The sequence below is a fragment of the Coprococcus sp. LG101-27 genome (assembly GCF_027695515.1).
In the GTDB taxonomy this organism is placed as follows: Bacteria; Bacillota; Clostridia; order Lachnospirales; family Lachnospiraceae; genus Allocoprococcus; species Allocoprococcus comes.
The window spans coordinates 1-57,671 of record NZ_JAQEUJ010000019.1 but is presented as its reverse complement, the minus strand read 5'-3'; the positions used below and the strand labels follow the sequence as shown (position 1 = coordinate 57,671).

The following is a 57,671-nucleotide window of genomic DNA, read 5'->3' as shown; positions in this document are numbered from 1 at the left end:
TTCATATTCGGTCAGTTCCTGTTTTACACGGTCGATATTGGCACTTGGCTTGTCAATCTTGTTGATCGCAACTACGATCTCGATCCCTGCTGCCTTTGCATGGTTGATCGCTTCTACAGTCTGCGGCATGACACCGTCATCTGCTGCAACAACCAGGATTGCAATATCGGTAGAATTTGCACCACGCATACGCATTGCGGTAAATGCTTCATGTCCCGGTGTATCGAGGAAGGTGATTTTCTCACCGTTGATTTCCACAACTGAAGCACCGATATGCTGTGTGATTCCACCTGCTTCTCCTGCGATGACATGAGTATCACGGATCTTGTCAAGAAGAGAGGTTTTACCGTGGTCAACGTGTCCCATAACGCAGACTACCGGCGGACGTTTCTTCATTTTCTTTTCGTCTTCTTCGTCTTCTTTCAGAAGTTCTTCGATCACATCGACTACTTCTTCTTTTTCACAAAGCACATCGAATTCCAGAGCGATTTCTTCAGCTGTCTCGTAATCAATTTCCTGGTTGACTGTTACAATCTTGCCCTGCATGAAGAGTTTCTTAACGATTACGGATGGCTGGATCTTCATTGCATCTGCAAGTTCCTGGATTGTAAGTACTTCCGGAATTGTGATTTGCTTGATCTGCTCCTCCACAACCTCTTTCTTCGGCTGTGGTTTTACCATTTTCGGCTGAGCGTTATTGTTTTTGCCCTTTTTGCCTTTCTGCAGTCTGTCTTCGTTCTCTTCATTTCTGTTATATTCTTTCTTCTTGTGCGCATCTTTTGGTTTGTTGCGGCTTGGTTTCTGTTCTGCGATTGCAGGTGCCGGAATAGACGGGCTAGATTTTCTTCTGTCGTCACGGCGTCCGCCATCACGCATCTCTCTTCCGTCTCTGTTATCACGGTTATCTCGATTATCTCTTCTGTCTCCGCGGTTCTGGAATCCGCCATCTCTTCTTCCATCACCCGGGCGTCCCTGTCTCTGATCCTGACCGTTTCTTGGTCCGTTTGGATTTCTGCGCTGTCTGTTATCACGGTTTTCTCCCTGCGGACGATCCTGTCTGTTTCCGTTCTGCGGACGTCCCTGGCCATTTCCATTACCCTGCGGGCGTTCCTGTCTGTTTCCGTTCTGCGGACGTCCCTGACCATTTCCCTGAGGGCGTCCCTGGCTGTTACCATTCTGTGGACGTTCCTGTCTGTTTCCATTGCCCTGTGAGCGTCCCTGTCCATTTCCATTGCCTTGCGGGCGCTGTCCGTTTCGACTGCCCTGCGGGCGTCCCTGACCATTGCGGCCTCTTCCGCCGCCCTGTGAGTTCTGCGGTCTGAAAACCTGAACGATATTTTTCTTCTTCGGGGTATCTTCAGAAGATTTTTCACTTTTTACTGCATCAATCTGTTCATCTGAAAGTGTACTCATATGACTTGCCACCTCAATTCCTTTATCTTTTAATATAGAGAGTATTTCTTTGTTTGTCTTATTCATCTGTTCTGCCAGTTCATATACTCTTAATTTTGCCATAAATCTACCTCCTGTATACAGTTCCTATTATTCTTCTTCCATATCCAGATGTTTTCTGATTCCTTTTGCAAACCCTGCATCTGTTACTGCAAGCGAAGCGCGGAACTCTTTTCCCATCGCATGGCCCAGGGTATCTTTATCTTCAAAAAAGTATATTGGCACTTTATAAAAATCACACATGTTCTGAAATTTCTTTTTTGTATTGTCCGATGCGTCGTCTGCCACAATCACCAGATGCGCGCGTCCTTCCTTGACTTCTTTTTCTGTCATGAATTCCCCGCTCTTTGTCTTGCCGGCTTTGGTCGCCAGACTGATCATCGATAATGCTCTATTTATGTTCAAGCTGCTCCAGCTCCTTTTCCAGATTTTCGTATATCTCTTTTGGTATCGCCTGTTTGAAAGAACGTTCCAGTCCTTTATTCTTTATTGCTTCCTGCAAACATTTTCCGGAAAAGCACAGATATGCCCCGCGCCCGTTCTTACGTCCGGTTGCGTCCAGAATGAATTCGCCTTCTGCTGTTTTCAGAACACGCAGCATTTCTTTTTTATTCTTCATTTCCTGACATCCCACGCATTTACGCATCGGGATCTTTTTGGTCGTACTCAAATAATCACCTCTGTCTATTCTTCATACAGATCAAGATCATCTGCTACTTCTTCCTCTGATTCTTCATCAGCAGAATATTCTTCGTCTGAATACTCTTCCTCCTGATAATCATCTTCATAATTCTCAGCCATATTCATATAATCTGCCGGAAGTTCGCCAGACTCGATCGCCTGTGTTTCGTTCTTGATATCGATCTTATATCCGGTCAGTCTTGCTGCAAGACGTGCATTCTGACCTTCTTTACCGATTGCAAGTGAAAGCTGGTAATCCGGTACAATTACACTTGCTGTTCTCTCATCCGGATCAGCCATTACAGAAATAACCTTCGCCGGGCTGAGTGCATTCTCGATCAGGATTGCCGGGTTATCACTCCAGTTGATGATATCAATCTTTTCACCGCGGAGTTCATTTACAACGGCTCCGACTCTGGCACCGTTCATACCAACGCATGCTCCAACCGGATCTACATCCGGGTCGTTAGACCATACTGCGATCTTGGTACGGGAACCTGCTTCTCTTGCAATGCTCTTGATCTCTACAATACCATCACGCACCTCGGTTACTTCCGCCTCAAAAAGACGCTTAACCAGTTCCGGATGTGTTCTTGATACAAGGATCTTTGGTCCTTTTGTCGTGTTCTTCACCTCTACAACGTAAAGTTTGATACGCTCTGTCGGCTCGAATTTCTCACCTTTTACCTGCTCATTCTCAGTAAGGATCGCATCTGCTTTTCCAAGGTTTACACTGACATTCTTGCCAATATATCTCTGAACCACACCTGTCACGATATCTTTTTCTTTTTCAAAGTACTGATCATATACAACTTTTCTTTCTTCTTCGCGGATCTTCTGAAGAATCAGGTTCTTTGCATTCTGTGTTGCGATACGTCCGAAAGATTTGGACTCAACCGGGATCTGTACGATGTCACCGATCTCATAAGAAGGATCGATCATCTTCGCATCTGCAAGACTGATCTGTTCTACTTTGTCCTCTACTTCTTCTACAACGGTTTTCTCCTGGATCAGAGTGTAATCGCATGTCTCCTTATCCATAATTACTTTGATATTGTCTGCTTTTCCGAAATGATTCTTACATGCATTGATCAGTGAATTCTCAATGGCATCCATCAGAGTATCTCTGCTGATATCTTTTTCCTCTTCAAGAATTGTAAGTGCTTCTAATAATTCGGTATTCATTTCCTTCTTCCTCCTGTCACTAGAAATCGAACGCCAGACGGATCAGTGCGATGTCTGCTTTATCAAATGTCATCGTCTCGCCGTCTTCATATTCAATGGTAACTGTATCTTTATCATAATCTTTTAAGATTCCAATAAACTCTTTCTGTCTGTCGATTGCCCGGTAAGTACGAACCTCTACTTCTTCTCCCAGGCTTCTTGCAAAGTCTTTTTCTTTCTTCAGCGGTCTGCCAAGTCCCGGCGAACTCACTTCCAGAATATACGCTTCATCGATAAAATCCTTCTCATCCAGAATGTCTGAAAGTTCCCGGCTTACAACCTCACAGTCATCGACCATAATTCCTCCCGGCTTATCAATATAAGCACGCAGGTACCAGTTTCCGCCCTCTTTTACATATTCTACATCCCAGAGATCAAATCCATGCTTTTCCACGATTGGGTTCAGAATCTCTTCTGTTTTCTGTTCATATACTTCTTTTTTTGACAATCTGCAACTTCCTTTCTTAATCAGGCTCCAAAAATCTGTCCGATTTTGGTTGTATGACTGGCAAAAAGAAGAGTGAACTTTCGTCCACTCTTCTGCCAGATTTCTTATGTAACTGCATACAGTATAGCACTACTTTTCCTGAAATGCAAGGATTTTTAAAATATATGCCTGATTCTCTTTGTAAAGACGCTTTCCGTCGTTCTCTTTCAGCCATTTTACAACCTGGATATCTGCTGCCCAGTCATCTGCCCAGACTTCATCACCTTCGCCACGCGCCGCTGCTTTTTCTGCAATGTATCCCGCCGGGTTTTCCGTAAGATCTTTCAGTACTTCATATGCTTTTTCATTCTTATCATCCAGATCCTGTATCAAAACAACGGTTTCTGTATCCGGTGTCTTTCCATCGAGTGCCTGCAGCTGTTCATTATATTTTTCCAGATTCTCCAGGCTGTCCTTCGCATCCTCCAGACATTCTGTCAGGATTTCGATCTCCGTTTTTCCAGTACCACCCTTTGCAACCGGGCGGATGGATATTTCTGAATCAGCAGTCGTCTTTTTCAGCTCTGCCCGAATCCTCTCCTCATCGTGATCCATTCTTCCGATATCATATCCAAAGTAAAAACCACCAATTCCAATCACAACAAGAAGAACGATTGCAAAAATTCTTTTTCCGGATTTTTTCTTTTTCATCTTCCGTCCTCCTTACCCTAATATCGTACCTGCTATAATTCCAAGGATCATTCCGCCGATCCCGGTTCCCGCAAGCGCCGCAAGATATAAGAGTACCTTCACCGCTTTGGATTTCTCCTTTTTCACCTTTGGAAGTGCCGGACCAGGCTCCGGTGTTCGCCTCTCCTGCGTCTGTTCCGGTGTCTCCTGCCGCGGCATTCTTTCGATTTCTTCTTGTGTCGGATAGGCAAACGGCATCACATCTGCTTCAAGAGCTGAAAATAATTTTCCATCAATCCACTGAAAATACTGCCAGATCGCCGCATCAAACATCCGGTGGGTGTCCAGAAAATGATACCAGGATTCCACAAAGGTTTTTGTTCGGAAATATTCTCTATACGCCGGTTCCTCCAGAATATCCTTCCAGTGATACAGCTTATTCCGTTCCTTTTCATTCAAATACAGACTGATGCACTGCTCCATGATTTTCCGGACCTCACGGTCATCCGCGCCTTGTCGCTCAGAAGCATCCGCCATATTCTGGAACTGACGGGTCCAGTCACTGTCCCATGTCTGGGAATCTTCCTCTAACTGTACAGGTGGCTCTCCTGCCTCTTCTTCCCGGAAACTTTCCTCAGAATCTTCGTCAGAATGCACAGGAAGTTCTTCATACTGCGCAGAAGATTCTTCTGACTGTGCATCTTCTTTCTGAGGATTTTCCATGTAAGCCTCTTCCGGATTTTTCTCCGGCTCTGCATAATTCCATGTTTCAGATTCCGCTGCTTTTTCCTGCTCCGCTGCTCCCATCTCCATTCTCCGCGGCTCTTCCGGCATCTGTGGCTCTTCCCCTCTTCCCGCATTGCGCTCCGCCCACGCAAGCGCCTCTTCATAGGCATCGTGGATCCTCTGGAATTCCTCCGGATGTTCTTCCGGGTGGAATTCCCTGGACATTGCCGCATATGCTCTCTTTATCTTTTTCTTTTCCGTTGTTGGTTCAATCCCAAGTACCGTAAAACAGTTCATCACTGCTGCCTCCTCCACTCATCATACAGATAAGCTTCTATCTTGACCGGCACCGATCTCTTCGGTGTATTCTCCACAATATCCAGAAGCTCACTTGTCCTTATATACGCCTTCTCGATCGTCCGCAGATCCTGTGCATTTAATGCAACTGAAAAATCTGCCAGGATCTTGTCCAGATATTTTCGGATTTCTCCGGTGTTTTCTTCGTAAAGACGGTCGCCTCTTTCCAGCAGAAGCCGGTTCTTTTCCTGCTCTCTCGGATGGATCTTAATCTTCTGCAGCTCTTTTCTTCTTTCCTCAATCTGCTCTGGTGTCAGATGGATATTTTTGTTGACGATCACCTTACTGAAATGCTCCTTGGTGCTCACCACGGTCACATCCACTTCCAGAATTCCGTTAATGTCATAGGTAAATCGGACATCCACCGCTTCCCTCTGATCCTCTCTTCTTGCCAGCGGCACCGGCACACGGATCCGCCCGAGCTCCAGATTCTGGTCTGCATAGCGGTGCTCGCCCTGTAAAATCGTGATATCACAGTATTCCTGGAACTGATGTACCGTCCAGTATCGCTCCACCCGGCTGATCGGAAGCACCGAATTCCGCTCAATGATCGGAGACATGATCGCCGGTCCCTTGGTATCTCCGTGAATGATCTCGGTTCCAAGTGTAAACGGACAGATGTCTGTAAGAAGTACATCCCGCACTGCCTGCTGCCGCTCCTTGATTCCGGCATACATTCCGACGCCGACCGCAACCGCAACATCCGGATCGATCTCACACCGCGGTCTTTTACCACTCAAAAACTGCAGATAATTCTGCACGATCTTCATCTTACCGGATCCACCGATCATAATGATCTCGTCAATATCCTCCCAGCCATAACCGCTGTCATCCATCGCCCGCTTGAGCGGAATTCCGATTCCTTCAAGCAGCTTTGAGGACACTTCAAGGAGTCCTTTCGCATCCAGCTTCATCTGGTAAACCTGTCCGCCGATCACAACCTCCATCTCGCCCTCCGGCTCACTTGTCAGCGTCCGTTTCAGCTTTTCACTCTCACGGATCAGGCTGGCTCTCTCTTCATTGGTGATCCTGCCCTCATCGATCTGGTTGACACTCAGGAATTTCTCTGCAATTGCACGGTTCACGTCATCTCCGCCGAGATGATTGTCCCCGGCAACTGCCACAATCTCGATCACACTGTCAAATGCATCCACGATCGAGATATCCAGAGTTCCTCCGCCAAAGTCAAACACCAGAAAGGTCTGATCCTCCTTAGTCTTTCCAAAGCGATAGGCAAGTGCTGCCGCCGACGGCTCATTGACCAGACGCTCCACAGTAAGTCCGGCAAGCTCTCCTGCCATCTTCGTCGCATTTCTCTGAAAATCATTAAAATACGCCGGAACACTGATGACTGCCTCTTCAACCGGCTCACCCAGGTATTTTTCCGCATCTTCTTTCAGCTGCCGCAGGACCATGGATGACAGATCTGCCGCTGTAAATTGCCTGTTTCCAAGCATAAATGTCTTCTCCGTCCCCATAAAACGCTTGAAGCTTGCCACTGTACTTTCCGGATGGGAGATCAGCCGCTCTTTCGCCGTTCTCCCTACCAGCATCTCACCGTCCTCATCAATTCCTACTACCGACGGTGTTAAATATTCTCCCAGATTATTTGGAATCAACGTGCATTTATCATCCTGCCATACGCTTACCAGACTGTTTGTTGTTCCAAGATCAATTCCTACCGTTGCCATATGACCGACCTACTTTCTCATTCGTGTTCCTGTTCCATCTCTTTTCGCCCGTTTCAAACGGTTCAGTGTCACTTCTTTTTCATGGAAGATCACCTTGCTCTCCGTTCCTTCTTCAAACAGATATACCTCTTCCACGCTGTCATTTTTCTGTAATTTCATACCGCGCACACCAACTGCACCCTTTTTCTTCTCCGAAACTTCTTCCGCCGGGAAACGGAGCACAAATCCATTCTCCGTCATCAGAACTACATCCTGCACATCCCGGATCGGCCGGATACTTACCAGTGCATCTTCATCCTGCAGTTTCGTTGCCGCGATTGTCCGCTTAGTTACCTGGAATTCACTTCCTGCCACCTTTTTGATCATTCCCTGCTTCGTGACAAACAGAAATTTTGAAAAAAAGAGTTCTCTGTCATCACATAGATATACGATTTCTTCTTTTGTACTGTCAAAATTACTTACATTGTCGATTGGAAATCCTTTGTCCCTGAATTTTCCATAAGGGAGATCCATCACTTTGATCTGATGCATCTTGCCATCCGCTGTAAAAAGACACAACTTGCCGGTATTCATACAGCGCAGAATATACTTATTCTCCTTATCTGCCGCTTCCCGGTTACGTTCATAGACAGATCCATCCACCGTCTTTGCATAACCAAAGCGGTCCATCAGAAGGACAACCTCCTGCTCCTGTACTTTATTTTCCTCAAACACAGCTTCTTCTGCATTCTCGATCTTCGTTTTACGCTTCACGGCATATTCTTTTTTCAGCGCATCCAGATCATCAATGATCACCTGCGCCATAGAATCATAATTATTCAGAATATCCTCATATTTTGCAATATTTGCAAGCGTTGTCTCATGCTCCTTCATCAGCGCCTCGATTTCCAGACCGATCAGCTTGTACAGACGCATCTCCAGAATTGCCTGTGCCTGCCGGTCGGTAAACCGGAGCATGGATGCCATCTTCTCAGATCTTTTCGACTTAAACTTGATCTTCTCTGTCGCACCTGTTGTCAGACATTCTTTTGCATCCCTGATGGACGAGCTTCCACGCAGGATCTCAATGATCAGGTCGATCACGTCACACGCCTTGATCAGACCCTCCTGGATTTCTTTTTTATCCTGCTCTTTTTTCAGCAGCGTCTTGTATTTTCTGGTTGCAAGTTCAAACTGGAAATCTACATGATGTTCGATGATACGTTTGAGTCCCAGTACTTCCGGTCTGCCATCGGCTACCGCAAGCATATTGACACCAAAGGTATCCTCCAGTCTGGTCTTTTTATAAAGCATGTTGATCAGATTGTCCACATTTGCATCACGCTTCACTTCAATTACAATACGGATTCCTTCCTTGGAAGACTGATTGGAAATGTCTACGATGTCACTGGTCTTCTTTGTCTCCACCAGATTGCAGACATCGTTCAGAAATTTACCGATTCCGGCTCCGATCATGGTGTACGGGATTTCGGAAATGACGATCTTCTTCCGTCCGCCTTTTATCTCTTCCACATCTACTTTTCCACGAATCTTGATCTTTCCGGTTCCAGTCTCATAAATTTCTGCCAGATCATCTTTATTGACGACAATCCCGCCTGTCGGGAAATCCGGTCCTTTGATGTACTTCATCAGCTGTTTTGTCGTGATGTCATTGTTCTTCATGTATGCCTTAACCGCATCCACAATTTCGCCCAGGTTATGTGTCGGAATACTGGTTGCCATACCAACTGCGATTCCTTCCGCACCGTTCAGCAGAAGGTTCGGAATTCTTACCGGAAGAACTGCCGGCTCTTTTTCTGTCTCATCAAAATTCGGTACGAAATCAATGATATCTTTGTCCAGATCGGCAAGATATGCCTCCTGTGTGATTTTCGCCAGTCTTGCTTCAGTATAACGCATGGCTGCAGCCCCGTCTCCTTCAATGGAGCCGAAGTTTCCATGACCATCTACCAGGATCATTCCTTTTTTGAATTCCTGTGCCATAACAACCAGCGCTTCATAGATCGAGCTGTCTCCATGTGGATGATATTTACCCATGGTATCCCCGACAATACGCGCACATTTACGATATGGTCTGTCATAACGGATTCCCAGCTCATACATGTCATAGAGTGTTCTTCTCTGTACCGGTTTCAAACCATCCCTGACATCCGGGAGGGCTCTGGAAATGATAACACTCATGGCATAGTCAATATATGATTTTTTCATCAGCTCCGAATATTCCGTCCGGATGATCTGTGACTCTTCCATTTTCTCTTACCTCTTCTAGTTTATGTTTTCTGATGCACAGACTTTCCCCTTTTGAAAATCCATGCCTTTCCGATCTGTTTTTAAATATCCAGTTCTGCCTCTGTCGCATTTTCATAAATAAATGCGCGGCGCGGCGGAACTTCTGTTCCCATCAGCATCTCTGTTACACCGGATGCCATACGTGCATCCTCGATCTCGATCCGTTTCATCATTCGAGTTTCCGGGTTGAGGGTTGTCTCCCAGAGCTGCTCTGCATCCATTTCACCCAGACCTTTGTATCGCTGCAGGGTAAAGTCGGAATGTGTCTTTCTATATCTCTCCAGTGCCTTATCATCGTAAAGGTACTCTTCTTCTCCCTTTTTCGGCATTGCCTTATAAAGCGGCGGCATTGCCACGTAGACATGACCTTCGTATATCAGTTCCGGCATAAACCGGTAGAATAAGGTCAGCAACAGTGTGGAAATATGCGCTCCATCCACGTCCGCATCCGCCATGATGATAATCTTGTCATACCGCAGCTTTGTGATATCAAAGTCATTACCATATCCCTCTGAAAATCCACATCCGAATGCATTGATCATGGTCTTGATCTCGGCATTTGCCAGAACCTTATCGATGCTTGCTTTTTCCACGTTCAGGATTTTTCCACGGATCGGCAGGATTGCCTGATACATTCTGTCACGGGCAGTCTTTGCGCTTCCTCCCGCAGAATCTCCCTCAACGATGAAGATTTCACATTTGGATGCATCCCTGCTCTCACAGTTGGCAAGCTTACCGTTACTGTCAAAAGAATATTTCTGCCTGGTCAGAAGATTCGTCTTTGCCTTTTCCTCGGTCTTACGGATCTTTGCTGCTTTTTCTGCACAGGAAAGAACCTTTTTCAGTGTCTCCAGATTCCGGTCAAAGAAACGCGGGATCTCATCACTGGTCACCTTTCCGGTTGCTTTTGCCGCATCCTGGTTGTCCAGCTTTGTTTTGGTCTGTCCCTCAAATCTCGGATCCGGGTGCTTGATCGATACGATCGCCGTCATTCCGTTCCGCACATCCGCACCGGTAAAGTTGGCATCCTTATCCTTTAACACACCGATTTCACGGGCATACTGGTTCATGATCGTCGTAAATGTCGTCTTGAACCCGGTCAGATGGGTTCCCCCTTCCGCATTATAAATATTGTTGCAGAAGCCTAGTACATTTTCATGAAATTCATTCACATACTGGAATGCAACTTCCACTTCGATACCTTCTGCCTCTCCTTTATAGTAAACCGGATCGTGGATCACTTCTTTTTTGGAATTCAGATCCTTGATAAATCCAATGATCCCATCCGGTTCATGATACTCAATCCTCTCTTCCTGTATCTTTCTTTTGTCTGTAAATATAATCGTCAGTTCCGGATTCAGGTAGGCTGTCTCATGCAGTCGGCTCTTGATCTCTTCTTCTTTAAATCTCGTCTTCTCAAAAATCGTCGGATCCGGAAGAAAATTGACACAGGTTCCGGTCTTTTTGGTCTTTCCGATCACCGGAAGAAGCCCATCCTCCAGTTCTACCACCGGAATTCCTCTCTCATAACGGTCGTGGTGGATCGCACCGTCACGGCTGATCTTTACATCCATATAAGTAGACAGTGCATTAACAACCGAAGAACCTACTCCATGCAGACCGCCACTTGTCTTGTATGCCGAATCATCGAACTTGCCTCCCGCATGAAGGGTAGTATATACGATTCTGGCTGCCGATACTCCTTTTGCATGCATGCCTACCGGCACACCTCGTCCATTATCTGTTACCGTTGCAGAACCATCCTTTTCCAGTGTCACCTCGATCTGTGAACAAAATCCTGCCAGATGCTCATCTACCGCATTATCTACAATTTCGTACACCAGGTGGTTAAGCCCCTTGGTACTGACGCTTCCAATATACATTCCCGGTCTTTTCCGGACGGCTTCAAGTCCTTCCAGAATGGTAATACTCTCCGCGTCATATGTAGTCTTTTTTGCCATTTTCTTTCTCTCCTCTTATGATCTATCCTAAAATATCCAGGTAAAATCCTGCGGCAGCAGCCTCCTTACAATTTCCCGGATTCCCTGATCTGTTTCTTCAATTCAATAAGAAAAATTCTATCTCAATTTCAATCCTCTTGTCAAGCCAAATTGACCCTCCCTACCATTATAACATATTTTATATCATTAAACTTCTGTAGTTTCCATTCTGTCATAAGAATACTCCCTCTATCGTCCGGTCAGCACACTATTTAAAAGGTCTGCCAGCACCTCCATGGCATTTTGCATTTCCTCTACCGTGTTGGTCTGCGCGCCCGCCTCAATAAGAAGCATCCGCGGCATCAGATCCATATTGTATTTATAGCCGCGAAGATAGTTTCTCCTTGCAAATCCCGGATATTTTGTTTCTGCCGCAATCTTCATCTGCAGGGAAAATGCAAGATTATCCTGCAAATATGGATTGGCCATTCCGACAAGGTCTCCGTTTACCCGCGTCCGGCTCAGTCCGTTAAAAAACATGATCTGTGCCGTCGGTTTCCCATTTATCTCTGTCACCAGATGCGTAGTATCCGCCACGCCGTCTCTATGCAGATCGACCACCACTTCGATACTCGGATTTTCCGCAAGGATCTGTTCCACCTCAGGTTTGGCAAATTCATAGGCCTCGCTCCGGTCCAGTTTCCCATTGATCAGATCATATACACCCTCATGATGCATGGTCGGAATCTTGTATTTGTTATTTAAAATCTCCGTCAGATAACGCCCGATCCCTACAATTGAGGTGGACGGATCATTGTCCGAATCTACGAATGTCTCCTGGGAATGGGTGTGATAGATCAGGATTTTCGAACCGCCCGTACTCAGATCGATCCTCAAATCCTTTCCAAGCAGCTCCGAAGCGTTCAATTCCGAAGGATTGATATAAGTCACGCTGTCCACCGTATAAAAATTGCTCACAAGATATTCAAAATCATTTAGCCGCTCCATTGAAAGATCCATCGTCGGTACGGACGCCTGCCTTGTCTCTTCACTTTTGTCTTTCCCGATAAGCTGTCCATTTTCATCCACCGAATTCTCTTCTTCTGCCTGCTTTTTTGCAAGAATCGCATAGGTAGCCTCATCTTCTGTCAGAAGCTCTGCCGCCTCCCGTTCAGTCACATAATTGCCAAGAGGAATCAGAGCAGATGCCATGTGGACAACAGCCTCCGTCACCCGGATTTCTCCTTGTTTTTTTTCCGTATATGTAACTCCCGGCATATAAAGTCGCTCCGCATTCTCCTGAACACTCTGGATCATCCTGATCTTCCAGGACTTCGGGATCAGTGAACCGCTGCTTTTTGCTTCCAGTCCCCAGATTCCCAAAATCATAATGGCAAGAAGCACACAAATTCTCTGTTCTTTTTTCATCTGCGCGCCTCCCTGCCAGTTTCTGAAGATCGCTGTAGCAAAACCATATCTTTCCAGACTGGATCCTGCCCCGGACCTTTTGTGTCATATTGACATAATATATGCAGCTCACTGCCTGATTATGTCGCTGAAGCTGCAAAAAGCATATTCAGTGCCTCCGAAATCGTATAACTGATTCGCCTGACGGTCTCATCAATATCTTTTGGTGTTACAAACATTCCATTTAAATGTGGCGCGATCAGTTCTTTGATCAGCTCATATTTTTCTACCGGACTGTATCCTTTGATCACACTTGCCATGCCTTTTAAAGATTCAGATACTTCCACTGCACTGAGCAGATTATCCATCGTATCGCCTACAATGGTTGCCGCATCCACTACAGTCGGCACACCGATTGCAATCACCGGGATCCCGACTGTCTTTTCCGTGATTGCATTTCGGTGATTTCCCACCCCGGATCCCGGATTGATTCCCGTATCCGCAATCTGGATCGTCCGGTTCAGCCTTTTTGAATTTCTCGCTGCCAACGCATCGATCACCAGAAGGATATCCGGTTTTGTCTCTGCCACCACCCCCCGGATCACCTCCACAGTCTCCATTCCGGTCTGCCCCATAACCCCCGGCACGATCGCGCTGACCGACCAGACCTCATCTTCCCCTGTTGCATACTTTCCGTACTCCTCAATGATATGCCTTGTGATATGCAGGTTGTCTACCACATAAGGACCAAGTGCATCCGGTGTCACCTGGCGGTTGCCAAGACCGACCACCAGGATCTTTTCCATCTTTCTTTTAGGGAGCAGTTCTCCAATGAATTTCCGGAGCTGCTGTGAAATCTCCTCATGATATCCTTCATCGGGAACTGCCATTTCCGGTGCCTCGATCGTGATATAGCTGCCAACCGGTTTCCCCATCACTTTTGCTCCGTTTTCGGTCTCAATCCTCACGGTCGTGATGCGGATCTCATTTTCCTCATCATACTCTTCCGTCAAGATCACACCCTGAACCTCAACATGGTCAGATTCAAACCGTTCCTTCTCTTCCAGCGCCAGATCCGTCCTGATATTATACTTTTCAACCATAGTCCTCTCCCATTTCTGTATTTTCTGTCTTATTCACTTAGTTTTTCGCAAAAAATTGGAATTATGTATTGACAAGCAATCTTTCTTCGCCTAAAATAAATAAGTGTGTTCGACGGATGTTCCGTGTCACTTTTCGTCGAATTCAATATTATGATTATATAATTTATGAAATGATAATTTGGAGGTGTCGGAAATGGCTAATATTAAATCCGCAAAAAAGAGAATTTTAGTAACTGAGACAAAGACAGCTAGAAATAAAGCAATCAAATCTAAAGTGAAAACTTATGTAAAGAAAGTTGAAACTGCTGTTGAAAAGAAAGACGTTGAAGCTGCAAAGGTTGCATTAAAAGAAGCAATCTCTGTAATCAACAAAGCAGGAAGCAAGGGTGTTTACCACAAAAATACTTGCGCAAGAAAGATCTCTCGTTTAACAAAAGCTGTTAACGAAATTGCTTAATTCCGGTTTCGAGATAAATAATGAATGATAAAAAGGCAGCCATCCCGTCAGTGGCTGTCTTTTTTTGTTTTCATAAATCTTTCAAAAAAGAGTCTGTACTGAAATGCTGTTTGTATTCGGTACAGACTTTTTTTGTCTTCTGATTTTCTCTTATAATTTAGAATAACCGTAGCTGTTCACGATAGCTTCGATCCGCTGTCCTTCTCTGCACTTCGGGCAATCTTCCGGAGAATATGCTCTGTAATGTGGAAGATCACTGCTTGTGAAGATCGTATTGACTTCCATTCCTGCAATCTTGTTGACTGAACTGAAAATTGCGCTGATTCCGCAGACTCTTCCACCGTAGTAGAGAACAGACTCGATTGCTTGTTTGACAGATTTACCGGTTGTGATGGACGCTGCAAGGATCAGAACCTGTTTGTTCTCAACCATTCTCTGTTTGTTGTCACGGAACAGGATCTGTCCGTCCTGATACATCTCCGGGGTAATAATGGAAATGTTGTTTCCTTTGCTGAGTGAGTACTGGTTCTCATCGGCAAGCTGCTCGGCAAGGAAGGTTCCGATCACTTCTGTCTCTTCCATGCAAACGATGGTATCTACCGTTGTGTTAGAAAGGTAAGCTGCTGCAAGAACTTTTGCAGTTTCACGGGCGTTGTTGTGACGGGATTTGACCGTTGACATGTCGATGTAGGTGTTGATGTGGGAATGACTTGTTGCAAAGTGTCCTTTTAAAATTTTAATTCGCGCCTTTGGGTTTTTAGCGGAGCGAAGGTCTTCCAGTCTTTCATCCATTTCTAGTTCCTCCTTTAAGTTGTTTTGGTGGTTTTGACTGGTTTTAGTATAGCACAGAGGGGTAGGTTGTGCAATATGTATATTGTGGGGGGAGTATGGTGGAGGGATGGGATGGGTGTTTAGAGGGGACGCCAAACTGGCGCATAGCGCGGTTTGGCTGGATGTGTTTGTGGAAGGACGGGACTTTTGTTTTGGGGGGACGCCAAACTGGCGCATAGCGCGGTTTGGCTGGGATGTGTTTGTGGAAGGACGGGACTTTTGTTTTGAGGGGACGCGGAATTGGCGCATAGCGCGATTCCGCTGGGTGTGTTTGTGAGTTTGTGGGTCGAATGATTTACATACAAGCCGGTCAGAGTCTCACAAGCAGAGCTTGTTCGACCGTTGGCGGCGCCAACTAACTAATCAGAAATAGAAGGAGTCCCGGAAAAGCATGCGAGCATGTTTTTCCGGGACTCCTTCTATTTCCGCTTAGCTGACCGGCTTGTTGCCTATCGCTTAGTTATTGATCAGTTTGTCTTCACCATTCCAGCTGTAGAGTTTTCTGATTTCTTCTCCTACTACTTCTGATGGATGTTCTGCGGCTTTCTTTCTCATTGCTTTGAAGTGTACCTGACGTCCTGCCGGTGACATGTCGAGAAGGAATTCTTTTGCGAATGTTCCGTCCTGGATGTCTGAAAGGATCTTCTTCATTGCTTTCTTTGTATCTTCTGTAATGATCTTTGGTCCTGTGATGTAATCACCGTATTCTGCTGTGTTGGAGATTGAGTATCTCATTCCGGCGAATCCGCTCTGGTAGATCAGGTCTACGATAAGTTTCATTTCATGGATGCATTCGAAGTATGCGTTTCTTGGATCGTATCCTGCTTCGCAAAGTGTTTCGAAACCTGTCTGCATAAGGGCACATACACCACCGCAAAGTACAGCCTGTTCTCCGAAGAGGTCTGTTTCTGTCTCTACTCTGTATGTTGTTTCAAGAAGTCCTGCTCTTGCTCCACCGATTGCAAGACCGTAAGCAAGTGCTCTGTCCCAGGCTTTTCCTGTGTAATCCTGTTCTACTGCGATCAGACATGGTGTTCCTTTTCCTGCCTGATATTCGCTTCTTACTGTATGTCCCGGTGCTTTTGGAGCAATCATTGTTACATCTACATATGCCGGAGGTGTGATGCATCCGAAGTGGATGTTGAATCCGTGTGCGAACATCAGCATATTACCTTCCTCAAGGTTTGGTTCGATGTCTTTCTTATACATATCAGCCTGAAGTTCATCGTTGATAAGGACCATAATGATATCAGCTTTCTTTGCAGCTTCTGCTGCTGTATATACTTCAAATCCCTGAGCTTCTGCTTTTGCCCATGATTTGCTTCCTTCGTAGAGACCGATAATGACATTGCATCCTGAATCTTTCAGGTTCAGTGCATGTGCATGTCCCTGGCTACCATATCCGATGATAGCGATTGTCTGTCCTTCTAATACTGATAAATTACAGTCTTCCTGATAAAAAATTCTTGCTGCCATTTTTAATTTCCTCCTATGACTTATTGATTCTATAGAGTTAAAGGCTCCATGCCCCTAGCTTTCTTATGTAACTACTGCTGCATCCCTGAAGGTGCTGCTTTCGGGCTCGTCGCTCTTTTCAAAACGTCTCTCTGCTTTAATCAAACATGATCACATCATCGCTTCCGCGCTTCAGTCCGGTAATACCGGTTCTTGCCAGTTCCAGGATCTCATATCCTTCCAGAAGCTCCATAAACGCTTTCAGCTTTGATTCGGTTCCCGTCAGTTCAATCATCAGACAGTCTTTTTCAACATCAACGATCTTCGCACGGAAAATATCTGCCAGTGAAATAAGGTCTGCTCTTTCAGATGCATTTGCACGAACCTTGATCATAACCAGTTCTCTGCATACTGAATTGCTGTCGTTTAACGGCTTCACCTCAATCACATCTTCCATCTTGCGAACCTGCTTCTCGATCTGTGAAAGAATCTGTTCATCTCCACTTGCTACGATCGTGATCCTTGTAAATCTCGGATCTGCAGTTGTACCTGCGGTAATACTTTCAATATTGTACCCCCGTCTGCTGAACAATCCTGCCATACGGCTTAATAGTCCCGGATTGTTATAAACCAAAATTGAATAAGCTTGTTTTCTCATAACATACTCCTTTACTTTACAAAACAGAGTGCGTTCTGTTTTTTTATTGTAGCAATTGACACCACCTTTGTCAAGTAGCTTTCTAAAATTTTATCACTTTAATTCGATTTTATCAATTACAGGAACCTCTAATTATCGTTTTCACACTGATTTTTCCGGATTTTGTCAAAATATATCCTTTTATCATCTGAACATATAATTCTTCAATTGCCTGCCGGACAAATCGTTTTTTGTCAAATTCGACTGTTGTCAGCTGCGGGCGGCAAATGAGTGCTGTTTCTTCTTTTCCGACTGCCATCACTTCAATTTCCTCCGGCACCTTGATTTCCAGATCATGCAGATAACCGACAGCTTCTGCTCCCTGTACGGCAGATGCAAATACGAGCATATCTGCGGATAAAGCAAGCCCTGCCAGCCGGATTTTATAGAACATTCTACGCAGATCCCTGTCTTTTGGAATTTCCAGATATTGTTCTTCTTCAAGACAGCAACCTTTTTTTGAAAATATTTTCTGCATTCCCTGCCATACCGCTTTTCCGTACTCTTCCGTTCCATCCAGAAACCAGATTCTCCGTTCCTCTCTTTTAAACAGAAACCTTGCGACTTCCTCACCGGCTTTTCCGTAAATCCGGTCTGTTCTGTATATCGCAGCCACCGGAACTGCACACATCTGCCGGATTCTTGTACACTCCTCTTCATTGAGCCAGATACAGATAACCCCATCCAGTTTCCATACCGCCGCATATCGTACAAATTCTTCTGCTGTTTTTACAAAATGCAGCAGCATATAGTATTCTCTCTCATCCAGACTCTTCTCAATCTCACGCAGTATTTCTTCTAATTTTTCACTCTCCTGCTCCCATTCCTGCCTTTTTCCAACAACTACAGCAATCATCCCGGAAGATTTTCCAGAAAGGATACGTGCTCCCATGCTTGGGGCATATTCCTGTTCATCCAGGATCTCCTCTATCCTTTTTCTCGTCTTTCTTGATACTTTTTCCGTTCTTCCATGGATCACATTCGATACAGTTGTTGCACTCACTCCGGCTATTTTTGCAATATCTTTGATCCTGATTTTCCCCTCAGCCATTTCTTTTCCCCCACTTATTTCTTTTGTTTTCTCTGTTTCTACTATCTTACACTTCTTTTCTTCTATCTTACTAATTCGCATTTTTTCGACAGCACCTGTAACTTTTCGATAAAATATTTTCCAGATCATTGCCCGGATACTCGCCTTGTGCTATCCTTAACCTGTTAAATATTTTTTTCAGATACAGGAGATTGAATTATGGATGGTATTATATTTGACGTAGACGGCACACTCTGGGACTCAACCGAAGCAGTTGCCAGATCCTGGAATCAGGCGATAGATGAGAATACGGATTTTTCCCTCTCACTTACAGCTGATGGGCTTAAGTCACTTTTCGGAAAAACTATGGATGAGATCACGCTTGCACTCTTTCCTTCCTGCCCAAAAGAAGAACGTGACCGGATCGGCTATCTTTGCTTTGACTATGAAAACCGGCTGCTTGAAACCGATCATGGTGTTCTTTACCCGGATGTTGCACGGACACTGGAAAGCCTTTCTCAGAAAATCGATCTTTATATCGTCAGCAACTGCCAGTGTGGATATATCGAAGTTTTTCTAAAAACGATGGGACTCAGAAAATATATCAAAGATTTTTTATGCTTTGGTCAGACACAGGTTCCAAAAAATGAATCCATCCGTCTTCTGATGGAGCGCAATCATCTGCAGGATGTGGTTTATGTCGGAGATACTTCAGGTGATTTTGATGCCTGCCAGAAAGCAGACGTTCCTTTTATTTATGCTTCGTATGGATTTGGTGATATTCCAGATCCACCAAGACAGATTGGCGCAATCAGGGAACTTCCTGCTCTTCTTGGACTGTAGATTTTCTCTGTTTATGTTCCTGGTTCAGGATTATATAGCAGTTTTTTCCATCATTCAGCATCTGCAGAGTCTGCCACCGGTAGTTTCCTTCCATACACATGACAATATAAAAAGATCAGAGTCTGATAATCACATTTTTTATCATTCTCTGATCTTTTTATATTGAATTCTTTCCAGTGGATTTTTCCTTTTCTTTATTCCACATCCTCTTCATCAAATTCACACACCACATAATATCCCTGCGGTGTCTGCTTTACGTCAATCACCTTTCCCTGTCCTGACTTAAGTCTCTGCCATGAACGATAATTGGCGCTCATTGCCACAGCCGGCTCAATCGTATAATAAAAATACGCAGCTACAACGCCCTCTGTCACATCAACAATCTGTCCGGGTTCAACCAGTCCCGGACGCTCCATTTTAAATTCCATCTGTCTCATTTCCGCTTGATACCTGCCTCTTTTTCTATATTGTATTCGTTTTTTCTTGTAATTGCAAGTATTTACACAGTCTGTTTTGTGACGAAGCTTTGAAGTAGAACGCCGCTGTCAGGTGGTCTTTTTAGCCACCTGATCTAAAACAACTGAAATCACATTATCCTTCGTTCTATTCGGATTTCTTACACTGTTTTTCATGCAGAACTTCCGGAACGATCATATAATGCTCCTCAATCAATTTTGCTGTCTTTTCAACAGGCAATTCTTTTATTCCTTTTAAAAGGATCTCATGATTGTAGCGAAGTACATCAAAGGGGATGATGGATTCAACACCCATTGTATAATATCCGCACAAATTGCTTTCCCGGAGCATTGCCCATATTTTATATAAGGTTTCGCACTTTGCTGCTCGAACAATGCATGAATGAAACTGTTCATCATAACACATAATGTGGTACACATCTTTTTCTTTCGCAGCTTCTTCCATCTGGTCCAGACACTCATCCATTTCCCGTTCGATTTCTTCCGGAAGTTTTCCGGCAATGATCCTGATTGCCAGAACTTCCAGGGTAGAGCGGACAAGATATTTTTCCTGCATTTCTTCATAGGAAATCGTCTTTACTGTACTGCCTTTATGAGACTCATAAACAACAAATCCTTCCTCCCCGATATGACGCAGGGCTTCTCTGACCGGTCCCCGGCTTACATGAAACTTCTCCGCAATATCTTCTTCTACAATTCGTTCCCCCGGTTTGATCTTCCCCCGAATGATATCTTCTCTTAATACATCAGCGATTTGCTGCCAAAGAGTTTTTCTTTGTATTGATGCCTTCCTGGTATAATCCATTCATTCTTCCTTTCAGATTTTTGCAGTTTTTTTATAAAAAGAACAGGCTGATCCCCACAATTACTGCCAGTGTAATGGCCAGAGCCGGCCAGAGTGCCCAGAATGCCCCCAAAACCATTGCCAGATAATCTCCCTTTTCAAAAACAATGTTCTGGTCACTCATCTGCTTTTTAAATTCCAGGAACTTTTTATCCTGTTCTTCCAACTGTCTTCCTCGTTTGCTGTATCCTCCAAAAAAGCTCATGCTAATTCCTTTCTGATTTTATGAATCCTTTTCTACGCCGAGTGGATTATGACAGGCTACAAAATGTCCCGGTCTCATTTCCACAAGTTCCGGTGTAATATGCTTACAGATTTCTGTACAGTATTTACATCTTGTATGGAACTTACATCCTTTCGGCGGATGAACCGGACTTGGGATATCTCCTTCAAGCGGGATCATCTCTCTGTTAGAATCTACGTCTGTCGTCGGAATTGCTGATAACAGCGCTTCTGTATATGGATGTGTAGGGTGATCAAACATTTCCTGTGACTCTGCAAGCTCTACGATGTTTCCAAGGTACATAACACCAATTCGGTCACTGATATATTTTACAACACTCAAACCATGTGAGATAAATAAGTATGCAAGATTGTCTTCGCTTCCGAGATCTTTCAGAAGGTTGACGATCTGCGACTGAATGGAAACGTCAAGTGCGGAAACCGCCTCATCGCAGACTACGAATCTTGGCTTTAACGCAAGAGCACGCGCAATACCGATTCTCTGTCTCTGTCCACCGGAGAACTGATGTGGATAACGATGGATCATATATGGTGCAAGTCCACATTTTTCCATGACTTCCATGACATATGCCTGCATTTTTTCATCATTTTTCTTAAAAATGCCATGTGCAAGAAGACCTTCTCCGATGATCTGTCCAACTGTCATACGCGGATTCAGTGATGAGTATGGATCCTGGAAGATCATCTGCATATCTTTACGTAGGAAACGCATTTCTTGTGTTTTCAGTCTCGCAAGATCTACTCCATTATCACGGTATGATTCGTATTTTGTAAAAGCTTCATCGTTTTTATATTTACTGCGGAGTTCTTCTAACTTCTTCTCCGCTTTTTCAAGTTCCACTTTCTTCTCTGCGATTTCTTTTTTCTTATCGACACCTTCCATCTGGTTTTTTTCATTTAAACCGCTGAGCACTCTGGCAACTTTGAATTTTTCAAGCAGTAACTGTTCTGCTTCTTTTGTGTCATCTAAGCTGTAGAATCCACCAATGATCTGAACAAGATTCAGGAATTCCATATTACATTTCTTCTGGATATTTTCACATTCAGCCTGTTTCTGGAATTTTTCCGCAGAATCTTCCATTTTTTCATATTCCGCTTTTAATGATTCTGCCTTCGCTTCTAATTCGGCAATTTTCTTTTTACCAGAAGAAATATTTTTGATTGTTTCGTCTACATAAAGCGGTGCCATATCGGTAAGAGTTCTGCCGTAATACATTGTCTTACCTTCTGTCTGTTTGTAGATCTGAAGTAAAGTTCTTCCAAATGTTGATTTTCCACATCCGGATTCTCCAACAAGACCAACTGTTTCTCCTTCGTAAATATTCAAAGTAATTCCGTCATTGGCTCTTACATACTCCTGCTCTTTCTGGAATAACTTTGTTTTCTTAAGTGGAAACCACTGTTTTAGATCCGTGACCTTCAAAAGCACTTTCTTTTCATCATTATTTGGCATGGCGTGCCTCCTTATCCGGGTAGAAACAACGAATCAAGTGATTGTCTTCTGCCAACTCTAATTTTGGTTCTTCATTCATACATTTCTCTGTTGCATATTTACAACGCGGAGCGAATTTGCATCCCTTCGGAAGATTGAGCGGATGAGGTACTGCTCCCGGAATTGCCTCAAGTCTTGCTCCGACCGGTGTATCCAGACGTGGAATTGAAGTCATAAGTCCTTCCGTATATGGATGTGAACAGGTTGTCTCTTTTGCAAAGATAGTTCTTGCTTTACACATTTCCACAACCTGACCACAATACATAACTGCCACTTCATCTGCCATCTGGTTGATAACTCCAAGGTCATGTGTAATGAACAGAATAGAGGTCCCTTTTTCCTTTTTCAGTTCATTCATCAGCTTTAAGATCTGTGCCTGAATGGTAACGTCCAAAGCAGTAGTCGGTTCGTCAGCGATCAGAAGACTTGGTTCGCAGGCAAGAGCCATGGCGATCATAACTCTCTGACGCATTCCACCTGACAGCTGATGCGGGAACTGTTTCATAACAGATTCCGGATTCGGGATCTTAACAGCTTTTAACATTTCAAGTGATTTCTCACTTGCTTCTTTTTTTGTGATTTTCTGATGGGTTAAATAAACTTCATTTAACTGTTTTTCGATCGTATATACCGGGTTCAAACTTGTCATCGGTTCCTGGAAAATAACGGAAATCTCATTTCCACGAATCTGGTACATATCATTGATTGTACACTCCGCAAGATTTCTTCCCTTGAAAGTAATTGTACCGCTGTCGATATATCCGTTTCCATCCAAAAGTTTTAAGATACTCATTGCCGATACACTCTTTCCACTTCCGGATTCTCCTACGATACCTAATGTTTTCCCAGACTCTACTCGATAGGAAACACCGTTGACCGCTTTTACAATTCCTTTTTTTGTCTTAAAAAATGTATGTAGATCATCTACTTCCAATAAATATGCCATCGTTATTCCTACCTTTCATTTGCTTTCGGGTCAACTGCTCTACGAAGTCCGTCACCAAACAAGTTGATACTTACAGTACAAAGTCCTAATACAACTGACGGAAATACCCATCTCCACCAGTACTGTGAGATAACTTCTGAAGAACGACAGTTGTTCAGCATATTTCCCCATGAAGGAATTGGCTCTGCAACACCGAATCCTAAGAAGGATAATCCGGATTCTGTCAGCATACAGGTTGCAAATGAGATTGTTGCCTGTACGATAATGATCGTCATTACGTTCGGTACGATATGACGGAAAATAATATTCTTTTCTCTTACACCCAGTGCTTTTGCAGCGACAACGAATTCTTTGTTACGTTCTGCAAGCACCTGTGCACGGACAAGACCTGCGATACCGGTCCATCCGAGGAAACCGAGGATCAACATGATCATGATGATTCTTCCGACATCAGATACTTTATTTCCGATCAAAGCTGAAAGAATCAGTGCCAGCGGGATAAACGGAAGGGATCCGACAACCTCTGCCAGACGCATAAGAAGGATATCCACAGTTCCACCGTAGTATCCGGAAATACCCCCTACTAAGATACCGATCGCGAACTGGATGATAACAGCGATGAATCCGACTGTCATAGTCATCTGTCCACCCTTTAAGATACGGTAAAATACGTTTCTTCCAAGATTATCTGTTCCAAGTAAGTAACCTTTCAGTCCCCATGTCACAACAGAGCCGTCTTCTTTGATAATACAGTTCTGATAATAGCCGGAAGCTAATTTTGCAATATTGGTTGCCTTAGCAGGAACCTTTGCCTGATTGTTTTCATTTCCGCCCCAGGCTACTGCGTTTCCATCTTCTGTCACAACAACAAGATGGTTACGTCCACCTGAAATATCCACTGCTTTGCCCTGCACTTCTTCCGGTACGGAGAAAATATGGTCGTGGTTGTTTCCCCAGACTTTTACAGTACCATCTTTTAATACAGCTGCTGCTGCTTTATCTGTTAAAGCGATTTTTTCTACTTTTCCCTGAATCTCTTCCGGTACATTATCTAAAGCAGTTTCTTTCTTTGCAAGCGAGATGACTTTTCCATCCTTTGTAAGGGCAATGGCTGTCTGAATATTTGCTTTTACTTCTTTGACTTTTTCGTCCTTTACATTAGCTGTAGAAATATCAACTGCACTTGTATTTCCCCATGAAACAACTTTTCCGTCTTCTGTTACAACAACGGATACCTGATATCCTGCTTCAATATCAGCAATCTTTTTGCCTTTCAGTTCCGGCGGAATCACATTAAGACCCATTCGGTTGAAGCCCCAGGTGTATAAGTTACCTTTATCGTTGATTGCTAGCACGTGGTCCTGACCAACTGCGATATCAACAACTTTTCCCATATCAGCCGGAATTTTTTTCAGGTTTTTCGTTAACTGTCCCCACTCATAAACGTAACCGTCTTTGTCTACTCCTACACCATATGTCGGACCAAATTCAATCACTTCGGCATTGTCTTTTAAATCTGACGGAACCGAAAGAAATGAAAATCCCGGTGCGATATTTTTCTGTGTTGGATCCTGATAGTTTAAATCCTGGTGAAACCAGATCGGAAGGATGAAGCACATTGCAAAAATTGATACAAATACGATCAATCCTCCCATAGCCAGTTTGTTTTCCAGCAGATTTTTTATAATCGTACGAAAAGGACTTTGCATCTGTTCTTCTTCAAGAACGGAACGCTGCTCTTTTTCTTTCTTCTTTCCAAATAACATTTGTCTTCCTCCTAATCGAGTTTAATTCTTGGATCAACGATACAGTAACATAAGTCTGTGATCAGGTTTGCAGCAAGTCCTAACAAAATGTAAAACATCTGCATGGACAGTGCGACTGTATAGTCATGCTGGTTCAAGGAATCGATCAGAAGTTTTCCGACACCTTTCCATGAGAACAGAGTCTCAATGATAACCGCTCCACCAAAGATACCTACGATAGAGCCTACGATCCAGCCTGTGATCGGGATCATCGCGTTACGGAACGCATGTTTATAAATAACAGTTTTTTCTTTCAGACCTTTGGCACGGGCTGTTCTTACATAATCCATAGATAATGCATCAAGAAGAGCTCCTCTGACATAACGGATCAGACCACCGATACCTGTCAGACATACAATAATAGGAAGTGCCATATGATATAAATAATCTAAGAATGCACGGAAGCCTGTAAAATTTGCACCCGTTGTGACCATTCCACTGATTGGAAAGATCGGAATTTTAATTGCAAACAGGTAGATAAAGATCAGCGCCGAAATAAATGAAGGAATACTGATACCGATCATAGTTGCTACCTGGAGTGATGTATCAAACACCGTGTCTTTTTTTACCGCACATTTGATTCCCAGCGGAATTCCGATTGCGAAAAGGAAAATATAATATACAACGTTCAGGGCGATTGTATTTTTCATCGGAGGTCCGATCAGTTCTTTAACCGGAATACGATATACGGTAGAGTAACCGAAATCTCCCTGTAATATATTTCCCATCCAGCTTAAATACTGAACCGGAATCGGTTTATCAAGTCCGAGACGTACTCTTGCCTGTTGATAAAGCATCTCATACTGTTCCGGTGAAACACTCTGCTTTTGTCCCTCGACCATAAGTCTGGCAGGGTCACCAGGTACCATTTTAAAAATACCAAACAGTAAGATGGAAAGCAGGAAGAATACTATAATAATATAACCAAGTCTTTTCAATATGTATTTTGCCATAATGTAGTTTTCTCCTTCTGGATGAAATAGTTATTCCTGAATTATTCATGACATGTGATTCTGTCCGAACCATTACCATAATTTTGTTTTCGTATAAAGAAAAGATACGGGAAGACAGAACATTTCCCTTTGTTCTGTCCTCCCTGTTTTGTCATGCATATCAAAAGTTAATAGAATTGATCTATTCTGATGAATCCTTTATGCTTATTCTTCAAAGTATGCATCTAATACCATTGCTCCCCATCCCACATGAGCTCTAGGAACGAAATTCTTAAGCTTCGGATTGAAGAACATATAAGAAACTCCTGATCCCATTGGAAGACTTGGAAGTTTTTTGTTGTATGCCAGCTGGAATTCTCCATATAATTTTCTGAATCCGTCAATGTCTTCAGAATCAACTTTCTGCATCTCTTTACCGATTGCTTTTAATTCCGGATCGGAAATGTAGTTAACATTCCAGCTTCCCATTAAACTCGGATCGTCATCGAAGCAGTTCCAGTAGAAGAGAATTTCCGGAATTCCGATACTACTGTAGAAAATGTTATATTCTGGTTCATCGATACCCTGGCGATTCAAATGGTTGATCATAAGAGCAAAGTCCATAGATGTGTATTTGTATTCCATACCGATCTTTTCTGCTTCCGGTGGGATTACTGTGTTGTAAAGTTTTGAGTAGTCATCTTCGCAGCATGCTACTTCAACTTTTAATTTCATCAATTCACCATCTACTTCTTTATAACGGTATTTGTCTGTACCTTCTTTGTACTCTTCACCTTTTTCGTTCAGTGTCCAACCACCATCGATGAGTTCCTGTTTTGCTTTATCAAGGTCATATGAGTAGTGAATCAGTTCAGATTCAATATCATCTTTGATTGCTGCAAAATCTGTTGTAGCATCTGTTGCATAACAGTCTACCACTGTACCGTATCCGCCTGTTAACTGTTTGTTGATTTCATCACGGTCTACGATATAAGCGATTGCACGTCTTACTTCTTCAAACTGTGTCGGTCCAAAGTCACACATATAACGCATCTCGTTGATACGTGTTCCCGGTACAAGACCATAGTTTGCATCTAATTTTCCTTCTTCTACTTTTGTTAAAGCAGCTTCGATCTTTTCTCCTGTACCTGCTGAGTAGAAATCAATTGTTCCTTTTTCAAATTCGTCACGGATTGTTTCATCTGCAACCGGTTTGGAAATAATTGTCTGGATATGTGGTTTTGTTCCATCATATGTTCCAAGGTATTCTTCGTTGATTTCAAGTTCAACAGTTTCAGTTGTAAGGTCAACACTCTTTAATTTGTAAGGTCCGCATACAACCGGTGCTTTGTAACGGAATCCTTTATCCGGATCAAGTAAGGTTTCTCTGATGAGATCTTCTGTAAATCCGTCTGTGAGGTATGCTCCGTTTCCATCATCCTTCACGTCGCATCCCGGAGCGATTGCTGCAAGCGGTTCCGGTCCATAGGCAACATTTGCCATCTCATAGTAGTTCGGAAGCTGATCTGCACTGATTGTCATAGAAAATTCGTAATCCCCAAGAAGGTTAACACCTGCAAATTCTTTTGTTGTTCCCTGTACATGATCGTTGTATCCAACTAAAGCCCATCCGTATGTTGCATCACCTTCACAGGCTGCAAATTCCGGAGAAGAGTGAAGCAGAAGACTGAATACATAATCTTTTGCTGTAATCGGAGAACCGTCACTCCATTTCAGGTTATCGTTGATTTCAAAACGGTATGTCTTGCTTCCGTCGTCATTCTCGATCACTTCATGATCTTTTACGACAACCGGGTCCCAATCAAGAACATAATCACGATTGTAATCAGCGAGGGCGTAACCACTCATCAGTCCGATAAATCCAGAGTTCGTTGCACTATTTGTCCATCCGCCGTACATATCCGGTGATAAGGTACCTGGTGAAATTGCAACTACAACCTGTCCTCCTACAGGTGCATCTTCCGGCGGTGCACTCTGCATATCTTCGGTTACCTCTACTCCAACCTGTTTGCTTTCACCATCATCCTGATTATTCTGGTTCTTGCTGGAAGCTCCTCCACCGCCACAGGCTGTGACCGAGAATACCATGATACCAGCCAGCATGAGGGCTATCATTCTCTTTTTCATTTTGCATTCCTCCATAAATGTAAACTTTGTGTTAAGACAATTATAACATTTTACCAATTAAACATCTATTATCGTTTTCGTTTTTGTGCATTTTTGTGAAATACGACGTATTTTTATTGTATACAAAAAAACAAGTCTTTCATGGACGGATTTTACTACATATATGGACGATATCTGTTTTTCATTCACACACATTCAGATTGTTAACAGTCTACAATTTGTGCATTTTTAACAAATTGTTAAATGTTGACATTTGACTAAAAACAAAAAAGCAGAACGCTTATTCTGCTTTTTTTCATCAATCTTTTTGTTATCGCGATAAGAGTACGACGGTTTCAACGTGTTCCGTAAACGCAAACATTTCCACCGGCTGTATCTTTTTTACCTGATATCCTTTTTTTGTCAGATACTTCAGATCTCTTGCCAGTGTCTCCGGATTGCAGGAAATGTACACGATCTTCTCCGGTCCCATCTTCACTGCAGATGCCATAAATTTTTCATCACTTCCGGCTCTCGGCGGATCCATAAACAGCACATCCATACTATTTCCCTCTGCTGCCATCGCCTCCATAAACTCCCCGGCATCTCCCTGGAAAAATCTCACATTCCGGATCTGATTCTCTTTTGCATTTAATATTGCATCCTTCATGGCATCCTTATTAAGTTCCACACCGACTACTTCTTTTGCATGTCCCGATGCGATCAGACCGATCGTTCCGATTCCGCAATAGGCATCGATCACGCTTTCTTTCCCTGTCAGATGTGCAAATTCAATCGCTTTCTGATAAAGGATCTCCGTCTGCACCGGATTTACTTGATAGAAGGACTTTGGTGAAATCCGGAAAGTACACCCGCAGAGTTCATCCCGGATAAATCCTTTCCCATATAACACTTTTTCTCTCTCCCCAAGGATCATACTGGTCTTTCTGTCGTTGATATTAAGGACAACCGTTGTAATCTCCGGATGCTCTTTTCTGAGTGCTTTTACGAAATTATTAGACGATGGAAGGATTGGTGATCCAAGCACCAGAACCACCATAATCTCTCCGCTTTTAAACCCTCTTCTGATCAGCACATGACGGAACAGGCCATATCCTGTATCTTCATCGTAGGTTTTGATCTTAAAAGATTTCAAAAGTCCCCGGATCGTCCGGATGATCTCCTGACTCTTTTTGTCTTCGATCAGACAGTTTTCAACAGGAACGACCCGGTGTGTCTTCGCTTCATAGGTTCCGGATACGATATTTCCCTTTCGGTCCCTGTCGAATACGGCGTGTACTTTATTTCTGTAATAATACGGATTCTCCATTCCGATGATCGGTTCTACTTTTCCGTATTTTGACAACAGAGCGTTCACCATTTTCTGCTTCTTTTTCAGCTGCTCCTTATATGGCACTCCCTGATACTTGCATCCTCCGCATTTTTTTGCCACTTTACAGGCTTCCGGTTCTGTCTGTTTTTTCTTTTCTTCCATTTTTTACCTCTCTTCTTTTTTTATTCTTTTCTCAAAAGAGATCCGGCATATTATCCAGATACAACTCTTCTCTGACCTGGAGATGGTAATATGCTTTTTTTGTATCTGATGTATTCATTCTTATTATAATCCTTTTAATCATTCAGATCCGTCTGGAATCTTGATAAATGTTCATACGGCAGGATCAGTCTCCCCCTGTATAATCCGCATCCGTCATTGATGAGACTATTATTTGCCGCAGCAAACATATTAACTTCCAGATCCTTCAGTTCCAACCCCAGAAGCCGCATTCCTCTTTCGTATGCCTCATCAAAATAAATGCATTCTCCTTCCGGAATAGCTTCTCTTCTTGCCCTGACTCTTTCCTGTTCCTTCTCGTAGGCCTGGTGATTTGCCGCTCCAATCTCCGCTATATCATCCATCTTCTTTGTCCGCAGTTGTACTTCCATGTAACTTCTCGAACAGTTATCATAAAACGTGATGTGGAGTGATTGATAGCTGCCTCCGCTTCCATTGGAAATATAATCCCGATAATAAGGTTTCACCGCCTCATCCATAAAAGGAGATGTACTTTCAAGCACCCCTTTTGCAGATTCTGCCGTAAATCCTCTTTCCTCCAGAAACCCCGGAAGAACATTCGCGATCCTGTATAAATACTTGATTTCCTCTTCTTCTCGCAGTTTGTCATCCCTGATATGGCATTTTGGAAGAGAAATTACCAGACGGTATGCGATAATATCCCGAAAGCAGCTCAGTTTTTCCCTTAGGTCAGGCACCGGCGGATAGGTATGATGTTTTTCATAATAATCATAAATATATTCTACAATATACCCGTTGAATTTTTCCTCTGCGCGGATCAGGGACTTGATCCTTCCTTTAAAAGTAAAAGCAAGCAGAGGATATTCCTGTACCATGTATTTATAAAAATCCCTGATTTTCTGCGACTGTGCAGTAAGGAAATCATTGTGTTCAAGCAGTTCCCTGAACTGGATCAGGAAATTGGAATGGATGAGATCTATTTCATTGTGATTCTTCTTTGCTTCTTTCTTCAGATCCACTGTATAATTTCTTAAAATCCGAAAAATCGTATCACCTGAATATAAATAGTCATTTAATGTGATCATACGTTCCACCCTTTCTATTTGATTTTCTTATACAGTATAGCAGAATCTGGCTGGATTGGATACCGTTTTGTTAAATAGAAGCAGGGATTGATCTGCTGCATATAATCCAGCAAGGTCAATCCCTGATTTATCATATTTCTAAAATAAAAGCTGAAGCCCCATAGCAATGATCCACATATACGCACATGTCTTCAGAATCATCAGTAATCTACTTTTGGTTTTGTTTTACTGAATAGTGTTACCGGAGTGTAGCATCCAAAGGAGATAATGATAGCGGCAATCAAATCAAAAATCAAATATCCGACATCAAATGCTCCTTTCGGATCTGCTTACGAAGAACATACTGCCATCAAGGATACTGCAGCAGAGGTAAGAGCGCTTCGCAAAAACGGAATTCATGTATCCGCCGTCTTTATGGGAAACGATGGCGAAGTGACAAATGCTAAACAGATTTACGGAAAAGAATTTACCAGGATCCGCCAGATTGATCAGCTTTCAAAAACAGCTGGACGTCTGATTCAAAAAGAGATCCGGGAGTTATATAGTTAGTTACTTGTGGTTTTCCAGCTCCAGAACAACCACTTCACAGCTCCGTAAATTCAATGAATCCTTTTCACAATCTACCGTTCCATCTATACGGTTCGATAACCATACTTTTTCGATTTCGCTCTTCAGTTTGATTGTTGCAGCATCCTTTCCGAAATTAGCAGCCACAAGAATACACTTGGATTCATCTTTACGGTAAAATGCCATGACTCCGTCCACATTTTCATATTCCGGAAGAAATTCTCCATAGGTAAATACTTCTTTCAGTTCATCCGATTTACGCAGTGCAACCAGTTTGCGATAATAATTCAAAACTGAATCTGGATCCTGTTCCTGAGCTTCCACATTCACGTCTTTAAATAAAGGATTTACCTTTAACCATGGAGTTCCTTTTGTAAAACCGCCATTTTCCCCGCTCGTCCATTGCATCGGTGTTCTTGCATTGTCACGGCTCATACGGCTGCATACTTCCAAGGCTTCCTGATTCGATAATCCCGCTTCACGGGCAGTATGATACTGGTCTTTTGTACTGATATCATCAAATTCCTCCATGCTGTTCCATTTGGCATTTCTCATACCGATTTCCTGCCCCTGGTAAATGAAAGGAATTCCTCTGAGGAGAAGGCTTATGGTACCAAGCATCTTGATTCCGTCCGGTGTCTGAGCATAAGATGGCAAAAATCTGGATGCCCCTCTTGGCTCATCGTGATTTTCAATGATATTCGCCTTAAAGCCATACTTCTGTGTTTCTAATTGTGCCTGAATGATCGCAGCTCTCCATTTCGCAAATTCCAGCTTCGGAGCATCATACCATCCATGTTCTCCATCAGTGAGCGTATGGGCGCTAAAATCAAATATCGTTGAAAAATGACCGGTTTCTCCAATAAATTCCGGTAATTCATCCGGTTTCATGTTAAATACTTCTCCGACTGTAAAGGCATCATACTTTTCAAAAGTTGATTTTTTCAGATCTTCCAACAGCTCCCCTACTCCGTCTACACTTTCAACCATCTTCCAGCAGCTTGCCAGACCATCTTTCCCATCCGGTGCAAAATCAGGAAAGTTCAGATCCTTCTTAATGTTTATGATCGCATCGATTCGAAAACCGGAGAGACCTTTTTCCAGCCACCAGTTGATCATTTTGTACAGTTCCTGCCGTAACTTCGGATTTTCCCAATTCAGATCCGGCTGTTCCTTTGCAAACATGTGAAAATAATATTTGTCCGTTCCCGGTACCTTTTCCCAACAGCTTCCTCCAAAATAGGAACGGTAATTGCTCGGTGGATTGCCGTTTTTTCCCTTGCGGAAATAAAAATAATCCGCAAACGCTCCATCTGGATCAGCAAGTGCTTTCTGAAACCACTCATGTTTATCAGAGCAATGATTAATAACCAGATCCATAATAATATGCATGTCTCGTTTTTTTGCTTCTGCCAGCAGTTCATCAAATTCTTCCATTGTTCCGAATTCTTCTGCAATTGCATAGTAATCCGCAATATCATATCCCTGGTCTACAAATGGTGATTTATAAATAGGTGATAACCAAATAATATCGATTCCTAATTTTTTCAGATAATCCAGTTTAGAAATAATTCCTCTCAGATCTCCGATTCCGTCTCTATTTGTATCCAGAAAACTCTTTGGGTAAATCTGATACGCTACTTTGTCATGCCACCACTTTTTTCCCATTTTTATCAACCTCTTTCATATATAATCATAGTATTTGTTCGCCATTGCGTTATTGCTTTAGCTGTATTATACTGCTATTATAAGATCTTATTTTTGACAAATCTTGCATTATTTTTTCATTATATAACACAATACTGCTATTATGGAGAGGACAAAAAATGAAAACGCCACATTCACTTATACCGGAGCAAAAAGAAAATATCAAACATGGAGAAGTTTATTTTCCAATCCAGAAGTATATTACAAAGCTGACAAAAGAAGCACCTGTCATAACAATGCACTGGCACGAGGAAGCAGAGCTTACCCTTATAACAAAAGGTTCCTGTGTCTACCAGATCGATTTAGTTGAATATGAGGCAAGTACCGGGGATATCCTGTTTATTCCTCCCCTGCTGCTGCATTCCATTATCCTGAAAAGCAGTCAGGACTTCTGTTCGGAAACCTATGTATTCCATATGAATCTTTTGGGAGGAAATACTGCAGACATCTGTTCTACCCGCTACCTTACGCCCATGGTAAACCACGAATTATCTTTACCCTGTCTCATTACCGCGGATCATCCTGCATATGATTCTCTTTGCAAGTCTTTTGCACAGCTTGCCTCCCTTTACGATACCCGGATGTTTGGATATGAACTCGCCATAAAATCTTATCTGCTGCAGACACTTTTTCTTCTGCTCCAGTACAGTAGCACAAGATTCTCCACGGAATCAGACTCTTCCGACAAATTAAAAATTGTACTTGATCATATTGATCTGCATTATGCAGAAGCTCTGTCGGTTTCTGAACTTGCAAAGCTATGTTATTTCAGCGAGTATCATTTTATGCGCTTTTTCAAAAAACACATGAATATGACCTGCATTCAGTATATTAACAATATCAGACTGGAAAAAGCGGTAGAGTTATTTGAACACGGTAACACCTCCATATTAGAGGTATCTTTATCTGTTGGCTTTCATAATCTTTCTTATTTTTACAGAGCATTCAAAGCAAAATACCATATGACACCGCTGGCTTTTATAAAAAGATTAGAACTGGATTCTGTATAAGCTCATTCCCTGAGCGATTTTATATTTTCTTTAAATCCTGTTATTTTTTACGATAAATCCGAATCATCAAAGGCGTTTCTACCAAAAGCATGGCAACCCAGCCTGCCAGATAGGAATATGGCAACGCTTCAATTCCAAAGTTCCACAACAAAATCATAGGTGCTGCTGCAATGACTCGGACTGCCATATTTGTAAAACTGCTCATCAGTGTCACCTTCAGGTCTCCGATTCCACGGAAGAATCCTTGAATTGCATTCGTAACGGCCGGAAGAATATACATCACAGCAATCAGATGCAGATAAATGACACCATGTCCTATTACTTCCTCATCTTTTACGAAAAGTGCCATTAGTTCTCCGGCAAATACCTGGCAAATCACCATAACAGCTGCTCCATAAACAGTTTCCAGAATCATCCCACAACGAAATCCCTCCCGCATGCGGTCATTTTTTCCGGCTCCCTTATTCTGCGCCATAAGTGCCGTCATGGCATGGGCAATATTCTGTTCCGGTGTAATTGCAAAGTCATCAATCCGATTGACCACCGCAAAAGCTGCAGCCACGGAAACTCCCATAGTATTAACCAGCGCCTGGATCGCAATTTTTCCCATTTGCACGGTGGCCTGCTGCATGGCAGATGCCCATCCGTAAGCAATTGTTTTCTTCAGCAAACGTGAATCGAATACCAGCCATTTCTTACCCAGACGAAGAATCGGTACTTTTTTCTGTATATAAATAATACAGAACAGGCAGCACAGTGCCTCACTAAGCACTGTTGAAATGGCGCATCCATTGCTTCCTGCCTTTAGTACAATGACAAAAAACAGATCTCCGAATATATTCAGGACTGCACTGATAATTAAGAAATACAAAGGCGATGCACTGTCTCCCAAAGCTCTTAAGGTACTGGAAAAAAAGTTATACAAAAAGGTGAACATTAATCCCAGAAAAATAATCCGTAAATACTGCCGTGTCATCTCCATAATCGATGCATCTACCTGCAGCAGATGCAGAATCGGTACAGCAAATACCACGCAAAATAAAGTCAGAAAAAATGAAAAAACTACTCCCGACAACATGGTTGTACTGATCTGCCTGTGCAAAGTCTTATAATCCTTTGCCCCATACTGAATTCCCATGAGGATACTTGCCCCCATACATAATCCATTTAAAAACAGTATCATAAGCGTACTGATCGGATTACAGATACCAACTGCCGCCAGCGCTTCTTTCCCCACAAAATGCCCTACGATGATGCTGTCCACCGCATTATAAGTCAGCTGAAACAGATTTCCCAAAACAAGCGGCACAGTGAAATTCACAAGAATCGGCATGATTTTCCCGGTTGTCAGATCTTTTGTCATCTCATTCCTCTCCTTCGGTAAAATTTAAAATTAATTCTCTTCCGTTTTCTTTCTTTTTCTTTCAGAAACCCTTGGCACTGACTGAAGAGTAATAGATGGAATTTTTAAACCCATTATTCCCTTCAGAATCCAGGTAAATGATAACATGACCAGAACCGGAATGGCACAGGTTGTCACAAGCAGCACTGCCACGCCCTCTATAATTCTGTTTAATCCATCCTCAAAAGCAGAGAGTTTTTCTGTAGCGACATCACCTACCGCATCAATCGCATCATCAACCTTATCCTTCGCATTATTAAGAAATTCACTGAAAGAAAACTTTTTATCTTTCGTTTCTTGTGCTTCATCCTTCTTGTCTGCGTTTGCAGAGGTATCTCCCTCATCTAATAATTCTTCCGTATCTTCCAGTGTAAAATCAGCTTCATAGGACTTTGCATAGGTTTCATTTACCATATTCGTCACCCATGCACTGGTAGGAACCAGTCCCCACAAAAGAACACCCAGAATGATACTCTTGATTCCGATTCTGTAGATAAATTCTTTCCATCCGTTTTTCAAAAAGTTGCCTGCTGCCAGAAGCACGCATCCGATAGGAAATAAGATTTTAAATGCAATATACCCGGTGATAGTCAGTAAATATTTTTCAACAATGATCACTGCATAAACGATCACCATATAGCCTGCGACATCTGCCAGCTTATTCGCGATCGGAGTTGCGGCTTCTCCCGGTATTGCTGCAGCACCTGTTGCAAGAGCGGTTGCTGTTCCGGAAAGCCCAAGTGCTTTTTTCTGCAATCCATTCAGCGTTTTGATAACCCAACGGTACGATTCGACAGAAGTTGCCCATTTGGAAACAACAAAAAATGATATAAGAGCAATCCCAATGCAGATCAGCATCATGATCAGACGATTTCGCATCGGTTGCTTATAGTTTCTAACTGTGATTTCATGGCTGTCTGCCATCATAGGTTCTTTCATACTTATTTTCCTTTCATGCTATCTATTCTCGGATAAAGAAAGGATCGGATACACGCTCCCGATCCTTTCCACCTTTTCAGTTTTCTATTTGTCCAAAACCGCAACCTGAATTGTCTTTACTGCTTCCTCCATACATTTGATGTCCTCGGCACGCAACTTAATATCCAGACACTTTACAGTATCTTCCACACTGGAAGCTTTTCGCATTCCAACCAGAAGACTCATTCGGTCATACTGAGATAGTGCCCAGGCTTCTACCAGCGTTGCAAAACTGCAATGATATTCCTCACAAAGCGGTTTCCAGATTTCAAAAGCCTTGCGAAGTCCTTCTTTTTTCTCCGGATCTGTCCAAGGTATTCTGGATCGGATATCGGTTTTTGCAAATTCACGGTCCATAAAGGCAGGAGAAGTTAAAAATCCTTCCTCCAACACACCATAGGTCTGAAATACCGTGTTATACTTTTTACACAGATCAAAATATTCTCTGCCATGGAAAGGAGAGAGAATACTGAAAAATTCCTGCACAACGGATACGTTTCCGCCAGCTTCCTGATATGCAGACAGATCTGCCGGCTGACTGTTAGAAAGTCCATAAGTACGGATTTTTCCTTCACGAACCAGATTTTCCAATGCTCCAACCGTTTCCTCCACCGGAAAGCTGCCGCAGACATAATGTACGATAACAGAATCCAGATAATCGGTTCCCATTCTGCGCAGAGAGTCTTCCACGTCCTTTTTCACTGCTGATGCGCGGGTGTCATTGTTAACGGTATAACCGTCTCGTTCATAATGAAAATTACCGCCCTCATTTCTCCAGTTCAGTGAGCATTTGGTCTGCAAAACAAAATCATTTCTTCTGCCTTTCAGTGCCTTACCAAGCAGTTCCTCACTTACTCCTGTGCCATACACCGGTGCGGTATCGATGTAATTCACGCCATGTTCATGACAAATATCAAGCAGACTCTTCGCGTCCTCAACTGTAGAATCTCCGTCTGTCCAGACACTTCCGCCGCCAAGCCCCCAAGTACCTAATGCAACCACAGAAACATCGATGTCCGTGTTGCCAAGCTTTTGAAATTTCATTTTAATTCCTCCGTTTTTCGTTATTCTTTCCTGCTTTTTATGCAGTATCCTAATCGTACAGCGTTCCCTCACAAGGCTGTCTATATTTAAAAAGACAATTTTGTCACATCTGTGCGTTACTTACTCTACCTATTAGTATATACCACGCTCCGGAATAAGTAAAATAAAATCACTTTACCATTTCAAAAGCCACATGAATTCATCAAACCGGAATCGATTAATAACCCCAACTGATTATTTCCCAATTCTTTTTATCTTTTGTTTTCACTAAATGCCACTGCCAGTTGGTATATGTAGCATTAGGATTGACCCCACCATCTCCACCTTTTTCGTCTGTATCAAAGGTTAATAATACTACAATAAGTTCTTGATTATTTTCTTTCCAATCCATTACTTCTTAGTTATAAAATGTGAACGCATGCGTTCACTATTCCAACTGCTGTTCAACCAAAACTTTTTCCATTATACAGTGCAAAATAAAAGAGACTTCACTCACCATGAATGAAGCCTCCTCAAAATACAATACTGTGAATGATTCACAGAACATATTTTATCGCAAAGCTTTTAAAAATAGAATAGATTTTACCAAACGACAGTTTTCAAAAAAGCTTGCAAATATGCACGCTCTTGTTGTTGCACTTTTCTTCAGATTGTCTACAAACATCTGATAAGCTTTTTGAACATAAATTCAAACACTGCCTCTTTCGTCGGAATCGCAGGGATTCCACCTCTCTTTTGCACACATAATCCAGCAACTGCATTTCCCAAAACAGCACACTTTTTGATTTCTTCCCATTCCATTTTTTCAACATTCTTATTCATAGAAAGGAGACTGCATAATACGCCTCCCCAAAATGAATCACCTGCCCCAGTCGTGTCGACCGCATGTATCTGAAATGCTTTGATGATTTCTTTTCTGCTTTTTGTTGCCATAAGAACGCCCTGTTCTCCCAATGTAATGGCAACCAGCTTTGGTCCCATAGCAAGGAGTTGATCTGCAGCCTGCTCATAACTTTTCGCCTCTGTCAACAGAGTACTCTCTTCATCCGATACCTTCATGACATCTACCAATTCTATGACAGATCTCATTTTTTTCACTGCATGCTCTTTGTTCTTCCAAAGAGACGGGCGATAATTTGGATCATAGGAAATAAGTGCACCCGCTGCTTTTGCCATTTTTACCGCTTCAATCGTTGTACTTTCTGCCGGTTCATCTGTCAACGATAATGATCCAAAATGAAAAATTCTACAACCTGAAATTAATGTCTGATCCAGTTCTTCTTTTTTTAACTGTGTATCTGCACCCGGTTTTCTTGCAAAAGAAAAATTCCGTTCTCCATTTTCACCGATTTCCACAAATGCCAACGTTGTAAAATAACCCGGGTCTTCAACAATAGCATCTGTATTGATTCCTTCCTTTTGCAATGTCTTCTTTAAAAATTTACCATGCATATCGTTTCCAACTTTTCCAATAAAAGATGTGCGATACCCAAAGTGGCTTGCAACGGTTAGAAGATTTGCCGGAGCACCGCCGGGATTCTGTTCGAACAATTTTCTCCCATCCTGACTATGTCCTGCTTCCGTAAAATCAATCAACAATTCACCCAATGCCACGATATCAACTTTTTCTTCCATTTTTCAGTTCCTCCACAATCTCGTTATAACGTTTTTTATTTAACCGGTAAAAAAATAATACAACCGCAGTCACAATCCACAGTACACCTGGAATCGTCGTAAATGCATGTTTCATAATTGAAAGTACAATTGCATTTTGTGTCTGATTTGCGATATAACCATATTTTCCAAGTAATCCTGCCAAAAGTGCTGTTCCAACTGCCATTCCGATTTTATTTCCAAGTGAAATAAATGCATACTGAAAACCATCATTTCTAAGTCCGGTTTTCCACTCCCCATATTCCACACAGTCTGGAATAATTGCATAGATTGCGGTATTGAATCCAGAGAAAAAAAACTGTGTGAGACCAGATAATGCATAAAAAATAGCCGGTGATTCTTTGGCATTGAAGAAAAACATAGACAACATGGAAATTCCTGTAAATAAAGCAAAGAGAGATGCTGTTCTTCCTTTGTTATTCAACTTGCGGAATAATGGTTGAAAACAGGCTGCCCCGATGATAGAAGGAATAATGATGCACATCGAATAAGTTGTGTAGTAGGAGGCATTCCCTTCCACATATGTAAAATAATACAGAATATCTGCGTTTCTACCATATAATGTAAATCCAAATAATATCTGTCCTGCCAATGCAAGAAGATATGGTCTGTTCTGCATGACTGCTTTCAACTGTATCTTTACAGAAATTTTTTCTTTTTCCGGAGTAATCACTGCCTCTTTCGTCTTCGCAAAGCAGAAGAAATGACAGGCTGTAAAAATACATCCATATATGACCGCAACCGTCAGATATCCTGTCTTTGCACTATGACTGCCGAATTTGCTGAGCAGTGGAACTGTAATAATATTTAACACACCAATTGCAATCATCGCCGCAACCGAACGGGATGTATTTATTTTTGCACGTTCATCAATATCCTGTGTCATAGCACCACACAAGGTTCCATATGGAATATTCACACAGGTATACCCCAAAACCAGCAGACAATATGTAATTACCATATAAATGATCTTTCCATTCTGCGGCCAGTCGGGTCTTGCCCAGAATGTCATAACAAGAAGAATCGCTGTAATTGGTGCCGCTACTAACAGCCATGGACGGTACCGTCCCCATCTCGATTTTGTTTTATCCGTAAGTCCCCCGACGATTGGATCATTGATTGCATCCCAGAATCTTGAAAAAAGCATAAGTGCTGACACAGCCGCCATACTGATTCCGAACACGTCTGTATAAAATATCATCAGAAAATTACTGACAAACATCCAGCTGAAATTACATCCAACATCACCAAACCCATATGCAATCTTACTGATCAGCGATACTTTTCCATTTTTGTTTTCGCTTCCCATATGTTCCTCCTATTTTTATCAGAGTTTCTGACAGAACTCTATTCTTTCCTCATTTGGTCCTTTAATCATAAAAAACTTCACACCATTTTCCCAAAATGGTAGTTCTTCGATTCCGTCTGTAATAATTGTGTATTTTTCATTGCAGATTTTCTGATACATACTTTCAATGTCTTCCACATCAAGTGCAACATGTTGGTATGCACCGTCTGACATTGCCGCCTGCCCATTTTCAAAAGTCTCTATACAGTAATTTTTTATCTGTAAAAATGCCACTTTTTCCCCTGCTTTTTCATTATAAGACTGCATAATCACTTCAAATCCAAGACTCTTATAAAACTCAACTGTTTTCTGTAAATCGTTTGTCGGAAGCCCGATATGGGCAACTCCGACAATTCCATATTTATTTTCCATACGAACTCCTTACTTTTCACTGACGTTGATAATTACTTTCATCGTTGTCTCGCGGTTATCATCAATATACTGGTATGCTTTCAGATAATCTTTAAAAGCAAATGTCTTTGAGATGAGCGGTTTCAAATGAACTTTGCCCTCATTTACCAATCTGATTCCATCTATGTAATCATCATGGCGGTACATCATCGTGCTCTTAATGTCAAGTTCGTGGTCATTTGCCACTGCAAGATCTACTTCTGCCATTCCTGCAAAAACAGCCACCAGTACAATCGTGCTTCCTTTTCTTGCATATTTAATTGCCTGTCCCATTGTGATATTGTTTCCGGCACAGTCGTAGATTACATCCGCCTTATCCGGTCCAAATGCTTCGATCATTGCCTCACCGAAGTCTTTATTTTTGGTATTCACACACACATCAATTCCGCATTCTTTTGCCTTTTCCAGTCTAAGATCACTAATATCTGTGATCATCACTTTCGCTGCCCCCATTCCTTTTGCTGCCTGTGCCACGAGATTTCCAATCGGTCCTGCTCCAAGGACTGCAATATTCATGCCAGCCACATCACCTATCTGTTTTACACCATGAACTGCCACAGCAAGAGGTTCGATCATAGCTCCTTCTTCATAGGACATATCTTCTGGAATCGGTGTTACTTTCGATGCATCCACTGCAAAATACTCAGATGCTGTTCCTGTCGTCTGAAATCCCATTACTTTTAATTCCTCACAGAGATTATACTTCCCATGACGACATGGATAGCAATGTCCACAATATACCTGCGGCTCTATCGTCACCTTCTGTCCCACATGAAACTCTGTGACATTTTTGCCAAGTTCTGTAATCTCACCGGAAACCTCATGTCCCTGTGTTACCGGATATTTTGTAAACGGATGTTTTCCATGATAAACATGAATATCTGATCCACAAACACCAATATTCATAATCTTTACCAACACCTGATTTTCCTTTACCTCCGGAACCGGAACCTCTCTGAAAATAATTTCTCCTGGATTTGTCATTACCTGCTGTAACATAATTGTTTCCTCCTTTTTATGTTGTTTTATTTTGTGTTTTATAAAATGTTTTATCAAAGTAATTATATTATTACCATGCAAACACAATTTGTCAATATGTTTTTTCATATTTTTATATATTTCATAATTTCAAAACACATTTTTTGTATATTTTTCACAATTAACACGCAAAAAAAACGGAAAGAAAACCGTAGTTACTGTTTTCTTTCCGTTTTTTACTATAATATCTTTTTTTAATTTTACACAACTTCTCGTTTTTCACACATATAAAGCGGACATCCGGATTCGCTTTGCAACCTGTCAGTGGGAGCTTTTAACTCCAACAGACTAAACATCCCCTTACCCTACACACCAGATGCGGTGTACTGCTTATCTTCGTTCAAAAAATTTACAATTCTACCATATGTTTTGTAAAAAAGTATTTCGCGGCTCCAACAGCCGACGCTTCTTTCTTATACGAACAATTTTTCAAGTATGAAACATCATGCTCAAAGCCATTATATGCCATCACTTTTTCTCCCAGTGGTATCATATAATCTGACAATACACCTCCCACATCACCTCCTAGTATGATATCCATATCATATGCCATCCGCAGATTTGATATCAAAACAGCAAGATGATCCAGATACTCATTCCATGTCTGCAAATTTTTTTCATCACCACTTTCAATTTTTTCCATAAATGCATCCAGTGACTGCCTGTTATCTTGTGTCAGTACACTTGCAGCACAATATGCATCTGCACATCCTGATTTACCACAATAACACTTTCTTCCACCGGGAACGAGTATCATGTGACCAAACTCCCCTGCTTTCTGGTTTTGCCCTCGAAACAGCTTTCCATCTATGCAGAATGCACCTCCTAAGGTGTGGTTCAAAGACAGATATATCGCATTTGGATACTTTTGCTTTTTTTCTGCAAGCATTGCAGCATTAGCATCGTTTTCAAAATATACTGGAATTTCCAGCGCCTGCTCTAAAAAGCGCAGACTATAATTCTCTATACCTAAAGCATGGGATTTTAAAACAATCCGTTCTTTCTGATCAATAATTCCTGGAATCGCCACTCCAATCCCAAGTAGCGTGTCCTTCGCTGCTTCGCCTTCAAGAAAAGTTTTGACCTTTTGTGCCACCTCTGTACAATAGGATAATTCTGCCGTAAATTTTAAACGGATGCGATCTTTTTTTATAATCTCATCTCCAAGATTTACTAATACCATTTCTATATGATTCGCTGTAATCAAAATTCCCATTGCATGACAGTATGACTTATTAATCCCTATACTTTTTGCCTTCCTTCCACCGGTTGAAGCATATTCCCCAGTTTCTTCCAACACCCTTTTTTCTAACAAGTCATTCACATTTGCTAACACAGTCGGCATACTCAAGTTTAACTCTTTTGCAATTCCCGCCTTGGATGTAACATGATTGTTTAGAACATAATTAATTATTTTTTTTCTTGTTGTATTTTTCTTATCTTTATTTTCCGTTTTCTTACCCTCTTTTATTAAATATATTATAAAAGAATTATATGCTTTTTTATTCTTCTTGTAAAGTAATGTTTTATAATAAATCTCCGACAGAATTTATCTTATAAACAGCCAAAAACTCCCGAAGGAGCTTTCCATGCTTTAGATATACACCAATTCTTTTAACACAATCTCTTCTGCAATATTACGAATACCATTTACCAATCAGCCAGCTTTTATCCTAGTTTGGACAATAAAACACAAGTCTCAACGGTGCTTTCGTTGTCCCAACAAAGTTCCTGTGTCTCCCTGTCTCCAAAATACACCGGAAAACGGAACTTTATGTGCTTCAGGAATCTGCCATCTGGCTGCTCCTGCTCATAAATGTCCACCTGTTCCACAAAGCTGTTAAGAAATTCTTTCTTCTCCAGGTCGGTGAACTTATCATATAGTTTATCAAAATATAAAAGAAATTGATAGACGTTTTCTTCTGATATTTTCTGTTGCCGGATATTCAGCAGGCGGTTCTTGACTTCCTCTATACTGTTCTCCACGTCTTCAATCTCATCATACAAACGGTATAACCTTGTCTCCATATCCTGATATTTCTTCTCATAAAATTTATCCATGATATCCAGACTGTCCATCTGCTGTCCAAGTCTTCCTTTTGCTCCGGTCAGCTGCCTGTGCTGTTTTTCCAGTCTTTCAATCTCTTTTTCTATTTCTTCTGTATCTATTCTTGAACCGATTTTATTCAGAATTGCTTCTTCAAATTTAGGATTCTTCACCAGCTTCCGAATAACTTCTTCCACTGCATTGTTAATCTTCTCCTCACTCCATTGTTTACGATATCCACATTTATGACCATCTACCAGGCGACGATGTTTGCAGGCATAATAGAAATAATCCTTATATAAAGTTCCGTCTTTCTTTTTCTTTCGGTTCACGTTTCCATACATACCACTTCCACATAACGGGCATCTCAATATTCCGGATAAAATATGCTCATGATCGAGACTATGTGTCTTTTCATATTTCACACCTGTTTTTTCCCGTTTTTGATGTGCCAGCTCCCAGTCTGTTTCTGAAACAATCCCTTCATGGATACCATCGTGCAGCATATAATTTTCCTGCTTTACAATGCGGTATTCATTTCTTGTACCAGAAACTTTCTCGTTTTTCCTTCGTCCATAAGCCAGCTTTCCACAGTATACCGGATTATCCAGAACGCCTTTTATAAATGAAGCGGCAAATGCGTCCAGTGTATTATTCTGTCGTTTTTTCTTTTTGTATCCATGCTGGTTCAGCCATGCAGCAATCGCAGAGATTCCCATATTGGTATGAATAAATTTATCATAGATCAGACGAATAATCTCTGCTTCGTCCTCTGCAATCTGCAATTCTCCATTTACTAATTCATAACCATACGGAGCAAATCCACCATTCCATTTTCCTTCCCTGGATTTCTGCTTACGTCCTTCCATTGTCTGAACAAGGATATTCTCTCGTTCGATCTCTGCCACCGCAGACAGAACAGAAATCATCAGCTTTCCACTATCTTTTGAGCTGTCAATTCCATCTTCTACACAGATCAGATTCACTCCAAAATCCTGCATCCTCTGCAAAGAGTTTAATACATCTGCCGCATTACGACCGAATCTGGAAAGCTTGAACACCAGTACAAACTGAACCTCATCTGTTCCTTTCTCAATATTATCCAACATTCTCTGAAATTCCGGTCTGCCCTCTACGCTCTTTCCAGATTTACCTTCATCTGAATACTCATTTACGATTTCCATATTCTGAAATTCCGCATATCTCTTGAGTTTTTCTTTCTGAGCATCCAGAATGTAGCCATCTACCTGCATGGTTGTGGATACTCTGGTATAGATATCACATTTTATCTTTTTATTCACTTTTCCTCCTCTCCTCAGAACATCCCAAAGCAATTTCCAACAATTCCGTTGCAACTTGTGAATTTCTGATACGCATTAAGTTATCCCAGACATCAGCTTTTCCAAGTAGATTCATCCCGCCATGCCATACTATTTCATCATCAATAACGGCAAAACATTCTTCTACTTCTGTTCTTGTTATCACATTTATTCCTACCAATTGCATTGCTCTGATTAATTCATAACATACATCTGACTTTCCGTAAGTAATATCTTCCGGATCTGTTGTAATAACTGTGACCTTTACCCCTACTTCCTGTCTCTTCTTGACTAGTAATAAAAATCTGTCAATTTTATCCTGTCTGATATCCGGACTGGAAATTACCACCATTTTTTCTGACTCTACAATATCTTGCTCGAATTTTTCGGTATAATTTACAGAATCAAATATTGCATTTATTATTTGTTTAGGTTGCAACTCTTGCGTCCAGATTGAAAATCCCATCTTCCTATATGTTCTCAATCTTTTTGCATACATTTTATCAAAATAACGCACATGCGAATCGATATAATCATACACATAAACGGCTTCTTTTCCGACATAATCTCTGTTTAATCTACCTACATACTGTTCCAGGCGTCCTTCAAAAGATACAGGTGCTGCAAGCATTAATACATCCAGTCTTGGGAAATCAAACCCTTCTCCTATTTTCTGACCAGTTGCCACCAAAATAAGCGATTCATTTTCAGGTATCTGCTTTAATTTTACTCTTATTTCAGCATTTTCCTTATCCGAATTATCCCCATACAAAAGGAATACATGATCTGCTTTTTCCTTTAAGGCATCATGTAAAAATTTTGCATGTTCCTTAAATCTTGTCAAAATTACAGGAGTTTGTTTTCTTGCAACACAAGTTATAACATCATCTATGATCATTTCATTGCGCACCTTACTGCTACTAATCAAATTATATGCTTTATTGATATTATCCTTGCTTTCTGCAGTATCAACTACTCTTGTGTATCTTGGGACAAAATAATGTCCAATCCCTTGCTCCTTAGCCCTCTCCAACGCAGTAAATCTATGTCGCAAAGGTCCCAGCAGCATATAGATAATCCGATCAAGACTGTCGCCACGTTTAGGCGTAGCAGAAACACCATATACGTATTTTGCATTTATTTTCTGCAATAATTCCATAGATGTGTTAGAAGCTGCGTGATGACATTCATCCATAATTACCATTCCATAAGAATTAATCCGTTCATTAAATTTTCCTCTGCTGTACATTGAACCAACCATTGCAACATCTATGATCCCTGTCAACGTATTTTTATTTCCGTGCAAAATACCTATCACACTATTTCTTTTTTTCTTTCTTCCTGTTTTTGTTTCATATTCCGGTGGTTCTTCTCTTATCTCTAAGAAATGATTCAATTCATCAGCCCACTGATTAAGCAAATCTTTACTTTGCAGCAAAATAAGCGTATTTACTTTTCGCTCTGCAATTAGGTAACTACATACTACAGTCTTTCCAAATGCAGTTGCCGCACTCAGAACCCCATCTGAATGTGATAATAATTTTTCTGCTGCTAATTCCTGTTGCATTCGCAAATCACCTTTAAAAGATACTCTGATAGGTTGTCCTGTTTCTCTTTGATCTGAAACATCAACTGAAATGCCTGCTTTTTCACATTCCTGTATAATATTTTCCCGCAGTCCTCTCGGAATCTGTATATATCCATCTATATCCTTACCTAAATATACAGCACTGAAATTATAATAATTAGAATATCCCAGCCTTTTATTTTTGTAAAATTCCGGATTATCAAATGCCGCCAAACTACGAATCTGATTTTGTATTCTTGGCATAAGATTCAGAGTATCAATATAAACTCCATTGCCCAATACCATGTGAAGCTTGCCCACAACATCTGACTTACAAAACTCACATTTCTTCTTCCATGGTTTCGGTCTGACATTCTTCTCAATATTAGTAAGCGTTCCTTTGATTTCTGCTAATTCTCCCTGCCATTTTGCCATGCATTGTTCAATATCTTCTATTCCCAGCTTTCTTGTTTTATTAAAAAGAGCATCCCATTGATCAGGATATGCATTCCAATTTTCATCTACAAAAGCACTATTTCCATTTTTAAGTGCCTGCCCCTGTAATGGCAATGCAATTAAATTACCTATGCTGCTTGCCACATCCTGCGAAGGATACATTCTATCATAATAATGAAACGATTTCAGATTGATGGAAGTTGAACCCTTGTCTAACAGGAGAAATCCAAAATTCCTTGCTGTTGCCGCAGGTATTGCTTTTTTAAAGAAAATCCATACATGGGCACCTTTTCCAGATCGAGATCTCTCAACTAAAGGTCTGATACCATTAAGCTCACACATTTTTCTAAGCGCATCCACTTCTTTATGCCACTCATTATCCGTATTTGCAAAGTCCGTAACCTCTGCTCCTTTTTCGTGATTGTCAAAATCAAATACAATAAATCTGCATGTACCATTTGGCAGTAAAGGATATACACCTATTACATCTGATCCATCTTCTTTTGTGCCTAACAAATGATCAATTATTTTTTTAACATCCAAACTAATCCATTTGGTATTTTCACATTCATCACACAATACCTTCTCTTTACGTTGTTTAGGGCAAAGCCGGTCATTCCAACGATTCGCACATTGTGGAAAATAGCCCCCGTTCTTTCCTCTTCTGGCATATACATCTTCTCTTCCCCAAAACATCGAAAAGAAACGTATTGCCATTTTCTCTGTAATATACGGTGGATTTACAATACGATTCCCTTGATCCAGGTCATATTCTTCTGCACTTTCTATTTTTTCTTCAAAAGGATTCACCTCTTCATAGAAAATGCCTGCTTTCTTCAATTTATCTTTTAATATCTTGTTCTCATATTCAAGCAACCTAACCATCTTTCTCAATGAATCCGCATCATATGCTTCTATGTTCAAACCTTCCACCTACAATTCTTATCATTTCGTAATATAACCTTTATTTTGTGTCCCAACTTTATTTTAGTACTTGTTCCAACTATTTCCAATACTTATTTTTCCTATTGACGCATTTCTCTGTCAATCGTATAATTAATACATAAAAAACCCGAAAAGAGGAGGTGTTCGTATGGCTACTTCAAGTATTACTCATAATTTTGTCATATCCAATCCAAACAGCGTAAAACTTTTTATTGCAGCGATTGACGAAGCCGACCGTGACCGCACACCAAAGCAGACACTTCCCGGACGTCAGTTGACAAACCCACAAGAAATCTTATCTTTAATGTCAAAAAGGAAAAAAACAAACTCTTAAATATTAAAATTCTTCAATAAAAAATCCTCTAAGACAATAGGTGTTTCACTATCTCTTAGAGGATATTTCTTTAATTTAAATGGTATCTGGTAATATTTTTCCAATTTTTCGGGAAACCCATTTTATTCAATAATTCAACTTCACTTATATGCTCTACTTCTCTGTTTACCCGGTCAATCTCTTTTATGAGCTTTCTTTTAAATTCCAGAAAATCTTTTCCAGGTAATAGATATCTAAAAGCAATCACCACAGCAAACAAATCTTGTTTTCCTTTTTCGTACTGATTACCGCTCTGTGGTAATGAAAGTTTTTTATGAAGCAGTGTATCCGCAATAGCATCTACTGTTCTGTATGTAAACAGTCGTTCCCCATGGGCACATACATTCCTATACTTAGTGAGAACAGATAGAAACTGTTCCATCTGATGCTGATTCAAAGGTTCAAAGTTTTTTGATACTTTTGATTTTAAGGACTGCGGAAACACTCGGAACATTTTTGATAAGTTTCCAAACGTAAGTACATTTGCCAAAACCCATAATGGAATTTCACCATATGTCTTGCGGTAATAATTGATATATGTATAATCTGTGGTCGTTGTTGCCCGTTTCAAGGTCTCTATCAACTTTACGATTGTTGCATGATTTCTTTTTGTATTATTATAATTATTAGCATCCAGGTACTGCTTCTGCTCTGCTCCATACATTTCAGTAAAATAGTATGACATCAAAGAACGCATCTGTCGCTCAATCTGCAGTAAATATTTAAAGAACAACTCTCTAAGCTCTGCATCAAACTTATACAAACTGACTATTTCTTCAAAACTTGTTCCTGCTTTATATTTTTTTGTGTTTGATATTCTAAAAAGATGTTTATATCCTCCCATAAGAGGAAAATATCCTATTTGGCGTAACATCTCTTCCGCATATTCTCTGTCTTTTATTTTTATTCCCTTTTCATCACTGATCCAGGAAACCTGGTCACTAAAAGAAGAGAATTTTTTCGGTGTCTGCATCTCATTTCTCCTTAAAACAAAAGAGGGAGAGACCCGCAGGCTCTCCCCCGCCTGTAGGCTTCTCAAGTTTCTACAGAACGATCACTGAGCTTAGTATACGTCATTTTAAATGTCCTGTCAATATGCCAAAACATTCTCTGTCATATCAGCTCAAAACTATTCTATGCTATTTTTCTCCAAATTATCATTCTTTTTTATCAGCTTTTAAAATTTATTTGATTTAAAAATACATGAAAAAGCGACAGTCTGATTTACATTTTGTATTTCAGGAAACTGCCGCTTCTTTTTCTTCCTTATTCTGTTTTTCTTCCTCCAACTCCCGGAGGACTTCATCGCCGTACTTATCAATCATCCATACCAGAAAATCAATGCACCGCTCAAATTCAATATTCTGTTGCATAAGCTCCTCCCGTTATTGTTTGTTCTGAGCTTATTTTACAGAACCTGCCTGAAAACCACATTGAATAGAAATTGATTGTAAATTGACACAATCACTTTAAAAATATCCGTATTTTCTTGAATCGAATGTATGTTCGTGTTATGATAGATATACTCAATCTTAACTACGAAAGGGGAATTTCTATTGAATCGATGCGATTTTTCTTCTATTAGCACTTGCTTAAAAAATCATATCAGCGAAAGTAATCAAATGAGTCAGCCTGATTTTTTATACGAATTATTTGAAGATTTTATGGATGATCCGGCAATCTTCATCAGGATATTACTGACATGGATTTTATTGATGATCCGCCGGAAAGCACTGACCAGGAACGGTTTCAAAGACATAACCGTTTTCTGCGTTCCCTGAAATCTGATACTCTGCTTATCATAGATAATTTTAATGTCACTGCCACACAGGACAGCTTTCTGTCAGTAGTATTAAAATATCGCTGCCAGATTTTGTTTACAACCAGAAGCAAACTGGATGAATACTGTAAAAAGAAATAGAGGATATGAACGCTCTCTTCCAGCTGGCATCAGTATTTTATTCAGAGGCAGACACGTACCGGCCAACAGTTGAAAAGATCATCGAAACTGTTCACTCTCATACTTTTGCCGTGGAACTGGCAGCAAAACTTCTGAAAAATGGAATCTCAACTCCAGACCAGTTATTAACAAGACTTCAGGTGGAAAAAGCAGCTTTCCATAACGAAGATAAAATTAAAATAATCAAAGATGGACAAAGCAGCAAGGCCACCTATTACAGTCATATCCATACGCTGTTTTCGTTATACACTTTATCTCTTAAACAGCAGGATATCATGTGTAATATGTGCTTTCTTCCTTCCACCGGTATTTCTGCCCGTATATTTGCCAAATGGCTGGAACTGCCCACACTAAATGAAATCAACGATTTAATTGAGACTGGTTTCGTTCAGACAACAACACGTCGCACTATCTCTCTGCATCCGATGATTCAGGAAATCACCCTTTCAGAGACAAAACCATCTGTAACTCGCTGCCACATATTACTGGATTTTCAGGCAACTCTTGAAACCAAACCTGAAAAAACAATAAAACTGGAAAAAGATACGCTTCATATAAATGACAGCATACCTAAGATTGCCAATTATGCAATGTTCCTGACAGAACAGCAGGAACCCGAAAGAGGAATCTCCGAATTGCAAAAATTATCCGGCATCATCAAGGAATACCATTCCGATGACTGTCTGGATTATGCCAAAGTACAGGAAACCCTTGGAACCATTTATCTGATGACTGCCAATCTTCCGCAAGCCAAAACACATTTTAAAAGAGCTTTCAAAATATATGAAAAAATCTGGGCTGATGAACCAGAAATGATTGAAGCAAAATATCAGGAGATTCAGGAGTTATATCCACAGATTGGATTTTCCATTGGAAAAACTCTATCCGGTCTTTTAACAAAATAAGTACAATTTACGGCGGGCAACTTGCCCGCCGTTATATTCAACTATTCGTCAAATAAATATATGCATCTTCCAAAGTGATATCATTATCCAGGACACAATTCTCATTTGGCTTTCCTTTGCTTAATATTTTCATATGAATTCCATTTTCTACATACTGCTTAGATGAAATAGAATAATTGGCTTCTAACAAACGGGCCTCTTCTGCATTTTGTACCATACAATTCCAAACACAGCCCTTTGCATTTTCCAGCAATCCACTCACGCTTCCGGAATATAAAAAACTTCCTTTTTTCATAATGGCAAGCTGTGTACAGGTTGCTGCTAAATCTTCTACTACATGAGTGGAAAACAGCACCGTTCTATCCTTTGAAAAATCAACCAGAAGATTGCGGATCCTGATTCTTTCTTCCGGATCTAACCCAGTTGTTGGTTCGTCAATAATCAAAAAATCCGGATTATTAAGAAGTGCCTGTATGAGTCCGACACGTCTCTTCATACCACCAGATAATTGTCGCATTTTTTTATTCTGATGCTCTGTAAGAGAAGTCTTTTCCAGATAATAGGTAATTCTTTGTTCGAGGTCATTTCTGGATACTCCTGACAGTCCCCCCATATATACAAGACATTCTTTCACCGTAAGATTCGGATATAAGTCGATTTCCTGTGGAAGATAACCAATCTTTTTCTGTATTTTCTCATAATTTCCCTCGTTATATAGAATTCCATCAAGGGAAACCATTCCTTCCGTTTGTTTTAAAACGGTTGTAAGAACCCTCATCAAAGTGGTTTTTCCAGCACCATTCTCACCCAAAAGTCCGTAAATTCCCTTGGGTATTTCAAGAGATGCCTTATTTACTGCAACTACACCATTTTTAAATCTAACTGTTAAATCATTTATTCTAATACTCATAATCTATCCTCTTTTCTTTAAAGCCATTGGTAATACTGCAAATAAAAACAGCCCCGTTATAAAAGACACAAGCGTTCCATAAATCCAACTCTCGGACATTAATTGAGTAGGTTCACAAAAGCTGAAAGAAAACAATCCCAGATTTCCGAAAAATGAACTTCCCGCTTTTGATATAAGTCCAATGACAATTCCAAATAAACATCCAATACCTGCCCACATATTTCGAAGCAATGTACACAAAATCACAGTGCATATACTCCAAAGCCAGATGGTTCCGAACATTGCAATGGAAAATAAAAGGAATATCTGAGTGCCTGAAACGCCTTCGTTTACACTGCCCGGTTTTTGCCAGAAAAACAAAACATATCCAACACAAGAAAGTATTAATAAATATAATATTTGAACGCCCACTCTCTGCGATATTACTTTTAACTGCTTTTTTTGATCATACAAATGAAATACATCGGCACGCTTACTTTTTACTTCCATCAAATATGTGTCACTACAAAAAATAATTGTTAAAAATGCTATTGGAGACTGAATCGCTGAACCGATTTCTTCATAGTATATAATCGGATGAATAGCACACAATATCAGTATAAATGCACATGAATAAAAAATCTTATATAACGACAGGCAGTTTTTTAGTTCCGTTTTCAATGAACCCTCCTCCTTTTCCAGATTGTAACAGAAATACATACTAATATAACTGATGAAATTACAAGAATAATCTGATTTATGTTTGACATTTTGGCTACATGTGTTTCAAAAAATCTGCCAGGGAATCGCACCATAATAGAGAACGGTCTCATATAATAAATATCATTCTTCATGGTCAGCATATTTGAATATATAATGTGTAAAAACAAGATTGGTGCTGCCGGAAGCGGATTTTTAAATATTAATGCTGTAATTGTATAGACACAACATATCATCAAAAGATTCGGAACAATATAGATCAGAGAATTCACGCAAAAATCAATTGGTGTTACTGGAAAGCCCGATTCTAAAGACGTTTTCAAACACAGCATAAAGAATATAACATTCAAAATCACTAATACTCCCAGCATACTAATGAATCCGCTTATTACTTTCCCACATATATATTGGATTGCCGTAACAGGCTTTGTATGTAATAATTCATAGGTACTTTTTCGTGTATCCTGAATAAATAAAAATGATAGCAAGACTGTTGCAAAAAAGGCCATATGCAATCCTGCAAAATCCGTAAATTTTTTGGCAAAGTACCAGGAAAAAGAATGTTCGGATAATTTCCGCTCGATATAATGATTGATTTCTTCTGCTGTCCCCTTATGAATTTCAAGGTCCTCATAAGCATATATTGCATTATAATAGCCATATTGGGATTCCAAAAACTCAGAAGCAGTCTTTACATCCATATTCTGAATTTCTTTCATTACATGATCTGCTTCCTGCCTGCTAAATCCAAAACCATTTTTGGAGGTGTCCATTAACGTCTCTTTGATCGTATCTTCCCACTCCCTTCTTCTTTCTTTATCATCAGATGTGGGAATGTACCCATCCATGACATCAGCATCTTCCAATGCTACGTCATTTTGTGTGATCTGTTCATTCTGTTTGATATAATGAATTTGCAAATACGATGACAGACATTGATACATACTGGCAACTATAATAATCAAGCCAATCCACAAAACAGGGTTCTTTAAATAATCAAGTATACTTCTTTTTATGATTGTTTTCATTGTATCTCTTCCTTTCTTTATTTCTTTAACAACATCATACAAATCAATTCTCAATAAATTCACAATAAAAAAGACTAAAACCACTTTATTTGTGATTTCAGCCTTATAAAGTATTTTTATTCAGCTTTGAAAAGAGCTTCTACATGAGCACCGCCTTGTCTGGCATTATATATTTTCAAATTCCCTCCATGCTTTTCACAGAAAATACGAGAAATATACATACCAAGGCCAAAATGCTTTAAATCATCTTGTGGATTCTTATGATAAAATGGTTCTGTTACTTTTTCCTCAGTATCCACAAATCCTATTCCATCATCTTCAACAGAAATTATAAGAAAACCATCCTTTTTCTTTATCTGCAAAGCAATACTTTTTTGTGCATATCGAACCGCATTTTCCAGTAAGTTGTCTGTCACTTCCATGACAAGTTCCTCATCCACTTTCACAATGTTTTGTTCCTGCACTCTTTCTACCTTACATAATTTACTTTCCTTCTTGGACAGCATGGCAGCTTCTGCCTCAATCTTTTTTGCCAGTTCCGATAATTCTATCTCTGAGCATTGCAGTTCCCTCTGTTCTAAATGGGACATTTTTCTCATGTTTTCCGTGAAATGCTCTATACGGTCAATCTGATACATGCCTGTTTGTAAGATATCAATAACATCCTCTGTTTTTATACTCTCAGCAGAAACAAACTCTAAGAGCATTTCCTGATACCCACGCAATATGGAAAGTGGAGAACGTATATCATGTGCAATTGCATTCCGCAAAGCCTTCTCGTCATCAATCATTCGCCACATCTTTCTGTTGTTATCTGCTAAATCACTTCGCATCATTTCAAATTCTTTACACAAAGTTCCCATCTCATCTTTATTTTCATAGGACACATGAAAATCCAGTTCATTATCTGCAATCATTTGTGAGGCATCTTTTAGTTCCTGTAGAGGTGTCTTTAACTTATTTTTATAAAAAAAGAATACCGCAGCAACACTCCCAACAATCGAAAAAATCAGTACCGAATATGTTTCCATAAAGTCACACATTTCCGAAAGATGATAGTCCAAACGATTCATCTGCGATTGATTAGGTCTTGATATCTCAATCTCGTATTTCTTTCCATATTGCTGAAACACGTCCGTATAATCTGCATAATCAATATATTTTTCCCATATTTTATTCTGCATATTTCTTGCAAAATGAACTGTAAATCCAGATAACAGAAATGCTGCCGTTAAGCTGATCACAAAATAAAGCAGAATTGTTTTTTTCAGTGACAAGTTTCTTATTTTTTCCATCGGTATCCAATCCCCCATACAGTTTCTATGTATTCTTTTTCTGAATAATCCGCTATTTTTTTCCTTATACGCCGTACTAATTCCGTTATCGTTCTACTGTCCCCTTCCGCATCATATCCACAGACTTGTGCATATATACGTTCTTTATCAAACACCTGCCCTGGATGCATGGATAAGAATTCAATAATCTGATATTCAATTTTTGTAAACTCCATCCTGTGTCCAGCTATAGCTACTATTTTTTCAGAATAATCAATCAGCATTTCATCCATGAAACGGTATTCCGTTTTTTGTTGATGCCTTTCTTCTCTCTTTATGTTTGTAACAATCCTTGCTTCCAACTCCCGAAGACTAAATGGTTTCGTAATATAATCATCCCCACCTGAAAGCAACCCATTAATTTTATCATCTTCGTCAACTCTTGCTGTCAGAAATAAAATTGGACATAACACTTTACTGCGTATCAGGCGACATACTTCAATCCCATCCATGCGTGGCATATTGATATCCAACAAAATAATATCCGGTTTCATTTTTATTTTATTTAATGCTTCCATTCCATCTGTAGCCGTAATGGTTTCATATTGTTTCATATTAAAATAACTACAAAGCATTTTCACCAATTCTTTATCATCATCAACAACTAAAATCTTGTATTTCATCCAAACCACCTCCAGTATCCATATTATACGATAAAAAACAATAAAATCACAACAAGAGTACATGAAGAACGTAAGCACAATATGACTGGATGAATCATTTTAATCCAATACTGAATAAATACAACACCGTTAAAAAGAAACTCAAAGCTAAAGTTACGGAACGGAAAGAGTAGCTAATCTTCCAGGCAAAATGCTCTACCGATAAAGATATGACAAATCTATCCAAGAAATATGACCAGATGAATAACAATCTTGATATCCTGGATTCTCAGGACATCTCGCTCAAAAAACAGCTTGAAAAAGGTGCCGCCGCTTTCCGGGAAGAAAAATTTCGTCCTGAACCAGAACAATATACCGAGTTACTGGATACCAGAATCCAGATACGTCCTGATTTCCGGGATAAGCTGATTGAACAGCTCAAGGGGACTTTCGGTAAATATTATGACTATCACCGTCGTGATATTGCAGCCGATGAGGTGGATTATCTCAATGTGGAGGATCCTGATGTTTTCTCCCATCGTGCATGGGAACTTGAATATCAGAGGAAACAGGAGATGCGACAAAATCAGCCTGCTCGGACTAAGAAAAAATCATATGATATAGAATTATAATTTCTTTAAAAAGAGGCGCATGGATCAGCAAATCCATACGCCTAATTTATATATTGTTATTATTCCTTACGAATTCTTTCAACAACACTTTCCCGACTCATCTTTTCAAACTGATACTTTGGTATCACATACGCAATCCCAACCAAAATTGGAATCATAAGCACACATGGCACTATCGTAAGATGCAGCCGGAAGAAAAATGCCGTACCAAGCGTATTTATTAAAATCTGCTTTGCTCCAACCACAACTAACAATACTGCAATCATAAATGCGCCTCCCAAATATAGCAATCCCTCAGCCTCTAGCATTTTTGATATCTGTTTTTTCGTCATTCCAACAACTTCCAAAAGTGCCAGTTCTTTTTTTCTGCTAATTACAGAAGTTGCTGTTGTATTAAAGAAATTCATAATGCCAATAAAAGCTAAAATAACAACAAGAAAACTACCGATCATATAATATTTACTGACATACCGCTGAAAGCTCTCTTTCATGTCCAATACAGAAAACACGTTGATCATATCATTTTCTTTCAAAATATTTTTATCAATGTATTCTTTTATCTGCTTGTCCTCGCCCTTCTTTGCATCAATGGCAGCATACATGGCTGATTCATTTCCTGTCTGGGTGATATACTCCTCTTCGGGAACCAATACCGTGATATAGATACAGTCCGCATACGGATAATCCAATGCATATGGCATCAGTGCTTCTCCAATGACCTTGTAATCTTTTTGGTTTCCATTTTTGTACTCCATCTGAAAAACATCCCCAGTCTGATAATAAGAAACCGGATGCTCTGCATATTTATCACCATAATCTACAAGCACATAATTTCCGCTTTTAAATGTATCCCAAGAGCATTTTTCCCCTCTCCATTCTACTACAATATGTTTATGGTTAATATCCCTTACAGCCAGTAAGGAATTATCCA

At 40.8% G+C, this 57,671-nt stretch carries 51 protein-coding genes and 2 pseudogenes (1 of these 53 running past the window's edge); 7 read left to right on the top strand and 46 right to left on the bottom strand.

Going from position 1 to position 57,671, the window contains the following annotated elements:
• From infB to gpr, 12 genes are all read right to left on the bottom strand, one after another.
• A protein-coding gene (gene infB, locus PG766_RS12665; RefSeq protein WP_117823785.1) for a translation initiation factor IF-2 crosses the window boundary here: on the bottom strand, nucleotides 1–1,515 show its 5' portion. 1,113 nt of this gene lie to the left of the window's left edge; the window shows 1,515 of its 2,628 coding nt (coding positions 1–1,515); the start codon lies at nucleotides 1,513–1,515; the stop codon falls past the left edge of the window.
• A gap of 27 nt (nucleotides 1,516–1,542) precedes the next feature.
• Nucleotides 1,543–1,833, bottom strand: a complete 291-nt coding sequence (locus PG766_RS12660) for a L7Ae/L30e/S12e/Gadd45 family ribosomal protein (protein ID WP_117823784.1) — start codon at nucleotides 1,831–1,833, stop codon at nucleotides 1,543–1,545.
• Between the two features lie 10 nt (nucleotides 1,834–1,843).
• Nucleotides 1,844–2,098, bottom strand: coding sequence for an RNase P modulator RnpM (gene rnpM / locus PG766_RS12655; RefSeq protein ID WP_334294126.1), 255 nt, complete (start codon nucleotides 2,096–2,098; stop codon nucleotides 1,844–1,846).
• A gap of 38 nt (nucleotides 2,099–2,136) precedes the next feature.
• Nucleotides 2,137–3,318: a transcription termination factor NusA gene (gene nusA, locus PG766_RS12650; RefSeq protein WP_008369313.1), complete on the bottom strand. Its 1,182-nt coding sequence runs from the start codon at nucleotides 3,316–3,318 to the stop codon at nucleotides 2,137–2,139.
• A gap of 19 nt (nucleotides 3,319–3,337) precedes the next feature.
• Nucleotides 3,338–3,805: a ribosome maturation factor RimP gene (rimP, locus tag PG766_RS12645; RefSeq protein ID WP_008369315.1), complete on the bottom strand. Its 468-nt coding sequence runs from the start codon at nucleotides 3,803–3,805 to the stop codon at nucleotides 3,338–3,340.
• A 129-nt stretch (nucleotides 3,806–3,934) separates the two neighbouring features.
• Nucleotides 3,935–4,495 (bottom strand): hypothetical protein, encoded by a 561-nt coding sequence (locus tag PG766_RS12640; RefSeq protein WP_117556497.1) that lies wholly within the window; start codon nucleotides 4,493–4,495, stop codon nucleotides 3,935–3,937.
• A gap of 12 nt (nucleotides 4,496–4,507) precedes the next feature.
• Nucleotides 4,508–5,497: a DnaJ domain-containing protein gene (locus tag PG766_RS12635; RefSeq protein ID WP_117556495.1), complete on the bottom strand. Its 990-nt coding sequence runs from the start codon at nucleotides 5,495–5,497 to the stop codon at nucleotides 4,508–4,510.
• Nucleotides 5,497–7,248 (bottom strand): molecular chaperone HscC, encoded by a 1,752-nt coding sequence (locus PG766_RS12630; protein ID WP_118199201.1) that lies wholly within the window; start codon nucleotides 7,246–7,248, stop codon nucleotides 5,497–5,499. Before PG766_RS12630 ends, PG766_RS12635 begins: the two co-directional genes overlap by 1 nt.
• A 9-nt stretch (nucleotides 7,249–7,257) precedes the next feature.
• Nucleotides 7,258–9,498, bottom strand: coding sequence for a DNA gyrase/topoisomerase IV subunit A (locus tag PG766_RS12625; protein ID WP_118199202.1), 2,241 nt, complete (start codon nucleotides 9,496–9,498; stop codon nucleotides 7,258–7,260).
• 80 nt (nucleotides 9,499–9,578) lie between these two features.
• Entirely contained in the window at nucleotides 9,579–11,498 is a 1,920-nt protein-coding gene (locus PG766_RS12620) for a DNA gyrase/topoisomerase IV subunit B (RefSeq protein ID WP_118199203.1), read from the bottom strand.
• A 228-nt stretch (nucleotides 11,499–11,726) separates the two neighbouring features.
• Nucleotides 11,727–12,905, bottom strand: coding sequence for a stage II sporulation protein P (locus PG766_RS12615; protein WP_118199204.1), 1,179 nt, complete (start codon nucleotides 12,903–12,905; stop codon nucleotides 11,727–11,729).
• 119 nt (nucleotides 12,906–13,024) lie between these two features.
• A complete protein-coding gene (gene gpr, locus PG766_RS12610) occupies nucleotides 13,025–13,987 on the bottom strand; it encodes a GPR endopeptidase (RefSeq protein WP_270590923.1) in 963 nt (320 codons plus the stop codon).
• 193 nt (nucleotides 13,988–14,180) lie between these two features.
• Between gpr and rpsT the strand changes: the two genes are divergently transcribed.
• Nucleotides 14,181–14,444 carry a 30S ribosomal protein S20 gene (gene rpsT / locus PG766_RS12605; RefSeq protein WP_008369333.1) on the top strand — a complete coding sequence of 88 codons (264 nt, stop codon included), beginning with the start codon at nucleotides 14,181–14,183 and terminating at the stop codon, nucleotides 14,442–14,444.
• 150 nt (nucleotides 14,445–14,594) lie between these two features.
• Here the strand turns inward: rpsT and PG766_RS12600 are convergent, their stop codons facing one another.
• The 4 genes from PG766_RS12600 to PG766_RS12585 all read right to left on the bottom strand — a co-directional run bounded on the left by PG766_RS12600 (nucleotide 14,595) and on the right by PG766_RS12585 (nucleotide 18,478).
• Complete coding sequence (locus PG766_RS12600) at nucleotides 14,595–15,236, bottom strand: orotate phosphoribosyltransferase (protein ID WP_008369334.1); 642 nt, start codon at nucleotides 15,234–15,236, stop codon at nucleotides 14,595–14,597.
• Between the two features lie 495 nt (nucleotides 15,237–15,731).
• Entirely contained in the window at nucleotides 15,732–16,751 is a 1,020-nt protein-coding gene (gene ilvC, locus PG766_RS12595) for a ketol-acid reductoisomerase (RefSeq protein WP_118199207.1), read from the bottom strand.
• A 136-nt stretch (nucleotides 16,752–16,887) separates the two neighbouring features.
• The gene (gene ilvN / locus PG766_RS12590; RefSeq protein WP_117556485.1) at nucleotides 16,888–17,388 is read right to left on the bottom strand and encodes an acetolactate synthase small subunit; all 501 of its coding nucleotides are present in this window, start codon (nucleotides 17,386–17,388) and stop codon (nucleotides 16,888–16,890) included.
• A 112-nt stretch (nucleotides 17,389–17,500) separates the two neighbouring features.
• The gene (locus tag PG766_RS12585; RefSeq protein ID WP_173824958.1) at nucleotides 17,501–18,478 is read right to left on the bottom strand and encodes a LacI family DNA-binding transcriptional regulator; all 978 of its coding nucleotides are present in this window, start codon (nucleotides 18,476–18,478) and stop codon (nucleotides 17,501–17,503) included.
• 198 nt (nucleotides 18,479–18,676) lie between these two features.
• On the opposite strand from PG766_RS12585, the gene PG766_RS12580 reads away from it, so the two are divergent.
• A complete protein-coding gene (locus tag PG766_RS12580; protein WP_118199209.1) occupies nucleotides 18,677–19,300 on the top strand; it encodes an HAD family hydrolase in 624 nt (207 codons plus the stop codon).
• 194 nt (nucleotides 19,301–19,494) lie between these two features.
• Here the strand turns inward: PG766_RS12580 and PG766_RS12575 are convergent, their stop codons facing one another.
• From PG766_RS12575 to PG766_RS12525, 10 genes are all read right to left on the bottom strand, one after another.
• The gene (locus tag PG766_RS12575; RefSeq protein WP_008369354.1) at nucleotides 19,495–19,737 is read right to left on the bottom strand and encodes a hypothetical protein; all 243 of its coding nucleotides are present in this window, start codon (nucleotides 19,735–19,737) and stop codon (nucleotides 19,495–19,497) included.
• 166 nt (nucleotides 19,738–19,903) lie between these two features.
• Complete coding sequence (locus PG766_RS12570; protein ID WP_117823778.1) at nucleotides 19,904–20,581, bottom strand: GntR family transcriptional regulator; 678 nt, start codon at nucleotides 20,579–20,581, stop codon at nucleotides 19,904–19,906.
• A gap of 31 nt (nucleotides 20,582–20,612) precedes the next feature.
• A complete protein-coding gene (locus PG766_RS12565) occupies nucleotides 20,613–20,825 on the bottom strand; it encodes a hypothetical protein (protein ID WP_008369357.1) in 213 nt (70 codons plus the stop codon).
• Between the two features lie 18 nt (nucleotides 20,826–20,843).
• A complete protein-coding gene (locus PG766_RS16980; protein WP_118199210.1) occupies nucleotides 20,844–22,316 on the bottom strand; it encodes an oligopeptide/dipeptide ABC transporter ATP-binding protein in 1,473 nt (490 codons plus the stop codon).
• The gene (locus PG766_RS12550) at nucleotides 22,306–23,301 is read right to left on the bottom strand and encodes an ABC transporter ATP-binding protein (protein WP_117556475.1); all 996 of its coding nucleotides are present in this window, start codon (nucleotides 23,299–23,301) and stop codon (nucleotides 22,306–22,308) included. The genes PG766_RS16980 and PG766_RS12550 overlap by 11 nt, the downstream gene beginning before the upstream one ends.
• Nucleotides 23,302–23,309: 8 nt before the next feature.
• Nucleotides 23,310–25,067, bottom strand: a complete 1,758-nt coding sequence (locus PG766_RS12545; protein WP_117556473.1) for an ABC transporter permease subunit — start codon at nucleotides 25,065–25,067, stop codon at nucleotides 23,310–23,312.
• A gap of 11 nt (nucleotides 25,068–25,078) precedes the next feature.
• Nucleotides 25,079–26,059 (bottom strand): ABC transporter permease, encoded by a 981-nt coding sequence (locus PG766_RS12540; protein WP_008369366.1) that lies wholly within the window; start codon nucleotides 26,057–26,059, stop codon nucleotides 25,079–25,081.
• 204 nt (nucleotides 26,060–26,263) lie between these two features.
• The gene (locus tag PG766_RS12535) at nucleotides 26,264–28,186 is read right to left on the bottom strand and encodes an ABC transporter substrate-binding protein (protein ID WP_243014475.1); all 1,923 of its coding nucleotides are present in this window, start codon (nucleotides 28,184–28,186) and stop codon (nucleotides 26,264–26,266) included.
• A 310-nt stretch (nucleotides 28,187–28,496) separates the two neighbouring features.
• Nucleotides 28,497–29,660 carry a 23S rRNA (uracil(1939)-C(5))-methyltransferase RlmD gene (gene rlmD / locus PG766_RS12530; RefSeq protein WP_270590921.1) on the bottom strand — a complete coding sequence of 388 codons (1,164 nt, stop codon included), beginning with the start codon at nucleotides 29,658–29,660 and terminating at the stop codon, nucleotides 28,497–28,499.
• A 134-nt stretch (nucleotides 29,661–29,794) separates the two neighbouring features.
• Nucleotides 29,795–30,784, bottom strand: a complete 990-nt coding sequence (locus tag PG766_RS12525; protein ID WP_118199213.1) for a guanosine polyphosphate pyrophosphohydrolase — start codon at nucleotides 30,782–30,784, stop codon at nucleotides 29,795–29,797.
• Between the two features lie 267 nt (nucleotides 30,785–31,051).
• On the opposite strand from PG766_RS12525, the gene PG766_RS12520 reads away from it, so the two are divergent.
• The gene (locus PG766_RS12520) at nucleotides 31,052–31,333 is read left to right on the top strand and encodes a hypothetical protein (RefSeq protein WP_118199214.1); all 282 of its coding nucleotides are present in this window, start codon (nucleotides 31,052–31,054) and stop codon (nucleotides 31,331–31,333) included.
• On the opposite strand, the gene PG766_RS12515 is transcribed toward PG766_RS12520, so the two are convergent.
• On the bottom strand, nucleotides 31,334–33,019 hold the full coding sequence (locus tag PG766_RS12515) for an alpha-glucosidase (protein ID WP_118199215.1): 1,686 nt from the start codon (nucleotides 33,017–33,019) through the stop codon (nucleotides 31,334–31,336).
• A gap of 158 nt (nucleotides 33,020–33,177) precedes the next feature.
• Here PG766_RS12515 and PG766_RS12510 point away from each other — a divergent pair, with 158 nt between their 5' ends.
• Complete coding sequence (locus PG766_RS12510; protein ID WP_008369393.1) at nucleotides 33,178–34,068, top strand: AraC family transcriptional regulator; 891 nt, start codon at nucleotides 33,178–33,180, stop codon at nucleotides 34,066–34,068.
• A 40-nt stretch (nucleotides 34,069–34,108) separates the two neighbouring features.
• Here the strand turns inward: PG766_RS12510 and PG766_RS12505 are convergent, their stop codons facing one another.
• The 11 genes from PG766_RS12505 to PG766_RS12455 all read right to left on the bottom strand — a co-directional run bounded on the left by PG766_RS12505 (nucleotide 34,109) and on the right by PG766_RS12455 (nucleotide 48,276).
• Nucleotides 34,109–35,431: an MATE family efflux transporter gene (locus tag PG766_RS12505; protein ID WP_118199216.1), complete on the bottom strand. Its 1,323-nt coding sequence runs from the start codon at nucleotides 35,429–35,431 to the stop codon at nucleotides 34,109–34,111.
• 30 nt (nucleotides 35,432–35,461) lie between these two features.
• Nucleotides 35,462–36,409, bottom strand: a complete 948-nt coding sequence (locus PG766_RS12500) for a hypothetical protein (protein WP_118199217.1) — start codon at nucleotides 36,407–36,409, stop codon at nucleotides 35,462–35,464.
• Between the two features lie 84 nt (nucleotides 36,410–36,493).
• On the bottom strand, nucleotides 36,494–37,492 hold the full coding sequence (locus PG766_RS12495; protein ID WP_118199218.1) for an aldo/keto reductase: 999 nt from the start codon (nucleotides 37,490–37,492) through the stop codon (nucleotides 36,494–36,496).
• Between the two features lie 217 nt (nucleotides 37,493–37,709).
• Nucleotides 37,710–37,883, bottom strand: a complete 174-nt coding sequence (locus tag PG766_RS12490; protein ID WP_021739259.1) for a hypothetical protein — start codon at nucleotides 37,881–37,883, stop codon at nucleotides 37,710–37,712.
• Nucleotides 37,884–38,146: 263 nt separating this feature from the next.
• The gene (locus PG766_RS12485; RefSeq protein ID WP_117835842.1) at nucleotides 38,147–39,127 is read right to left on the bottom strand and encodes a carbohydrate kinase family protein; all 981 of its coding nucleotides are present in this window, start codon (nucleotides 39,125–39,127) and stop codon (nucleotides 38,147–38,149) included.
• Nucleotides 39,111–40,475 (bottom strand): MFS transporter, encoded by a 1,365-nt coding sequence (locus tag PG766_RS12480; protein WP_118199219.1) that lies wholly within the window; start codon nucleotides 40,473–40,475, stop codon nucleotides 39,111–39,113. The genes PG766_RS12485 and PG766_RS12480 overlap by 17 nt, the downstream gene beginning before the upstream one ends.
• Before the next feature lie 18 nt (nucleotides 40,476–40,493).
• Complete coding sequence (locus tag PG766_RS12475; RefSeq protein WP_021652508.1) at nucleotides 40,494–40,886, bottom strand: VOC family protein; 393 nt, start codon at nucleotides 40,884–40,886, stop codon at nucleotides 40,494–40,496.
• A gap of 9 nt (nucleotides 40,887–40,895) precedes the next feature.
• Nucleotides 40,896–41,924, bottom strand: a complete 1,029-nt coding sequence (locus PG766_RS12470; RefSeq protein WP_118199220.1) for a zinc-dependent alcohol dehydrogenase — start codon at nucleotides 41,922–41,924, stop codon at nucleotides 40,896–40,898.
• A 388-nt stretch (nucleotides 41,925–42,312) separates the two neighbouring features.
• Complete coding sequence (locus PG766_RS12465) at nucleotides 42,313–43,308, bottom strand: ROK family protein (RefSeq protein ID WP_118199221.1); 996 nt, start codon at nucleotides 43,306–43,308, stop codon at nucleotides 42,313–42,315.
• A 323-nt stretch (nucleotides 43,309–43,631) separates the two neighbouring features.
• A complete protein-coding gene (locus PG766_RS12460) occupies nucleotides 43,632–45,311 on the bottom strand; it encodes a recombinase family protein (protein WP_270590920.1) in 1,680 nt (559 codons plus the stop codon).
• On the bottom strand, nucleotides 45,304–48,276 hold the full coding sequence (locus tag PG766_RS12455; RefSeq protein WP_118199223.1) for a TOTE conflict system archaeo-eukaryotic primase domain-containing protein: 2,973 nt from the start codon (nucleotides 48,274–48,276) through the stop codon (nucleotides 45,304–45,306). Before PG766_RS12455 ends, PG766_RS12460 begins: the two co-directional genes overlap by 8 nt.
• Nucleotides 48,277–48,445: 169 nt before the next feature.
• Between PG766_RS12455 and PG766_RS12450 the strand changes: the two genes are divergently transcribed.
• The gene (locus PG766_RS12450) at nucleotides 48,446–48,631 is read left to right on the top strand and encodes a hypothetical protein (protein WP_117556442.1); all 186 of its coding nucleotides are present in this window, start codon (nucleotides 48,446–48,448) and stop codon (nucleotides 48,629–48,631) included.
• A gap of 70 nt (nucleotides 48,632–48,701) precedes the next feature.
• On the opposite strand, the gene PG766_RS12445 is transcribed toward PG766_RS12450, so the two are convergent.
• Both PG766_RS12445 and PG766_RS12440 read right to left on the bottom strand, forming a co-directional pair.
• Nucleotides 48,702–49,643, bottom strand: coding sequence for an Abi family protein (locus PG766_RS12445; protein WP_118199224.1), 942 nt, complete (start codon nucleotides 49,641–49,643; stop codon nucleotides 48,702–48,704).
• Nucleotides 49,644–49,908: 265 nt separating this feature from the next.
• Nucleotides 49,909–50,043 carry a hypothetical protein gene (locus PG766_RS12440; protein ID WP_270590919.1) on the bottom strand — a complete coding sequence of 45 codons (135 nt, stop codon included), beginning with the start codon at nucleotides 50,041–50,043 and terminating at the stop codon, nucleotides 49,909–49,911.
• 299 nt (nucleotides 50,044–50,342) lie between these two features.
• On the opposite strand from PG766_RS12440, the pseudogene PG766_RS12430 reads away from it, so the two are divergent.
• Nucleotides 50,343–51,535, top strand: a pseudogene (locus tag PG766_RS12430) (tetratricopeptide repeat protein); the annotation flags it as partial.
• 37 nt (nucleotides 51,536–51,572) lie between these two features.
• Here PG766_RS12430 and PG766_RS12425 read toward each other — a convergent pair.
• From PG766_RS12425 to PG766_RS12405, 5 genes are all read right to left on the bottom strand, one after another.
• Nucleotides 51,573–52,445, bottom strand: coding sequence for an ATP-binding cassette domain-containing protein (locus PG766_RS12425; protein ID WP_270590918.1), 873 nt, complete (start codon nucleotides 52,443–52,445; stop codon nucleotides 51,573–51,575).
• A gap of 3 nt (nucleotides 52,446–52,448) precedes the next feature.
• Nucleotides 52,449–53,105, bottom strand: coding sequence for a transporter (locus tag PG766_RS12420; protein ID WP_243014480.1), 657 nt, complete (start codon nucleotides 53,103–53,105; stop codon nucleotides 52,449–52,451).
• Nucleotides 53,102–54,172 (bottom strand): ABC transporter permease subunit, encoded by a 1,071-nt coding sequence (locus PG766_RS12415; RefSeq protein ID WP_009265790.1) that lies wholly within the window; start codon nucleotides 54,170–54,172, stop codon nucleotides 53,102–53,104. Before PG766_RS12415 ends, PG766_RS12420 begins: the two co-directional genes overlap by 4 nt.
• A 116-nt stretch (nucleotides 54,173–54,288) precedes the next feature.
• Entirely contained in the window at nucleotides 54,289–55,467 is a 1,179-nt protein-coding gene (locus PG766_RS12410; RefSeq protein ID WP_004612308.1) for a sensor histidine kinase, read from the bottom strand.
• Nucleotides 55,455–56,129: a response regulator transcription factor gene (locus PG766_RS12405; RefSeq protein ID WP_014080778.1), complete on the bottom strand. Its 675-nt coding sequence runs from the start codon at nucleotides 56,127–56,129 to the stop codon at nucleotides 55,455–55,457. Before PG766_RS12405 ends, PG766_RS12410 begins: the two co-directional genes overlap by 13 nt.
• Before the next feature lie 80 nt (nucleotides 56,130–56,209).
• Here PG766_RS12405 and PG766_RS12400 point away from each other — a divergent pair.
• Nucleotides 56,210–56,740 (top strand): annotated as a pseudogene (locus tag PG766_RS12400) (MobQ family relaxase); the annotation flags it as partial.
• A 59-nt stretch (nucleotides 56,741–56,799) separates the two neighbouring features.
• Here PG766_RS12400 and PG766_RS12395 read toward each other — a convergent pair.
• Nucleotides 56,800–57,671: ABC transporter permease (locus PG766_RS12395; RefSeq protein ID WP_147356975.1), on the bottom strand; the 872-nt coding region annotated here is incomplete at its 5' end.

Coding starts and splice junctions, on each gene's coding strand:
- PG766_RS12660 (WP_117823784.1), bottom strand. CDS start 1,833: ATGATCAGTCTGGCGACCAAAGCCGGCAAGACAAAGAGCGGGGAATTC.
- rnpM (WP_334294126.1), bottom strand. CDS start 2,098: ATGCGTAAATGCGTGGGATGTCAGGAAATGAAGAATAAAAAAGAAATG.
- nusA (WP_008369313.1), bottom strand. CDS start 3,318: ATGAATACCGAATTATTAGAAGCACTTACAATTCTTGAAGAGGAAAAA.
- PG766_RS12640 (WP_117556497.1), bottom strand. CDS start 4,495: ATGAAAAAGAAAAAATCCGGAAAAAGAATTTTTGCAATCGTTCTTCTT.
- PG766_RS12635 (WP_117556495.1), bottom strand. CDS start 5,497: ATGAACTGTTTTACGGTACTTGGGATTGAACCAACAACGGAAAAGAAA.
- PG766_RS12630 (WP_118199201.1), bottom strand. CDS start 7,248: ATGGCAACGGTAGGAATTGATCTTGGAACAACAAACAGTCTGGTAAGC.
- PG766_RS12625 (WP_118199202.1), bottom strand. CDS start 9,498: ATGGAAGAGTCACAGATCATCCGGACGGAATATTCGGAGCTGATGAAA.
- PG766_RS12620 (WP_118199203.1), bottom strand. CDS start 11,498: ATGGCAAAAAAGACTACATATGACGCGGAGAGTATTACCATTCTGGAA.
- PG766_RS12615 (WP_118199204.1), bottom strand. CDS start 12,905: ATGAAAAAAGAACAGAGAATTTGTGTGCTTCTTGCCATTATGATTTTG.
- gpr (WP_270590923.1), bottom strand. CDS start 13,987: ATGGTTGAAAAGTATAATATCAGGACGGATCTGGCGCTGGAAGAGAAG.
- rpsT (WP_008369333.1), top strand. CDS start 14,181: ATGGCTAATATTAAATCCGCAAAAAAGAGAATTTTAGTAACTGAGACA.
- PG766_RS12600 (WP_008369334.1), bottom strand. CDS start 15,236: ATGGATGAAAGACTGGAAGACCTTCGCTCCGCTAAAAACCCAAAGGCG.
- ilvC (WP_118199207.1), bottom strand. CDS start 16,751: ATGGCAGCAAGAATTTTTTATCAGGAAGACTGTAATTTATCAGTATTA.
- ilvN (WP_117556485.1), bottom strand. CDS start 17,388: ATGAGAAAACAAGCTTATTCAATTTTGGTTTATAACAATCCGGGACTA.
- PG766_RS12585 (WP_173824958.1), bottom strand. CDS start 18,478: ATGGCTGAGGGGAAAATCAGGATCAAAGATATTGCAAAAATAGCCGGA.
- PG766_RS12580 (WP_118199209.1), top strand. CDS start 18,677: ATGGATGGTATTATATTTGACGTAGACGGCACACTCTGGGACTCAACC.
- PG766_RS12575 (WP_008369354.1), bottom strand. CDS start 19,737: ATGAGACAGATGGAATTTAAAATGGAGCGTCCGGGACTGGTTGAACCC.
- PG766_RS12570 (WP_117823778.1), bottom strand. CDS start 20,581: ATGGATTATACCAGGAAGGCATCAATACAAAGAAAAACTCTTTGGCAG.
- PG766_RS12565 (WP_008369357.1), bottom strand. CDS start 20,825: ATGAGCTTTTTTGGAGGATACAGCAAACGAGGAAGACAGTTGGAAGAA.
- PG766_RS16980 (WP_118199210.1), bottom strand. CDS start 22,316: ATGCCAAATAATGATGAAAAGAAAGTGCTTTTGAAGGTCACGGATCTA.
- PG766_RS12550 (WP_117556475.1), bottom strand. CDS start 23,301: ATGGCATATTTATTGGAAGTAGATGATCTACATACATTTTTTAAGACA.
- PG766_RS12545 (WP_117556473.1), bottom strand. CDS start 25,067: ATGTTATTTGGAAAGAAGAAAGAAAAAGAGCAGCGTTCCGTTCTTGAA.
- PG766_RS12540 (WP_008369366.1), bottom strand. CDS start 26,059: ATGGCAAAATACATATTGAAAAGACTTGGTTATATTATTATAGTATTC.
- PG766_RS12535 (WP_243014475.1), bottom strand. CDS start 28,186: ATGAAAAAGAGAATGATAGCCCTCATGCTGGCTGGTATCATGGTATTC.
- rlmD (WP_270590921.1), bottom strand. CDS start 29,660: ATGGAAGAAAAGAAAAAACAGACAGAACCGGAAGCCTGTAAAGTGGCA.
- PG766_RS12525 (WP_118199213.1), bottom strand. CDS start 30,784: ATGATCACATTAAATGACTATTTATATTCAGGTGATACGATTTTTCGG.
- PG766_RS12520 (WP_118199214.1), top strand. CDS start 31,052: ATGATAGCGGCAATCAAATCAAAAATCAAATATCCGACATCAAATGCT.
- PG766_RS12515 (WP_118199215.1), bottom strand. CDS start 33,019: ATGGGAAAAAAGTGGTGGCATGACAAAGTAGCGTATCAGATTTACCCA.
- PG766_RS12510 (WP_008369393.1), top strand. CDS start 33,178: ATGAAAACGCCACATTCACTTATACCGGAGCAAAAAGAAAATATCAAA.
- PG766_RS12505 (WP_118199216.1), bottom strand. CDS start 35,431: ATGACAAAAGATCTGACAACCGGGAAAATCATGCCGATTCTTGTGAAT.
- PG766_RS12500 (WP_118199217.1), bottom strand. CDS start 36,409: ATGAAAGAACCTATGATGGCAGACAGCCATGAAATCACAGTTAGAAAC.
- PG766_RS12495 (WP_118199218.1), bottom strand. CDS start 37,492: ATGAAATTTCAAAAGCTTGGCAACACGGACATCGATGTTTCTGTGGTT.
- PG766_RS12490 (WP_021739259.1), bottom strand. CDS start 37,883: ATGGATTGGAAAGAAAATAATCAAGAACTTATTGTAGTATTATTAACC.
- PG766_RS12485 (WP_117835842.1), bottom strand. CDS start 39,127: ATGGAAGAAAAAGTTGATATCGTGGCATTGGGTGAATTGTTGATTGAT.
- PG766_RS12480 (WP_118199219.1), bottom strand. CDS start 40,475: ATGGGAAGCGAAAACAAAAATGGAAAAGTATCGCTGATCAGTAAGATT.
- PG766_RS12475 (WP_021652508.1), bottom strand. CDS start 40,886: ATGGAAAATAAATATGGAATTGTCGGAGTTGCCCATATCGGGCTTCCG.
- PG766_RS12470 (WP_118199220.1), bottom strand. CDS start 41,924: ATGTTACAGCAGGTAATGACAAATCCAGGAGAAATTATTTTCAGAGAG.
- PG766_RS12465 (WP_118199221.1), bottom strand. CDS start 43,308: ATGCCGACTGTGTTAGCAAATGTGAATGACTTGTTAGAAAAAAGGGTG.
- PG766_RS12450 (WP_117556442.1), top strand. CDS start 48,446: ATGGCTACTTCAAGTATTACTCATAATTTTGTCATATCCAATCCAAAC.
- PG766_RS12445 (WP_118199224.1), bottom strand. CDS start 49,643: ATGCAGACACCGAAAAAATTCTCTTCTTTTAGTGACCAGGTTTCCTGG.
- PG766_RS12440 (WP_270590919.1), bottom strand. CDS start 50,043: ATGCAACAGAATATTGAATTTGAGCGGTGCATTGATTTTCTGGTATGG.
- PG766_RS12425 (WP_270590918.1), bottom strand. CDS start 52,445: ATGAGTATTAGAATAAATGATTTAACAGTTAGATTTAAAAATGGTGTA.
- PG766_RS12415 (WP_009265790.1), bottom strand. CDS start 54,172: ATGAAAACAATCATAAAAAGAAGTATACTTGATTATTTAAAGAACCCT.
- PG766_RS12410 (WP_004612308.1), bottom strand. CDS start 55,467: ATGGAAAAAATAAGAAACTTGTCACTGAAAAAAACAATTCTGCTTTAT.
- PG766_RS12405 (WP_014080778.1), bottom strand. CDS start 56,129: ATGAAATACAAGATTTTAGTTGTTGATGATGATAAAGAATTGGTGAAA.